The sequence below is a fragment of the Stenotrophomonas acidaminiphila genome, from assembly GCF_001431595.1.
GTDB lineage: Bacteria > Pseudomonadota > Gammaproteobacteria > Xanthomonadales > Xanthomonadaceae > Stenotrophomonas > Stenotrophomonas acidaminiphila.
This window is the reverse complement of the sequence record NZ_LDJO01000007.1, coordinates 1-56,273: the sequence shown is the minus strand read 5'-3', so window position 1 is coordinate 56,273 and position 56,273 is coordinate 1. Positions and strand designations below refer to the sequence as shown.

Genomic DNA, 56,273 nt, shown 5'->3' with positions numbered 1-56,273 from the left:
GCCGATGGGGCGCAATACCGCGCCGGCCATCGCGGTAGCCGCACTGGAAGCCAGCCGCCAGGGCGAGGACCCGCTGCTGCTGGTGTTGCCGTCGGACCACGTGATCACCGACGAGGCTGGTTTCCATGCCGCCGTGCGCCAGGCGGCGACCGCGGCCGATGCCGGCAAGCTGGTGACGTTCGGCATCGTCCCGACCGGCCCGGAGACCGGCTACGGCTACATCAAGGCCGCACCCGGCAGCGGCGCCCGCCCGGTCGAGCGCTTCGTCGAGAAGCCCGACCTGGATACCGCCACCGCGTATGTCGCCAGCGGCCAGTACCTGTGGAACAGCGGCATGTTCCTGTTCCGCGCATCGCGCTACCTGGAGGAACTGGCCCGGTTCAACCCGGCCATGCTCGAACGCAGCCGTAGCGCCTGGGAAAGCGCCCGCCGTGATGCCGACTTCACCCGGCTCGACGCCGAGACGTTCGCCGCGGTGCCGTCGGATTCGATCGACTATGCAGTGATGGAGAAGACCGCCGATGCGGTGGTGGTGGCGCTGGACGCCGGCTGGAGCGATGTCGGCTCCTGGACCGCGCTGCGCGACGTCTCCCCGCGCGATGGCGATGGCAACGCCCACCACGGCGATGTGATCGCCATCGACTGCCGCAACACATACGCCTACGGCGAACGGCTGGTCGCGCTGGTGGGACTGGATGACGTGATCGTGGTCGAGACCGATGACGCGGTGCTGGTCGGCAGGGCCGACCGCATGCAGGAGGTCAAGGACGTCGTCGCGCGACTGAAGGCCGAGGGCCGCAGCGAGGCCGCCTGGCACCGCAAGGTCTACCGCCCGTGGGGCGCCTACGACTCCATCGACAACGGCGAGCGCTTCCAGGTCAAGCGCATCACGGTCAAGCCCGGCGGCACCCTGAGCCTGCAGATGCACCACCACCGCGCCGAGCACTGGGTGGTTGTCAGCGGCACCGCCGAGGTCACCCGCGGCGACGAGGTGTTGCTGCTCAGCGAGAACCAGAGTACCTACATCCCGCTGGGGGTGACGCACCGGCTGCGCAACCCCGGCAAGCTGCCGCTGGAGCTGATCGAGGTCCAGTCCGGCAGCTACCTGGGCGAGGACGACATCGTGCGCTTCGAGGATACCTACGGGCGCAGCTGAGGTGCCCTGGCGCAGACAGGAGGCCCGGCCACTGGCCGGGCTTCATGTCTGTACTCGACGCGACCCAGGTCAGGTCACAGCGATTTCCGCCATCACCCGCTTCAGGCCATCCTGCCAGGCCGGCAGTACGATGCCGAAGTCCTGCTGCAGCCGGCGGTTGTCCAGCACCGACCACGCCGGACGCCTGGCCGGCGTCGGATAGTCCGAACTGGCGATGGCATCCACCACCGGCGTCTTCGCCAGCACCCCGGTAGCCTGCGCCTCGGCGAAGATCGCCTCGGCGAAACCGTGCCAGCTGGTCTGCCCCGATGCGGTCAGGTGCCAGGTGCCGGACAGGCCGCCCGGGTGCCGCAGCGCCTGCGCGGTGACGTCGGCGATCAGCCCCGCCGGGGTCGGCGTGCCGATCTGGTCGGCGACCACGCGCAGCTGGTCGCGCTCGGCGCCCAGGCGCAGCATGGTGCGCAGGAAATTGCCGCCATGCGCGGCATACACCCACGCGGTGCGGAAGATCAGGTGGCGTCCGCCGGCGGCGCGCACCGCATCCTCGCCGTCGCGCTTGCTGGTGCCGTAGACGCCCAGCGGCGCGGTCGACGCGTCCTCGCGGTAAGGCGTGCCGCCCTGCCCGTCGAACACGTAGTCGGTGGAATAGTGCACCAGCGGCACGTCATGGGCGGCGCACCAGCGCGCGAGCACACCCGGGGCCTGCGCATTGGCGCGGAACGCGGCCTCCGGCTCCTGCTCGGCACGGTCCACCGCGGTATGGGCCGCGGCATTGATCACGACCGCCGGCTGCAGGCGGTCCAGCAGCGCCGGCAAGCTGTCGGGGCGGTCGAAATCGGCCACCTCACAGACACTGCCGTCGGCCAGCGTGCCGCTGCGGGTGGTGGCGACCACCGTACCCAGCGGCGCCAGCGCGCGCAGCAGCTCCCGGCCGATCTGGCCGTTGCCGCCGAACACCAGCACCGTCATGGCATGTACACCGGCAGCCGCTCCTCGGCGATCTCCGCCAGGAACGGCGCGCTCTCGTCCTTGGCCGACAGCGTCGGCGCGCCGATCGGCCAGTCGACAGCGATGTCGGCATCGTTCCAGCGCACGCCGGCATCGGCTTCCTTGACGTAGACATCGGTGCACAGATAGCTGAACACCGCCCGCTCGGAGAGCACCGCGAAACCGTGCGCAAAGCCTTCGGGGATCCAGAACTGCCGGTGGTTCCCGGCGCTGAGCAGCACCGCTTCCCAGCGCCCGAAGGTCGGCGAGCCGCGGCGGATGTCCACCGCCACGTCATAGACCTCGCCCTCGAGCACGCTGACCAGCTTGCCCTGCGGCCGCGGCCACTGGTAATGCAGGCCCCGCAGCACGCCCTTGACCGAGGTGGAGACGTTGCTCTGCACGAACTTCGTCGTCAGCCCGTGCGCGGCGAAGCGCTCGGCGTTCCAGGTCTCGAAGAACATGCCGCGGGCGTCGCCGAACACCGCCGGCTCGATCACCACGCAGCCGGGCAGCGAGGTTTCGATGACCTTCATGGCACGACCCCGCGCTGCAGCAGTTTCTGCAGGTACTGGCCATAGCCGTTCTTGAGCAGCGGCGCAGCCAGCGCCTCCAGCTCGGCCGCGCCGATCCAGCCCTGCCCGTAGGCGATTTCCTCGGGACAGCAGACCTGCAGGCCCTGGCGGGTCTGGATGGTCTCGATGAAGTTGGATGCCTCGAGCAGCGACTGGTGGGTGCCGGTGTCGAGCCAGGCGTAACCACGCCCCAGCTGCTCCAGGTACAGCGCACCGGCGTCCAGGTAGCACTTGTTCAGGTCGGTGATCTCCAGCTCGCCGCGCGGCGAGGGCCTGAGCCCGGCGGCATGGTCGCTGGCATTGCCGTCATAGAAATACAGCCCGGTGACCGCGTAGTTGGAGCGCGGGTTCTCCGGCTTCTCGACCAGCCCGACGACCTTGCCGTCCTTGTCGAACTCGGCCACGCCGTAGCGCTCCGGGTCATTGACCCAGTAGCCGAACACGGTGGCACCGGTATCGCGCGCGTCGGCGCTGCGCAGCAGCTGGCGCAGGCCATGGCCGTGGAAGATGTTGTCGCCCAGCACCAGGCAGCTCGGCTTGCCGGCGACGAAATCGCGGCCGATCAGGTAGGCCTGCGCCAGCCCGTCGGGGCTCGGCTGCACCGCGTAGCGGATGTCCATGCCCCACTGCGAGCCATCGCCCAGCAACGCCTGGAACAGCGCCTGCTCATGCGGCGTGTTGATGATCAGCACCTCGCGGATGCCAGCCATCATCAATACGCTGAGCGGGTAGTAGATCATCGGCTTGTCGTACACCGGCAGCAGCTGCTTGCTGACGCCCTTGGTGATCGGATACAGCCGCGTGCCGGAACCGCCGGCGAGGATGATGCCTTTGCGTTGGGTCATGTCGTCTCCGGTGTCAGGCAGCGGTGCCGATGCGCTGCAGGCGATAGCTGCCGTCGAGCACGCCGTTGACCCACGCCTGGTTGTCCAGGTACCAGTCCACGGTGAAGGCGATGCCCTGCTCGAAGGTGTAGGCCGGCTCCCAGCCCAACTCGTCCTTCAGCTTGGACGCATCGATCGCATAGCGGCGGTCGTGGCCCGGGCGGTCGGCCACGTAGGTGATCTGGCTGCTGCGCGGCTTGCCGTCCTCGCGCGGGCGGCGGGCATCGAGCAGTGCGCAGATCGCCTGCACCACCTCGATGTTCTGCTTCTCCGAGTTGCCGCCGACGTTGTAGGTCTCGCCCACCCGGCCCTTGGCCAGCACCGTGCGGATCGCTTCGCAGTGGTCGGTGACGAACAGCCAGTCGCGCACCTGCCTGCCATCGCCGTACACCGGCAGCGGCTCGCCGGCCAGCGCCTTGGCGATCACCAGCGGGATGAGCTTTTCGGGGAAGTGGTACGGACCGTAGTTGTTGGAGCAGTTGGTGGTCAGCACCGGCAGCCCGTAGGTGTGGTGGAACGCACGCACCAGGTGGTCCGAGGCGGCCTTGGACGCCGAATACGGCGAGTTCGGCGCATACGGCGTGGTCTCGGTGAACTTGCCGGTCTCGCCCAGCGTGCCGTATACCTCGTCGGTGGACACGTGCAGGAACCTGAACGCCTCGCCCTGTGCGGCCGGCAGCGCCTTCCAGTAGTCGCGCACCGCTTCGAGCAGGCCCAGGGTACCGACCACGTTGGTCTGGATGAAGGCGCCGGGGCCATCGATCGAGCGGTCGACATGGCTCTCGGCGGCGAAGTTCAGCACCGCGTCGGGCCGGTGCTCGGCCAGCAGGCGCTCGACCAGGACACGGTCACCGATGTCGCCCTGGACGAAAACATGGGCCGGGTTGCCTTCCAGGCTCGCCAGTGTGCGCAGGTTGCCTGCATAGGTCAGGGCATCGAGGTTGACGACCTTGATGCCGCGGGCGACCGCCTCCAGCACGAAGTTGCCGCCGATGAAGCCGGCACCGCCGGTCACTAGCCAGGTGGGCACTATTCTTGTCTCCTGTGACGTCCATTTGCCCGGATCTCCGCGATCCGAGGCTTGCTCCAGGCGGCACAGGATACAGGCAGCCCCGCCTCGCCACCTTTGCCGCCACTGAACACCGGGCGACGCATGTACATCCGGACGCAGGCTGGCGATGGTCCGCCAGCGGGGGGACAGGCGCAGTTGCGTGGACGCAGGGCGACCACATCCATACGCATTCGCACGGGACTTCCCCACCCGCTAGAATCGGGCCTTCATCTGTCCGGCACTGGCGCCGGCCCCCTGCAACCGAAGGATCCCGCAGCACATGAAAATCCTCGTCGCGTACAAGCGCGTGGTGGACTACAACGTCCGCATTCAGGTCAAGCCGGATGGTTCCGGCGTGGTCACCGACGGCGTCAAGCTCTCGCCCAACCCGTTCGACGAAATCGCACTGGAAGAAGCCCTGCGCCTGCGCGACAAGGGCATCGCCAGCGAAGTGGTGGTCGCCACCATCGCCCCGGCCGACGCCCAGGCGCACCTGCGCAACGGCCTGGCCATGGGCGCCAACCGCGCCATCCACGTGGTCACCGACCAGGCCATCCAGCCGCTGACCGCCGCCCGCACCCTGCTCAAGCTGGTGGAAAAGGAACAGCCGGACCTGGTCATCCTCGGCAAACAGGCCATCGACGACGATGCCAACCAGACCGGGCAGATGCTGGCCACGCTGTGGGCACGCCCGCAGGCCACGTTCGCCTCCAGGGTCGAGATCGCCGACGGCAAGGCCACGGTCACCCGCGAAGTGGACGCCGGCCTGGAGACGCTGGAAGTGGAACTGCCGGCGGTGATCACCACCGACCTGCGCCTGAACGAACCGCGCTTCATCAAGCTGCCGGACATCATGAAGGCCAAGGCCAAGCCGCTGGAAACCCTGCAGCTGGCCGACCTGGGGGTCGAAGCCGCCGACACCTTCAAGACCACCCACTACGCCGCGCCGGCCAAGCGCAGCAAGGGCGTGATGGTGAAAGACGCCGCCGAACTGGTGGCCGCACTCAGGCAGAAGGGGCTCTTGTGATCACCCCTGATCAGGAGCCCGGCCATACATGGCCGGACTTTCCAATGCCGAAGCCTTGCGCCCCATTTGAAGGAAGTTCCGATGTCTAAAATTCTCGTAATCGCCGAACACCTGGACGGCAAGCTCAACAGCGCCGTGGCCAAGACGGTCTCGGCCGCGGCCGCCATCGGTGGCGACATCGACGTGCTGGTGCTGGCCGCCGATCCGGCCGTCATCGCCGCCGAAGCCGCGCAGATCGCCGGTGTCGGCAAGGTGCTGACCATCGCCAACCCGGCCAACCAGCACGCCGTGGCCCAGGTCCAGGCCCCGCAGATCGCCAAGGCCGCCGCCGGCTACAGCCACGTGTTCGGCCCGTCCACCACCACCGGCAAGGACCTGATGCCGGCGGTTGCCGCGCTGCTGGGCGTGAACCAGGTCTCCGACCTGATGGCCGTCGACGGCGCGCACACCTTCAAGCGCCCGATCTACGCCGGCAACGCCATCATCACCGTCGAGGTGCCGGCCGACCAGGTGGTGGTGGCCACCGTGCGTGCCGCCTCCTGGCCGGAGGCGGCCAGGGGCAACAGCGCCCCGGTCGAAGCCATCAGCGTCGATGTCGCGCTGCCCGCGCACACCCGTTTCGTCGGCCTGGCCGCCGGCAAGAGCGACCGCCCGGACCTGCAGAGCGCCAAGCGCGTGGTGTCCGGCGGCCGCGGCGTCGGTTCGGAAGATAACTTCAAGGTGATCTACCAGCTGGCCGACAAGCTCGGTGCCGCGGTCGGCGCCTCGCGCGCCGCGGTCGACGCCGGCTACGTGCCCAGCGACATGCAGGTCGGCCAGACCGGCAAGATCATCGCACCCGAGCTGTACATCGCCGTGGGCATTTCCGGTGCCATCCAGCACCTGACCGGCATCAAGGACGCCGGCACCATCGTGGCCATCAACAAGGACGGCGACGCGCCGATCTTCGAAGTGGCCGACATCGGCCTGGTCGGCGACCTGTTCGCCATCCTGCCCGAGCTGGAAGCGGCGCTCTGACGCCGCGCGTGGCGGCAGCCGCAACCGGTTGCCGCCACCATCATGCCGCCCGCCTGCGCGGGCGCCTATACTTTCGCGTCGCTGGGTCCGTCTGCGCACGGACGAGGGCATCGCGCCCCCAGGTCCGACCTTATTGATCGATGGCGCCGAGGCCTTACATTCCATGACCGCTGCTCCAGTCCCCCTCACGCTGCCAATCGAACTGTCGGTGGTCGTTCCCGTCTATGGCTGCGTGGGCTGCCTGGAGGAACTGGCCGACCAGGTGGAGGCCGCGGTGGCGGGCATGGATATCGCATTCGAGATGATCCTGGTCGACGACGCCAGCCCAGACGGGGCCTGGGGCCGCATCCAGGAACTGGCGGCCACCCGGGCATGGCTCACCGGCCTGCGGCTGTCACGCAACTTCGGCCAGCATTCGGCCATCTCCGCCGGCATCGAGCACGCATCCGGGCGCTGGACCGTGGTGATGGACTGCGACCTGCAGGATGTGCCGGCGGAAATCCCGCGGCTGTACCGCAAGGCGCTGGAAGAGAACTACGAGGTCGTCTTCGCCCAGCGCGTGGAACGCCAGGACACGCCGCTCAAGCGGCTGTCGTCGTGGGGCTTCTTCGCCACCCTGGGCTGGCTTACCGGCGTGCCGCAGGATCCGTCCACCGCCAATTTCGGCATTTTCCACCGCAAGGTCATCGACGCGGTCTGCGCGATGCCCGAACGCGACCGTTCGTTCCCGTTGATGGTGAAGTGGGCCGGCTTCCGCACCGCCAAGCTGCCCGTGCGCCACCAGCAGCGCGCGCAGGGCGAGTCGTCCTACACCCTGCGCCGGCTGCTGCGACTGGCCATGAACATAGCGCTGGGCTACTCCGAGAAGCCGCTGCGCATGGTGGCCGGCACCGGCATATTCTGCGCGCTGGTCGCCTTCGTGATGGTCGCCATCAGCGTGCTGCGCTGGTGGGACGGCGACATCCAGGTGGCGGGATATACCTCCATCATCGCCGCCATCTGGCTGATTGGCGGCCTGATGATGTTCTCCATGGGCGTGGTCGGGCTGTACGTCGGCCAGGTGTTCCGCAACGTGCAGCGGCGCCCCTACTACATCGTCGCCGACACCACCGCGGAGGCCCCGCATGGCTGAGCTTTCGCTCCAGCGCGAGGGCGCGACGCTGCAGGCGCGGCTCACCCCATGGGACGAGCGCGCGCTGGGCTTCGCCACCGCCGAGATCACCGGTTTCGAGGCACACAGCGCCGACAGCGCGTCGCACCTGCTGGTGGAGGCCGAACGATGGGCCCATGGGCTGGGCGTGCGCTACCTGTTCGGCCGCGTCGACGGCAATGCGCACCTGCTGCGTGGCGCGCTGCTGGCAGATGGCTTCCAGTTCGTTGAGACCTCGCTGACCGTTTCGCGCAGCGGCATGGGCAACCTGCCGCCGGTTCCGCGCGGCATGCTGCCGACGTTGCGCCCCGCCGTCGCCAGCGACATCGCGCTGCTGCGCGGCATCGCCCACGATGACTTCGGCCACGGCCGCTTCCTCGAGGATCCGGCGATCGATCCGGCGCACGCGCGGAAGCGCACCGCCAACTGGATCGAGGACCTGGTCAACGGCGGCCTTGCCTACACCGCCGAGTCGCGTGGTCGCGTCATCGGCTTCCATGCCGAGCGCGTGTACGCCGATGCGCACCGAGCCGAGCTCCTGCTCACGGGCGCGGCAGCGCCGTATGCGATGCTGGCGATGCCGCTGTGGGTAACCGCGCTCGAATCGCTGGCCGCACGCGACATCCAGCGCTGCACCACGCTGGTATCGGCTGCCAACACCGGCATCATCAACCTGTATGCGCGGCTTGGCTTCCAGTTCAACACTTCCCTCACTGGTTTCCGGAAATTCCTATGAACAACCCCTCCCACGAAGACCAGGTCGTCGCCGTTTTCGCCCGCGTGCTGGGCATCGACGCCGCCCAGGTCACCGACGAGCTGCGCTACAACACCATCCCGCAGTGGGATTCGATTGCCCACATGTCGGTGGTTGCGGCGCTGGAAGAAGCCTTCGGCGTGATGATCGACATGGATGACGTGATCGACATGAGCTCGGTAGGAAAGGCGCGCGAGATCCTGCGCAAGCACGGCGCCGCGCTCTGACGATGGGAACCGCCGACGCTCCCGTCATCCTGGTCACCGGTGCCTCGCGCGGCATAGGCAAGGCCATCTGCGAACTGCTCGCCACCCAGGGCGCGCAGCTGGTGATGGCGGCGCGCGACGGCGAAGCGCTGCAGGTGCTGGCGACGGAACTGTCCGCACACGGCGCGCCTGAGCCGATGGTCGCGGTGATCGACCTGGCCGACGCGGATGCGGTGGCGGGGCTGTTCAAACAGGTGTTCAATCGCTTCGGCCGCCTCGACGGCCTGGTCAACAATGCCGGCGTCCTGCACGAAGGCCTGCTCGGGATGATCCGCGCCGAGGACATCGACCGCGTGCTCGCGATCAACGTGAAGGCGCCACTGATGGCGATGCAGTACGCGGCGCGTCTGATGTCGCGCACGCAGCGCGGCAGCATTGTCAACCTGGTGTCGATCATGGGCGTCAACGGCGCCGCGGGCCTGAGCCTCTATGCCGCCAGCAAGGCCGCCCTGGTCGGGGCGACGCGTTCGGCCGCCAAGGAACTGGCCGCCAAGGGGATCCGCGTCAACGCGGTCTCGCCCGGGTTCATCGACACCGACATGACCCGCGCCATGCCCGAAGCCGCCCATGCCAGGCGCGTGGCGTCGATCGGCATGGGCCGCGCCGGCACGCCGCGGGAAGTTGCCGAACTGGTCGCGTTCCTGCTCGGCGGGCAATCGACCTACGTCACCGGCCAGGTCATCGGCATCGACGGGCAGATGGTGGTCTGAGTGCGGTTCTGGCAGTTGCCCCATGGAGAGCACACGGCCCTGATCGAGGGGACGCGCACGCTCAGCTACCGCGAACTGGCCGGACTGGCCGATGACCTGGCCGGCCTGCTCCCGGGCGGCCGTGGCATGGGCATCCTGGCGATGCCCAGCACGATCGAGGCCGTGGCGCTGTACCTGGGTGCGCTGCGCAGCGCACGCCAGGTACCGCTGCTGGTGCAGGCCGATACCGACCCGGAGCTGCTCGCGGCCCTGGTCGACTGCTACACCCCCGAGTGGCTCGCATTGCCCGGCCCGGCACCACGGGGATACACCACCGTGCATGCCGGCGGGTGCCTGAGCATCCACGTCCGCGACGCCGCCACCGGCGCCGCGCCGCACCCGGAACTGGCCTTACTGCTCAGCACGTCCGGCAGCACCGGCTCGTCGAAGCTGGTGCGGCTGTCCGCGCAGGGGCTGGCCAGCAACGCCGCGTCAATCGTCGCCTACCTGGGCCTGACCGCCGACGACCGTGCCATCACCACCCTGCCGCTGGCCTACTCTTTCGGCATGTCGATCCTCAACAGCCACCTCGCATGCGGTGGCTGCGTGGTGCTCAGCGAGGACAGCCTGATGACGCGCGAGTTCTGGGAAGCCGCGCGCGGCAACGCCGTCACTTCGCTTTCGGGCGTCCCGGCCACCTACGAGATCCTGCGGCGCATGGGACTGGCGCGACTGCAACTGCCGGGCCTGCGCATGCTGACCCAGGCCGGCGGGCGCCTACGCGACGAACTGGTACGGCATTTCGCCGAATCGGCACGCGACCACGGCCTTCAGTTCTTCGTGATGTACGGCCAGACCGAGGCATCCCCGCGGATCAGCTACGTGCCACCGGAACGCCTGCTGGACAAGATCGGCAGCATCGGCATTCCGGTCCCCGGCGGCCGCATGCACGTCGATGGCGACAGCGGCGAGCTGGTGTACGAAGGCCCCAACGTGATGATGGGCTACGCCACCTCGCGCGGCGAACTGGCTGCTGCCGACCAACAGCACGGCGTGCTGCGCACCGGCGACCTGGCCCGTGTCGATGCCGACGGCTTCCACTACATCACCGGCCGCGCCAAGCGCTTCCTGAAGATGTCCGGCAACCGCGTCAACCTGGACGAGGTTGAAGCGATGCTGTCGGCGGCGCTGGGCCGGCAGATCGCCTGCTCGGGCAGCGACGACGACCTGGTGGTGTTCAGCCATGGCGGCGAGGCTGCGCCGCCGGATGAGGTGCGACGCCTGGTACAGGCGCGCTACAAGCTGTTCGGCGGGCTGGTGCGCTGCATCCACCTGGAGGCCTTGCCGCTGCTGTCCAACGGCAAGATCGATTATCCGTCGCTCCGGCAGCTGGCCGGGGAAGGAGCCGGAAAGTGAACATGGCACCCGCGACGCCGCTGGCCGCGGCCGCACTGGACGTCGATGTCTTCGGCCTGGACCGCCAGGCCAAGCGCGAGTGGCTGCTGCATGGGCTGCAGTCGCTCACCCGCCACCATCATGCGCATTGCGCACCCTACGCGGCGATGCTCGACGCGCTCTGGCAGGGTGGCGCGGCCGACAGCCTGGAGGCGCTGCCGTGGCTGCCCGTGCGCCTGTTCAAGCAGCTGGAGCTCAAGAGCGTCGCCGATGACCAGGTGCTGCGCACGCTGGTTTCCAGCGGCACGACCGGCGCGGCGGTATCGCGCATCTTCCTCGATGCTGACACCGCGCGCGCGCAGACCCGTGCCTTGGCACGGATCTTCTCGCACTTCGCCGGCAACCGCCGAATGCGCATGCTGGTGGTCGACGACGACAGTTTCCTGCGCGACCGCAGCCGCTTCAACGCGCGCGCGGCCGGCATCCTGGGCTTCTCCAACTTCGGCCGCGATCATCTCTATCTGCTTGACGAGCAGTTGCAGCCCGACTGGGTTGCCCTGGCGCAATGGCTGTCCAGGGCGCCGGAGGAACCGGTGCTGCTGTTCGGGTTCACCTTCATCGTCTGGCAATCCTTCGTGCAGGCGGCGCGGCGCGACGGGGTCGAACTGCGTTTCCCGGCCGGCAGCATGCTGGTGCACGGCGGTGGCTGGAAGAAGATGGACGAGCAGAAGGTCGACAACGCCGCCTACAAGGCCGCGCTGTCCACCACATTCGGCATTGATCGGGTGCACAACTACTACGGCATGGTCGAGCAGGTCGGGTCGATCTTCTTCGAATGCGAGCACGGGCACCTGCACGCACCGGCCTATGCGGACGTCATCATCCGCGACCTGAAGGATCTTGCCCCGGTCGCCGACGGTACCGTCGGCGCGATACAGGTACTGAGCCTGCTGCCCGGCAGCTATCCGGGGCACAGCCTGCTCACCGAGGACCTGGGCGTGATCCATGGCGAGGACGACTGCCGGTGCGGGCGCCCGGGCAAGCATTTCGGCGTGCTCGGCCGCATCAGGAACGTCGAAGTACGTGGCTGCAGCGACACAAGGACGGTACCGAACGCATGACCCGCATCCTGTTTTCCGTCGACGGCACCGCACCGCTCGATGCGCAGCTGGCGCGCATCGCCGCGCTGGCGCCACTGCCGCCGTTCAGTGCGCAGGCACGGGCCTTCGTGACCGACTTCGCGCGCCGGGTGTTCGCCCTGCCGGTACTGCGCGACCATCCAGAGCTTGCCACCCTGGCCCACTGGTTCCGGCCGGCCGCGCAGGAACACCTTTCGCGCCGCCTGCAATCGCCGGCCAACGAACACCTGCTCGCGCGCGGGCTGGTGTTCCACCTTGCGCCGGCCAACGTCGATGTCCTGTTCGCCTACGCCTGGCTGATGTCGGTGCTTGCCGGCAACCGCAACGTCGCGCGCCTGTCGCAGAAGCCCAGCACCCAGCGCGAGGCGCTCGTCTCGATCCTGCACGCGATGCGGGCCGAAGGCCTGCACGACGACGTCCTGCAGCGCAGCGTGCTGCTGACCTATCCGCACGACGACGCGACAACCACGTTGCTGTCGCGCCAGTGCCACGCGCGCATCATCTGGGGCGGCGACGCGACCGTGGCCAAGATCCGCTCGCTGCCGCTGGCACCGCTGGCGCTGGAACTGGCCTTCCCCGACCGGTTCGGGGTGGCGGCCATCGATGCGGCCACGCTCGCGGCCAGCGACGACGCCGAGCTGGGCCAGCTCGCGCACCGCTTCATCAACGACGTGCTCTGGTTCGGCCAGCAGGCCTGCTCCTCGCCGCGTACGTTGTACTGGGTCGGCACGGCGGACACGGTGGAAGCCGCGCGCGCGCGCTTCTGGGCGGCCGTGCGTGCGCAGTCCGGGCAGGTCGCCGATGAGCCCGCCGCACTGATGGCCCGGGTCACCGACGCGCACCTGATGGCGGCGCTGGCGCCGGGCCTGCATGCCGGCAGCGCCCTGGGCAACTACCCCCTGACCCTGGATGCCGGGCGTGCCGACGGGCGGCTGCGCGAACTGCAGAGCGGGCATGGGCTGGTGGTGGATGTCCGGCTCGGTTCGCTCGTCGAGCTCGCACCGCAGCTGGACGACCGCGACCAGACCCTGGTCCAGCACGGCTTCTCCCGCGAGGCGCTGGTCGCCCTGCTGGACCAGCTTGGCAACCGCGCGCTGGACCGCATCGTGCCGTTCGGCCGCGCATTGGATTTCCATCCGGTCTGGGATGGCACCGACCTGCTGGACGTGCTCACCCGCAAGATCACCCTGCCTGGAAACTGACCCGATGAGCTATGTATTCATCGCCCTGACCATCATGTTGACCGTCTACGGCCAACTGATCCTGAAATGGCAGGTCGGCGTGCATGGGCACCTGCTGGCGGCCCCGCTGCAGCCATTGAACCTGGTGCAGCTGCTGCTCAAGCCATGGGTGATTTCCGCCTTCGCCGCGGCGTTCGGCGCTTCGTTGTGCTGGATGGCGGCGATCAGCAAGATGCCGATCAGCCGCGCCTATCCGTACATGGCGATCAACTTCTTCCTGGTCGCGCTGCTGGCCGTGGCGCTCTTCCATGAGCAGCTGGACGGCTACAAGATCGCCGGCACGCTGATCATCATGCTCGGCGTGGTCGTGCTTTCGCGATCGGTCGCCTGAACCACCTCAACGCATCCCGCGAGGCCACCCTTGATTCCCTTCAACAAGCCTTTCATGACCGGCCGCGAGCTGTGGCACATCGCCCAGGCGCATGCCAATGGCCACCTGTCCGGCGACGGCCAGTTCACCAAGCGCAGCCATGCATGGCTGGAGCAGCGCACCGGAGCGCAGCGTGCGCTGCTCACCCACAGCTGCACCGCGGCGCTGGAAATGGCGGCCCTGCTGCTCGACCTGCAGCCCGGCGATGAAGTGATCATGCCGTCCTACACCTTCGTGTCCACCGCCAACGCCTTCGTGCTGCGCGGTGCGGTGCCGGTGTTCGTGGACGTGCGCGAGGACACCCTGAACCTGGACGAGCGCCTGGTCGAGGCCGCGATCACCCCGCGCACCCGCGCCATCTGCGTGGTCCACTACGCCGGCGTGGCCTGCGAGATGGATACGCTGATGGACATCGCCGCCCGCCACGGGCTGGCGGTCGTGGAGGATGCGGCACAGGCCATCATGTCCACCTACAAGGGACGTCCGCTGGGCACCATCGGCGAACTGGGTGCGCTGAGTTTCCACGAGACCAAGAACATCATCTCCGGCGAAGGCGGCGCTCTGCTGTGCCGTGACGCGCGCTTCGGCGAGCGCGCCGAGATCCTGCGCGAGAAGGGCACCAACCGCAGCCGCTTCTTCCGCGGCCAGGTCGACAAGTACACCTGGGTGGATGTCGGTTCGTCGTTCCTGCCTGGCGAGATCACCGCCGCATTCCTGTGCGCCCAGATCGAGGAGGCCGACCAGATCACCGCCCGGCGCCTGGCCATCTGGGAGCGCTACCACCAGTGGGCCGCGCCGCACGAGAAGGCCGGCCGCCTGCGCCGCCCGGTCGTCCCCGGCGACTGCGAGCACAACGCGCACATGTACTACATGCTGTTGCCCGATCTCGAGACGCGGACCCGCTTCATCGCGGAAATGAAGGCCCGGGGGGTGCAGACGGTGTTCCACTACATTCCCCTGCACTCGGCGCCGGCCGGCCTGCAGACCGCGCGTACCCATGGCCAGCTGCACAATACCGACGCGCTCAGCGAGCGCCTGGTGCGGATGCCGCTGTGGATCGGGGTGGAAGAGCACTTGCCCGATATTCTCGCCGCAGCCGACCAAGCGCTCGGTGCGTCAGAATGAATCGACTATTTCAACGCCTTGGAAGCGCACAGTGGATCAACAGAGCGACCGTGCTCTTAGTTGTGCTTGCATGCGGCAATGCCCTGCTGTTCAGCCTCGCGGCCGCTACGCCGCTGATCCAGGCTGATGGGTGGGACTTTTTAGAGTATTTTCTGCCCCGCTACTTCGATGGATCGATGGGCATCCTCGATCTGTTCATGAAGCGAAATGGTATTGATCATGCACAGCCACTACAGAAGCTCGTACTTCTTTTTCATACGCACTTCTTCGACATGGATTTCCGTATCGAGGGACTGATCGGCGTCCTTTTCGGCATTGTTTGGTGCACGATCATCGCTGCAGAACTGCTCCGCCTGTCGATTGAAACTCCCGGACAAAGAGTCATCGTAGCCATTGGCGTTTCACTAGTGTTCGCACTGGGCCTGTCACTCAACAGTACGAACGTGTTCACCTGGCCATTGGTAACACTCGGCTATATCGCACTACTTCTGGCCACTGCGTACTTCGTGTTCGCAATGAATAGATGCAACCGTCCGCAACCTTTGCAGATATTTGTGGCGACGGCCGCACTTGGAATGTGCATTGATTCTCAGGCGATCGTAGCGCTTCTGGCAACAATGATGGCTTTGGCTCCAATGCAGAGCGCCAGCAGGCGCGAAGCGTGGCGGCAGGCCCTCGCAGCGGTAGCAGGGCTATTGGCGGCACGCCTCTGCCTGTGGCTAATAGCTCGACATACAGGGTTGGAAGGAGGTGCGGGTCTTGACTGGCGCGCCCTGGCCTCCACTTTCACCAAACCCGATGCCATCACTGGGTTGCTTATTCCCTTTTCTGACAGCCTTATCCACGCCGAACACCTTGCCAAGCACTTTCCCGAAAACCAATCGCTCGCGATGGCTGCCTGCGCAGCGATCATAATTTCACTACACGTTTGGTTCTGGGCCCGGACTTATTTCTCTTGGCGCAATAATCGTTATACACGGATTACCGCCCTTTCCGTTTTCCTGATGCTGCTGTCATACGGCATGACCGCTTCCATCATCATCGGTCGCGTTACATTATTCGATTGGAGTTACCTCCACCAGCCTCGCTATGTGCAATCCTATCAGGTATCCCTCGTTGCTCTCGCGATCATGCTACAGGCGGTTATCCGTGAGGCCCGCCCCAGTTGGAACATACGCCTTGTCGAGCCAGCGTCCGGAATCGTCGTGATCGCCTGTCTGTTTTCCGTACAACTTTTGGTTTCACGTGAGTCTTGGATACTGCCGCAGTATCTGACACCTTATTGGCAGAACGCGGCGCTGGCCATGCAACGAGTAGCCAATGCACCGCAGGCGGCTACCGGACAATGCCCTGATATCATGTACGTATGCGGATATCCACCGGAGCGCCGCAAGCAGCTCATGGATATGCTTGTCCAACGCAAGCTCAATGTATTCTCTACCAGTTTCCAGATGCGCAACCGGCTCTATCCAGAGTTAAAGACCATTCCTGGATTCAGTGGCGCCGAAGCTGCACAGCCCTCCTCTGAAGTCTATCTTGAAGCGGAGCAGCCGGCGGAAATTACCGTCAGCAGTAAAGAGCGCTGCGCCACACCTGGCTCATTGATGCAAGTAACCATCGACATCCGCACCAACAATTTGGCCAACCAAGATGCCCAACTTTGGCTTGAAGCCGTAGGAGGCTCCAGGCAGTTATTGGACACTACGCCGGCGAACTCGGGTGCGCCTGTGCGCTTGATCAAGCAGCTGCCCAATAAATCACATCTTATGCTCGTGGGTAACGGCGATGGCATTGTTCTGGCCCAAGCCGACCTGAACGTGACAGAGTGCGCCGCGGCAGCCCCCTGAACATCCTCCGCCAACCGGCTGGGGGTTGGCCATACGCAAGCATGAACGTCACGTCGCCTCGCTTGAATCAAAGAATCTCAGGAACTCGTCTTTAGCTGTGTCTCAAGGACCCGCCACAATGCCTGCACCGAGTAATTGTCGGCAATGAACTGCGTTGAGGCCCGCGACACCTGGCGCCAGTGCTCGTCATCGACCAGCAGCCGGCAGATCTCATTGGCCAGCTCCACGGCATCCTCCGAGTGGGGCAGGAACGTCGCCGCAGACAGCCCCTGCACGCCCACCGGCGTGGTCACCATCGGCAGGCCATGGCACATGCTCTCCAGCACCTTACCCTTCATGCCACCACCAAAGCGCAACGGCGCCACTGCAACCCTGGAGCGCGCATAGTAGTCTTTCAGTACTTCGTCGCTGACGTAGCCGGTGACATGCACATCGGCGCTGGCCAAGTCCCAGACCTCGACCGTCGGGTTGGACCCCACCAGATACAGCTGTATGCCGGGATGCCGCTCACGTACACGCGGCAGGATGTCGTGCACCAGCCAACGTGCCGCGTCCACGTTCGGCGAGTGGGCGAAGCCGGCGACAAACAGGATGTCATGGCGTCCGAGTGGACCTCCCTGGTAAGCCCGCTTCACATCGGGATATCCATACAGGGGGACGGTCAGCGCCTGGGCATGCCCCCCGCTAGATCGCAGCCATTGCTTCACATGTGCGGTTTCGTCCTCGGAGGGATACAACACCGCGTCGGAGTCCCGCCACAAGCTCCACTCTTGTGCGCGCACTTTTTCCATTTCGCGTTGAACGTCCGCATCGGCAGCAAGCCTCAGTTGCTGCTCCAGGCGAAGATGGTGGATGTCATGGCCGTAGTACAACACGCGGGCCTCGCTATGTTCGCGCAGCGCACGCAGGTATTTCACCGCGATATGGGGACGATTGAGGATGGCGACATCGAGATACTTTCCATTTTCGTTCGCCCAGTCCTCGAAGCGCCCCACGTATTCCGGCCCATGCATCACCTCCACACCCAGCGTCTGGAGAGCGGGTGCATAGGCCGGGTCGTAATTGAGGTTGTCGGGCCAGAACTTGACGTTGCAACCCTTGGCGACAAGCAGCTCCATCACCTGCCAAGTCGCGCGTGAGCCCGCGTCACGGTCTGGCTGCGGTACATAGTGGTCTACCACTAGCACCGTCGAACGGCGGAACTGGCCGCGATCACGCGCGAGAAACACGTGTTGCCCGTTATCGAAGTGTCCCTGCTCAAGCACCCCGCGCCAGCGCTCCAGGAACTTCCTGCCGTTACTGACCTGGTGAGCCTTTATGCCACTTCCCTCGTCGGTACCGTTAGAGATTCCCTCGAAATGCACCACCACGGAAGAAGGCTGTAGATAGACCTGCAATCCCGCCTCCCGGACCCTGAATGCGATATCCGTGTCTTCATAATAGGCAGGCACATACCGTTCGTCGAAGCCGCCCAATTGGTCCCACACGACCCTCGGCAGCATGATCGAGGCACCGGAAACATAGTCGACAGTTTTCAGGTAGCCATACTGCGCGCGAGTTGGGTCATCAAGCCGTCCATGATTCCAGGCGCTGCCATCTCTCCAGACGATGCCGCCTGCCTCCTGCAGGCGGCCGTCTGGATAGACGAGCTTGGATCCAACCAAGCCGGCATCGGGCTTGCGCACGAACACTTCCAACAGCGCATCCAGCCAACCCGCCGTCACCTGCGTATCGTTGTTGAGGAGATAGATGTATCGCCCCTTCGCAAACCCAGCAGCCGCATTGCAGGAGCGCACGAAACCCAGATTGGACGGGTAACGTCTGTACATGAGCCCCGGCACCTGCGCAAGACGGTCGATCTGGGCATCACCGGACGCATCCTCGGCGACGATCACCTCCACTGTCGCCATCGGCAGGTTATCGGCGATGGAACGCAGGCAGGCCGCCGTATAGGGCAGATTGCCATAGGCCGGAATGATGATCGACACGTCGGGATCGGCGATGGACGGGAATGAAAGCCCCGTGAGGTCCACTTCCACCGTAGGTGGCGGTATTTTCACCCCCGCTCCATTTGCAGGCGTGCGCTCCCGTATCAGCAGCCGCCTGCCCAGCGGACGTAACAGTGACATTCCTGGCAACCGCGCCAGACCGCTCTGATGGAACACCCGCGCAAGCGTTTGCCAATCACCGCGCAGCAGGCGCGCTAAGCCGCGCAGTGGTCGGGTCAATCGCCACGAGCGCGAGCCCAACACCTGTGCAAGCGTATGCTCTTGATGCTCGATATGCCGTTGTTGCACCTGGATCGTCCGCACAAATTGCGCTTCGACTTCCGCACTACGCAACTCCAGCGCTGCATGCATAGCTCGCAGCGATTGCAGGCCGGCATCCAGCTCTCTTGCCCAGTCCGTGCGCGCGTCCAATTCATGATTTACCCGGTCAAGCTCCGTACCTGCCTTTGCCAGCGCCAACTCCAGCTCTTCCACACGGTGACCAAACTGCTCGCATTGCATCTGCAGCCGTTGTGTCTGATCGCTCGCCTCCGCCAATGAGCGCCGCTGCGCCGCATGCAAGCCGGCGTACTCAGCCAGCGCGCCGGCTAGAGGCCGGCTATCCATCGCAATGGCCGATGCGGCCGACTGGAGTTCGTCCCAAGGTGCCGGCTGCCGCAGCATCAAGCGGTAGAGCGATACTGCTGCCTGCCAATCCGGAACGGGATCGGCTTCGGTCTGGTGATGACGTTCGTCACCACTGATGAATTCCCGGATACGTTCGAACCGGCCTTCCGCCGGCACCGGCGCAGGCAGTTGCAACGTATTGACCAGCGCCTCGATCTCCCCGACCGGATCGACCAGAAGCCGTGGATAGACCAGCACGCACCTCGCCAACGTTGCGCTGTCGGCGATCGCATCGGAGACATGTCGCACCCACAGTTCGCGCGAAAGCGCACCGGGCCAGCGATTGCGCGCCCACAGCGAGGAGGCGACTTCGCGCGGATCGCGCGCCACTATCACCGCACTGGCAGCGATTCCCATTTCAGCCAGCAACGGCAACCACAACGGCAGCAGCCGGCACAGGCGAGGGTCCTTCATCGCCCACAAAGGCTGCTCACCGAACTCGGCCAGCAGCAGTTCACGCAGTTGTTCGCGCGCAGCTTCAGCAGCCGGAGTTTCCAGCCAACCATCCGGCAGCGTGCGCGGATCGTCCCAGCTGCGACCGAGCGCATCGAGCAGGCGCTCGTGGATGTCCACCACGCCGACATGCTCCCAGAAACCCTTTGGGTTGTCCGGGCCGGGGGCCATCAGATCCCGCCCCAGGAACACGCCCCGCAGTGCCAGTGCTCCCGTCACCGCGGAAGTGCCACTGCGATGCATACCCAGCACCAGCAGCGCGTGCGAACTCCGTTGATTCATTTCCTGTCCTTCATGCATGTCCAGCCGTCTGCCGCCGAGCGGAACAGCCTCCTCAATCCGCTGCCTTCTGTAACGCGATGCTCGGTGATATGCCGAAATCCACCATGCCCGTTACCAGTGAATCTCGCTTCGCCAGAACTCGGAACATCACCGCATCAACGATGCGGGCGAGATATTTTTCCTCATCACCGAGAATGGTGACCACACCGGCATTCAGGAAATAGACGCCGGCCTCCATGGCTGCATGGAAGCGGAAACGAACTTCCACCACGCTGCCACGGACGAAGAAATCGTGTGATGAACCTGCTGGCGTCGAGACGCCGCCACCGAGGTCGAGGCCACGCATGGTCCGGATCATCATGCCAAAACGGACAGCCGCAGCCGCAGCCTCGAAATGGACCTCGTAGGCATAGACGTAATCGCCGCCACCGGCCAGGACGTTGACTTTGCGTCCATCCCTAGCAAGCAGACGTGGTGAAAGGATCCGGCAGTCCAGCGATGGGTAGTCCACCGCCGTCGTCGATACCAGACCCGGATCCCAGAAGGCTTCGTCATCGTTGCTGGCAAGCGGGGCGACGACATCACCTTCCTTGCCACGCTCGATCGTCTCAACCGGTGCTGCATCGACCTCCGCTTCTAAGTCCTGCCTGGCCGCAGCGTGGATCATCCGGTGATAGGTGGAAACGATCCTCTTCGGCTCGCCTTCGCAGACCAGTTGCCCCTTGTCTATCAGCAACGCGCGGTTGCATACCTCGATCACATGACTTGCCGAATGCGACACGAACAGCACCGTGGCCCCTGCCTCCCGCAATGACTGGATCTTTAGGTTGCACTTCCGCTGGAAAGCTTCGTCACCCACCGACAAGGCTTCGTCCACTACCAGGATCTCGGGATCGACATGCGCAGCGACCGCAAACGCCAGCCGCATGTACATGCCGCTGGAATAGTTCTTCACCGGCTGGCCGATGAACTCGCCGATGTCGGCAAAAGACAGTATCCGCTCGTAGCGCTGCTCCATATGCTGCCGGTCAAGACCCAGTACGGCACCATTGAGAAAGACGTTCTCAGCGCCGGTCAGCTCGGGATTGAAGCCTGCGCCAAGTTCAAGCAGCGCCGCTACCCGACCATTCACCTGTACGCTGCCTTCTGTGGCAGCCAGCGTTCCGCAGATGATCTGCAGCAAGGTCGATTTGCCCGCGCCATTGCGCCCGACAATCCCTACCTGGTCACCCTTGCGCACCTGAAAGCCGATGTTGCGCAACGCCCAGAACTCGCGGTAGTAACGGCGCAGCGGCATTCCCGCTAACGAAGCTAGCCGCGGCAGCACGAACTGCTTGAGCCGATCAGAGGGATGGCTGTAGAGGTGATAACACTTGCCAACCCCCTCCACGGAAATAGCGTAATCGTCACAGGACATCCGCGAACCCCTTACGGGTCTTCTGGAACCACCAGAAGCCCACCCATGCCAGCAGCACGCTCGAGAAAAAGGCTATCAGATAGCCAGCCAGACTCGGGAGAGTGCCGAATACCAGTACGCCCCGGGCGATGTCGACCATATAGCCGACGGGATTGAGCCGTATCAGGTCCCGCACGGACTCGGGAACGGCCTCGATCGGATAGAAAATCGGCGAAAGGAAAAGCAGACCTGTCACCACAACACCTACCACCTGACCTACATCGCGCAGATACACACCCAACGCGGATAGCAGCCAGCCCAGCCCAAGCGTGCCGATCAGCAGCGGCAGCACCATTAAAGGCAGCAGCAACACTGTTGGTGGGGGCGGCCCGATAAGTATCCACGATGCGATCATCCATACCAGCATGCTGGCCGCAAAATGGAACAGCGCCCCACACAATGTAATGACCGGAAGCAGCTCAAGCGGGAACACCACCCGCTTGACATAGTTGGAGTTGGCAACGATCAGGCCAGGCGCACGATTTACGCACTCGGCGAACAGATTGAACACAGCCAAACCTGCGAACAACACTACTGCAAACTTCGCCTTGTCCGTATCGCCAACGCCTCCCCATCGCGACTGGAATACGACCGCGAACACAAAGGTATAGACCGCCAGCATCAGCAAGGGAGTGATCACCATCCATGCCACTCCCAGCACAGACGCCCGGTAGCGTCCGGCGATCTCTTGCCAAGCCAACTGGCGTATCAGCCCGCGGTTGCGCAGCAGCGTCGCAAGTAGGGCAGAAGGCGTACCGGAATGAGGTTCAACCATGCGTACCTTCACCGACAAGGGCACTTTGGAGGTCCATGCGCAGGTCCTCGACATCCTCCACGCCGACGCTCAGGCGAACCAGCGCGTCAGTGATGCCCAGCTGCTGGCGGCGGGCCGGCGGAATCGAGGCATGAGTCATCACCGCGGGGTGGTTGACCAGGCTTTCCACGCCGCCCAGGGACTCGGCCAGGGTAAACAGTTCGGCGCGCTCGCAGAAGCGCTTCGCGGCTTCGAAGCCGCCTTTGAGCACGATGGAGATGATGCCACCGTAGCCACTCATCTGCCGGGACGCGAGCGCATGCTGCGGGTGCGAAGCCAGTCCCGGATAGATCACTTTTTCTACGGCGGGATGGGCTTCCAGCCACTGCGCCAGCTCCAGCGCGTTGGCGCAGTGCGCCTTCATGCGCAACGGCAACGTCTTCAGCCCACGCAGGGCCAGGAAGCTGTCGAACGGCCCCTGAACGCCACCCACCGAGTTCTGCAGGAAAGCCATCTGTTCGACGAGTTCGGTGTTGTCACCGACGACGACCATGCCGCCGATCATATCCGAGTGCCCATTTAGGTACTTTGTGGCCGAGTGCACGACAATGTCCGCCCCCAATTGCAACGGACGCTGCTGCATCGGCGAGGCGAAAGTGTTGTCCACTACCACGATCAGGCCGTGGCGGCGGGCGATGGTCGCGACCGCGGCGATGTCCACGATCTTCAGCATCGGGTTGGTAGGCGTTTCGATCCAAACCATCTTCGTCAGCGGCGTGATCGCCGCCTCGACCGCGCCCGGATCAGCCAAGTCGACGAAGCTGAAATCCAGCGCGGCAGTGCGGCGGCGCACGCGCTCGAACAGGCGGAAGCTGCCGCCGTAGATGTCGTCCATTGCCACCACGTGGCTGCCGGCATCGAGCAGTTCGATTACCGTCGAGGTAGCGGCCATGCCCGATGCGAACGCATAGCCACGGCTGCCGCCTTCCAGCGCGGCCACGCAGCGTTCGTAGGCGAAACGGGTCGGATTATGGGTTCGCGAATACTCGAAGCCCTGGTGCACGCCCGGGCTGGATTGCGCATAGGTCGAGGTCGCGTAGATCGGCGGCATCACCGCGCCGGTGCTGGGATCCGGCGACTGGCCGCCGTGGATGGCCAGCGTTGCAAGGCGGTGTGTCATGGTCCCGCTCCGTTCCTGTTGGAAACGGCCAATGATACCCGAGCGCCTGCATCCTCCGCCCCGAGTCGAGTATGGCCCGGCAGCTGGTATTCACCGCCGATGTGGCAGGGGCTGAGCTTTGCTTATGGACGCACGCGCTCCATAGCGGATCCATCGCCAAGGGCGCTCAAACAGCAGAAAGGACGCCATGGCCACCAGCAATATGCAAACCAAGATGAGAAGAAGACCAAGCCATCCCCATGCGCGCGCACCAAGGGCATCAGCGACCTGCAGCACTGGCATGTGCCATAGATATGCGCTGAAACTAACCACACCCAACAGCCGCATGGGAACGCAGGCGAAGAATCGCCTAAGCGCCCCATCACCCCACAAGACTGCCAGCAGCAATAGCGCCCAGCCAACGCCAAATGTCGTGAACCAGCGACTGTTGAAGCCTTGGTCGAACTCGCCCCCGGTGAGCAGAGCCCACAGCGATGGGGTGATGAGCACGAGGCAAGCCAGCAGTACCCAACCAAGCATGCGCCAACCAAGCCGCCAGCGGGCCAGCTGCGGCCATTCCTGCTGGATCCAGGCCGCGGCAACACCACACAGAAATATCACCAGATAAGGGCCAAGCTGTACGCCATTGACAGGTGCCAACGTAGCAGGCCAATACCATGTAGCCAGCAGCATCAGTACGATGAGCAACGCCAGACCTGACCAACGGGCCCCTGCGCGGCCGTGCATCGCCCGCAGCGCCAGCACGATCAGAGGCAACCATAGGTAGAAGGTGAACTCCACCGGTATCGACCAGAGCACGCTCTGCCCTGCGCGCAGGGTCAGATGATCAACGAGCGCGGCAGTGTCGATCTTGTAGTGCCAAGGAACGCCCGCGCGGCTCAGTATCCAGCTGAGTAGCAGAACAACCAGATAAAGCGGCCATATCCGCAGCACCCGGCGAAGAGCATAGTCGATCCAGTAGCTCGCACTGGACAGCCCTCCAGGTGGACGGGCCAGCATCATGCTGGACAGCAAGTAGGCACTAAGAACGAAGAACAGGTAAACACCACTCTTGCCGGTACCCGACAGATTGGGCAATGGGAGCCAGCCGTCATTGGAAAGGTGCGAGCCGATGACGATCAGCACCGCCAATCCACGCAGCCCGTCCAACGCCAGCACATGCGCCGGACCTGCCGCCGCCTGCAGAAAGAAAGCCCCACCCATCTTGCCCATGCGTCACTGGCCCTTGATCAGATCGCGCTGCAGAATAACGTGATCAACACCTTCCCCGCCGCATTCAAGAGGGCAAACCAAAAAAAAAGAAAGGCCCGCCGAAGCGGGCCTTTCTGTATTGCTTCAACCAATCCGGAGATTAGTTGGTGCCCGGGCGAACCAGGACGTGGTTGCTGATCGAACCCTTATCCGGGTTGACGATCTGGTACAGACCCTGGATCTGGCCAGTCGGGCCAGCCACGTTCACGTTCAGAGTGCCACGCGGGGCAGCATCAGTGGAGAACACGGTCTTCAGGTCATCAATCACCTTGGTGCCATGAGCCGGAATGGTGCCGGTCACAGTGCCAGCGGTGGCATTAACACCCGTCTCGGTCATGATCGAGATGGTGTAGGGGCGCGCAACAGAACCGGTGTTGGTCAGCACCAGGCGGCTGATCCAACCACCCGGGGTCTGCACCAGCGGAGCCTGCAGCTCAGTACCGTTACGCACGATGCTGCCGAACTTGACACCGCTGATGTCATTGACCTTGTAAACGGTCGGAGCGGCCGCAACAGCCTTCAGGGTGGCGACGTAGTCGGAAACCTGAATCTGGTTCGAACCGTTGACGGTCAGGTCGAACTCAGCCCCCGAGAAGCCGGTGCTGCCGACGGTGAACGAGGCCGAGGTCGAGGACAGAGTAGCGGCGTTGGCGCCGTTCAGCTGAGCGCGAGCCAGTGCGCCACCCGTGTAAGCAGCACCGGTGGCATTGGCGGCCAGGGTGTAGTCACCGGCAACAGCCACCGAGGTGGTCGGGGCCAGCAGGGTGGCGAGGGCGATTTCGGTACCGTCGATCTGGAACGGAGCGTTCTGGGCGCCAGCGCCATCCGGATCACGCAGGCGGTACGCGATCGAAGTGAGCGAACTACCCTTACCCATCGACGCAGTGGTGGCGGTGGTGTAGGTATCCGGCAGGAAGCGGCTGAACGACGGATTGGCCTCAACGTCGGCGGTGTGCGTGGTGGCACTGGCAACCAGCTCATAGCTGGGAGCGAACACCAGGTACGGACCCGAGAAGCTGGTGTTGGCGATCAGACCCGGGGTACCGCCGGCCTGGGCCTGCGACGGCTGATCGTACATGCCGACCGAGCAGTTCACGTTCTGGTCGGTGCCCGTGATGTCATGGTCACCGGCGAGCAGCACGGTATCGGCCTCGACGACGTTGTTGGCCGGACCACCGACGGAGGTGATCGAGAAGGTCAGCACGTTGGTGCCGAGGCCGTTGATGGCACCGATATTGCCGGCAGCGGGGTCGCTCAGGGTAACGGCGGTAGCCGGATCGAAAGCGATGTTGTTCGAGCACTCAACGCGGACGTAGCGGACTTCGGTCTGCGAGAAGTTGTAGCCGATGTTCCAGGTCAGCTGCGTAGCGGGCGAAGCCGAGGTGGTCAGGGTGACCGGAGCAGCCGGAGTCGCGATGATTTCCTTGGCGAAGTACGCCGGGACGACCGGGCTGGCCGACAGGTTGGCAGCTGCGGCATTGCCTGCGAACAGGCCGCCGATGACAGCAGCGACGAGAACCTTCTTGTTCAACATGTTTGAAAAACTCCTAAGCTTAGGTTTGTTGTTTGTATACAACAGCTTCACTGGACACCACACGCCGCTCGCATGCACGTGCCGGCGCCGGCACTTGGTACCTGGAAGCATGCTCAGGAATCCCCCTGACTCATTGCCCCCCGGCACCCTTTCTGCGCATGCCTTTACCCGTGCGCAGTCCCCAGTGCAGCAGAACTATAGGATGGGGTTAAGCCACCGTCAATAGTCCTAAATGCGACGGGATAGCGCCTTTTCTCGTTCATATTTATTGTTCCGGCTGCACGTCAGGCCGCGCCAGTGACTCCGGAGCACTGGACTCTCCGGAGCGCAGAGAGGCAGGCTGGCGGCGCATGCCCTCGCCCCAGCTCTCACCGGCACCAAAGCGGCTGCGGATGGCATCGGTGATGGCACGGGTCTGCGCGGCGTCTTCCACCACATAGGGCGTGATGAGCATCAACAGCTCGGTGCGCGTTCCCGTCTGTTTGCGACTCTGGAATGCCCGCCCCAGGATCGGGATGTCACCCAGCAGGGGCACCTTGGTCTTGCCGTCGCTGCGATTGCTGGAGATCAATCCACCGAGCAACGTGCTCTCACCGTCAGCCAGACTCAGACTGGTCTTGAGCTTGCGACTGAATACACTAGGCGATGAAATTTCGCTAGTGTCGGTAGGCGTGGCCTCGCTCACCTCCTGACTGATCTTCAAGTCCACGCGCTGACCAGAGTGGACCACTGCTTCGATGTCCAGCAGCACGCCAGTCTTGCGGTACTGCACCGATTGCAGGATGGAACTGTTGCCACCGGTACTGGGCAGGTCGGGCGCGGTCGCCTGACTGGTGATGATTGGAACTTCCGTACCTACATCGATGCTGGCCGACTCGCCACTCTTTACCAGAATGCGCGGAGTGGAAAGGATCGAGACGCGACTATCCTTGGCAAACAAATTGAGGATCGCCTTGACCTGGCCTGAGGACGACAACCCCTGCCATACCAGACCGCCACCACCCGTACCTGCCAACCCCTGCAGCGCCGTGACTGGACCAGACATGCCATTGATGCTGATGTTGCGTAGCGCCCACTCAACGCCGTGACTGAACTCGTCGGTCATGGTGACCTCGGCCACGGTCACTTCGATCACCACCTGTCGCGCCGGCTGATCCAGCCTCGCGAGAACCCCCTGAATGGCACGCCAGCGCTGCGCCTCGCCTTGGAAGACGATCACATTACGAATGGGATCCACTGCCACCTGGCCATTCTGGCCAGAAATGGAGGTGCTTGCATTACCTGTACTGTTGCCCGCCCCTCGAGACGCAGCCATTTCACCGCCTCCCGCAGCAGCCTGACCAGGCCCGGCACCGGTAGTGGTACGTGGCGTGCCGCCCCCGGCACCCGCTCCGAGCAGCGACTGAAGCACCGGCAGCAGCGTCTCCACTGTCGTATGCCGCGCAGCGTACAAGTACATGCCACCGCCAGCGCTGTCCTCGCTGGGCTGATCCAGCCGGTCGGCCCACTCTTGCGTCGCCTTCAGCGCCGCTTCGGATTCGCTGAATACAAGAAGCGCGTTGGCCGAGGAAACGGGCACGAAGGTCACCACGCCGTTCGTGCCAGGCCCACTCTTGACCGCAATGCCTTGACCAGCGAGCACATCGCGCAGCTCCTTGGCCAGCAAATCTGCGGGCAGGTAAAGTGGATTAATGCGCAATGATCGCTTGCCGATCAGCCCTCCCCCGTCGAGAGTCAAGACAGCACTCATGGCCGCGCGCACCGCATCTCCAGGACCACTGATGAGCAATGCGTTGGCATCGGCCAGCTCTGTAAAACTAACCTGATGAGCACCAAACAGGCCACGTACCTGAGCTGCCACGGCGCCGGGCTGTGAAATTTCCAAGGGCATGGCGACAAACACCGTGCGCTGGCCAGCCGGCACGTCCGGCAGCGATCGGGTGGCAATCAGGGCAGGAAGATCACCACCGCCACGCCCCCCCTGATTCGCCGGCTGGAACTGCAGCACACCTCCCAGCTCGTTGATCTTGACGCCATATGCCGAAAGGACCTCTTGGGCAATGGTGTAAGCCTTCGCCGGTGGCTGAGGTTCGGTCAGACTCAGGCTCAGCAGTTCCGGTCGGGAACGCAGCGATTGGTCAATCTGCACGCCAAACCCCAGTTCCATACCGAACACGACGTTGATGAAGGACTCTATAGAGACTCCCTCGAGCACGATCGCGACCGGACGCTTGCGCGGAATTACATCTGGCACCGGACTTGGGGCCTGCTTCACCTCAGCCGCCGATGCCGCAGCCCTCGGGGGAGCAAGGACAGGCCCTTCCTCTACCAGCGGTCGTTTACGAACAGCGGTGCTCTCCCCCTCCAGCACTTCATTGCTGCCCGCCATTTCCTTGGGCGGACGCAGGGGTTCGGGAAACTTCACCGCGGTACTGGCGCAACCGGCCAGCAGGCTGAGCAGGAAGACCCCAAGAAAAGCGTGCCAAGCAGCATGCCGGCTGCTCGAAAGGCCCCCATGCGACCGATTCATCATGCTGGTACTCACCATATTCGAAGCTCGCGCAAAGGTGCGCCGGATGCGGCCAACCCGTCCCGGACGACGCTCGGGAAAGATCATTGCCCACCCTGGAATTCATTGAAAATCTCACGCTGCTGCCGCTTGCCTTCGGCATCCAGCCAGACGATACGGCGACCACTTACCTGCAGCACATGACCGCCATCCGGCAAGCGGCCTCCGGCACGAAGGCGAACTACACCGGTGCCGTTGACCTGGAAGATGGCCGTATAGTTCCGACCGTCCTTGGACACTCCTACCGGCATCGGCGGCGGCGGGGCGGGGGGAGATGCTTCCACGGGCGGTGCAGGAGGCGCTCCCCAAGGAGCGCGCTCCTGCCATATTGCACTGGCGGCGAGCAGGTCATCATCGCCACTCCAGCCGTCGCGCCACGCCTGCGCCTGCAGCTCCAATGGCCGCACGGCAGTCGGAGAGGCACCGAACCAATAGCTGGAGCCAGCACCCAGAAGCAAGGCCAACAGAATCACAGCAAGTGTGCGCAGGTGGGATCTCATCGGGCCAGGTCCGCTGCATCGGGATTATTGGTGGTGGATTCCTGCTGATTAGACACTTGCTGCAGCAGGTGGCCGTCGACGGCGGGCACGCCCTTGCGGTAGTAGCTGCGAAGCGTCACCACCACGCGCGGCGCCTCACCCTCGCCAATCTCAATCCGCTCCACCTGTACCCAAGGCAATGCCTCAGCCAGCGAGTGCATGAATGCCTGATGGCCGAGATTCGGAAGATTGCCCTCCAGCCGCGAGATCACCTGCCACATGTCCGGATAACCATCCACGTCAACGGTGTCCTCTACCTTCACACGAGGCTCGCCAATTTTCTGCTCAGCCACCAAGTGAGCGAGCCACGCCTGAGACTCGGCTTGGGCCATACCCTTGCCGGCGACCTCAGGGATTGTCCCGGTAACGGTCTGCAGCAATTCGGCGACCTTGCCCGCACGCTCCGGCCACCATACTTCCTTGCGCACCCCCTCAAGGCGAGCCAGCATTTCCATGTCGCTGGCATAAGCTTTCATGCGCTTTTCCACTTGGTCCGATAGCAGGAACCACCCCTGCATGCCGAGAATGGCCAAGATAACCATTGCGCCGTAGCGCAGACGAGGATTGCTGCGCCATTCATCGCGGAGCAGCTGCCACCGACGACGGTTACTCATGGTCGCCCCCCTTCGCTTCCTCGGCATGAGTCACAGGCAATTCGAACACCAGTTGCATCGCGCCGTTGGCCAGAGGCGTCACCGTGACGTCGGACAGGCGATCACTCCCCTCGAATGCAAGGACGAAGGCCCGCGGATCGGCTTCGGCACTGCGCAAGATGACTTGCAGCTTGCCCGCCTCCCGTTTCCAGGAAGCAAACTTGCTGTTCTCAGGCAAGCGGGTGGCCACATCAGCCATCAGCACGTAATCGTCGTTCGGCGTACGCAGAGCACTGAGGTGCTCCAACTCTGCCAGAGCCTGCTCGGCCTGTTCCCTTGCTGTCAGCAGCGGCCCCACTTCCTCGCGCAAGCGCTCCACGCGGACGGACAACTGATCTCCGGCCGCTTGCCAGCGCAGCAGGGAAAACACCTGCCATGCAACCCCAGCAGCCAGAATGGCGAAGAGCAGCAGCCATACGGTCTTCTCATCAAGCAAGTCCATCAGTTGCTGTGCCCAACTGGCTTCACCCCAGGACTTGTTCGACCACGGCAGGCTAGTCGGCGCGGGAACGTCCTGGACTGTAATCGGATCCAGCCCAGTGGAACGTACAAAGCGCAACCACGCCTCATGCGCAGGCAACTGCTCCCACCACTGGCTGCTGGCAAGGGTTCCGTTCTGCCAGAATTGTGCCTCGTACCCCTGCGAGAGCCTGAGCAGACGTACACCGTCAGAGGCCGGGGGGGCCAGCAGCAGGGTTTCCGGTATCCAGCGTCGCTGACCTGCCGCGTTATGCTCGTCGGCCTCCGCAGCCGTCCAGAACCAGAAGTGAGCTACGCCCCCTGTCCAGGCCACATATGAGCGCGCGGAGGACGAGGGCATGTGCCGGGCCAATGCCAGCTTACCCGCCTGCATGCGCTTGCGTGCCGGCAGCGCCCGCAGATCCTCACGCCGGTACTGGCACTCGCCCCGGCTTACCACCCATTGCTGGCCTCCGAATGGACCACCACGCGAAACGCTGCCCTGGTCATCATTCACCAGGCGTCTTGTCGGCAAAAAGAGGGCTGCCAGTTTGTTCCACAGGTTCATTGGGTGAGGGGCGGGCGATGGGATAGGCGGCCAGGATCGACCATGGGCCCTGCTGGTCCGCAAGGGGCGTCAATCTTACATGCATCCGCCAGCCCGCGCCCGTGCGCCTCCACAGGGTGATCCGCACGGTATCGTCGGCCACATAGCGATAGTCCAAGGCATCGTCACCCGGCACTCGGACGGCCAGCCGGCTCTGCAGGTCGAAAGTGGACGTGAAGGGGCGCAGGCGCCGCTGCTCAACGAGTCGCCGACAAGTCTCCGGGCAACCCGGAATACGTAGCGGCAGCAAATTTTCGGGCATGGTGTTGGGGTTTATGCCTCCGGCGTAGTAGGGCGTGAGGTGCTCGATCATGGCAGAGAGCTTTTCCGGCGGCAGGCTACCCCATCCCAATACCATGGCTAGCTCACCTGGAACCAGAAGACGGCGATTTGGAGGCGGCCTATGCCCCTCTCCCTCGTATTCACGGACCTCAGCTCCATTGACTCGCGCCAGGTCATCGGAATCGATGTAATCCAGCAGGGTATCGCGCAGCCGCGCCCATTGCTCCGGCCTGACGCCATACAGATTGAGGAATCGATCCAAGTCTGACGGATTCGGCCAGACTACAGCGAACAAGCCTGCCTCATCCTGCAGCGAGAACGCGGTACTTGCCAGCCCCTTGTAGGGATGTCCATCCAGCCGCAACTCCCCCCCAATTGGCTCACGGGAAAGGCCACCGAACTCGCTGAGCCGGCGATAGGCCACCTCAGCGTCACTTAACGCTCGGGTGGGCTGGCCAGCCAACGTTTTTTCCCTCGTCGCCATTAGGTACAACAAGGTGTCCCGCGTCTCATATAGAGAGGCCTCATCCTCGAACTGCCCACGCGCCACCTGTGCGTCCTGGACCTGAGAGACTGCCCACAATGTCATCAACGCCACGGCGATGGTGATACCGGCGAGGATCCACAATGTGACGGCGAGGATGAAGCCACGGGCCCGCACCCTGCCCGGGGAGCGATCACATGCCACTGGCGCCGTTCTCTTCCAAAAGTTTCATATCCTCCGGATCCATGCCATCGGCTATGACAGGCACCAGCCAGTCGAGGGACCCACGTGCAGTGCTGGCGGTGAACCGGACCATTCTAGGCGGCGACTTGTGGTCCTTCCATTTCCATTCGTCCACCCAGGCTCCGCCCTCGTCCAGATACGAGAAGGCCGCGTCCTTCAGGGGGCCTTTAATGATCACAACATCCGGCACTGTCACGTCGGCATAGTGCAGGCTGCCGTCCTCTAGCCACCAGCGCACACCTGAGAACCCCTGCGCCGCCAACGGCGATGGCGTCGAATACTCCAGCGACTCGCGATTCCCCAACGCCCCTTCACCCAGCTCTTCAAGGTCCCGCTGCAGGCCAGCCACCGTCTCCCGGAACCACGCTTCCTGCAGACCGGCAATGCGATTTTCACCGTCGAAACGCAGCAGGCGGGTACGCAGGCTCATGGCCTGCCCCAGGGCCTGCATCAGGATGGTAACCAGCAGGGACACGATCACCAGGGTGACGATCGCCTCGAGCAGGGTGAAGCCGCCCTGGCGTGCACCGGATGTGCAGAGGCTTGCGGCACTCATAGCTGAGCAGGCTCCCTGACCTGCTTGTACCCCACCTTGCGCAGTTGGAAGGAAGCGGAGACGCCGTCCTCGCCACGGACATCAACGGTCACGTCATATAACCCCACCTGGTAGAGACCTGCCTGCAAATAGCCAGTCATCGCATCGCGGGGCGGCTCGACGGGCTTCGACTTCCATTCAAGCACCATTCCACCAAGTCGCTTCTCGCCACTGGGAGTCTGCCCGGGGTTCACGACCTCCATCCAAGCCAGGGCATTGCGCATGGCGGTGTCGCTCTTGCGCGCGTCTTCTGCCCTAAGCGCCATCTGGATGGACTGGTTCATCGCCGCGAACAGGGCCAGCCCTGCGGTGGCGACGATCGCCAGCGCGACAATGGCCTCCAGCAGGGAAAAGCCTCTTGGCGGCTCAAAGCGGCGCATCGGAAATCCTGCAATCAGGCGTACCCAGCATCCAGCGCTCCTTTCCCTCCAGCGTGGTGACTTCAAGCTGTGCCGGTGCACAGTAGCCGTTGGCGGCGACCCGCAGCCGATCAATCACCTGGACACTCCAGCCCTCGGGGAGTTCAAGGCCGGGGATGGACAACGCATGCCCCTTGTCAACCGCCAGCGGCGTGCCGTCGCGCCTCGCTAGCAGGGGCAACCGCTCCAGCTGCCTCACGGCATCCGCACGTTCGCCGCTGCGGCTGATGGCGTCCACAGTGTTCTTCAGGCGCGGGGCGACCAATGCCGTCATAAACGAAATCAGCGCCAGAACGACCAGTAACTCCAGCAAAGAGAAGCCACCGTCCCAGGCCCTTGTTGCCGAACTGTCACTGTCCCTGCGGCAGGAAGCCCACATCTGTGTCGTTGCCTTCGCCACCGGACTTGCCGTCGGCTCCAAAGGAATAGATGGCGAACGGCATTCCGTCGCGCCCGGGAATAGCGTACTGGTAGGGATTGCCCCAAGGATCAGCCGGAACCCTCTCATCCAGATAGGGGCCACGCCAACGCGCCTTAGAACGATCGTCCGCCGGTGCGGTGTAGAGCACGGCCAGACCCTCCTCGGTGGTCGGCAGGCGCCCTACCTCGAGGCGAAACGTCTCGATCGCGCCACGCAGCAGGCGGGTCTGGGTTTCGGCCACCTGCACCTTGGAGCTGTCGACCCGGCTGAACAGACGCGGGCCAACAAGGCTGGCGATGAGGCCGATGATCACCAGGACCACCAGCATCTCCAGCAGGGTGAAACCCCGCATGCGTCGATATCCGCGCAACTTCATCTTTTTCTCCGGATCTTCATAGTGGAACATCGTTTACGCTCGTGATCGCAAGAATGATCGCCGTCATGATCACGCCGACCACGACGCCGATAAGGATGATCGCCAATGGCTCGATCAACTGCAGGGCGCGCTTCATGCGATCGCGCCCCGTTGCTTCATACAACCCGGCCAGCGCCGACAGCAGCTTGGGCAGTTCGCCGCTGGCCTCGCCCACCGCTACAAGATCATAGCCAGTGGGGTTGAGCGCCCGGTGTTCGCGGAGGGCGGCCGACAGGGTCATGCCGCCCTTGACGCCCTTGACCACCGCCGAAAGCCGGTTGCGCAGGAAACCGAAGCGCACCGCCGCCGCCGACAGCCCCAGCGCACGCACCAGCTCGACCTTACCCTCCAGCAGGGCGGCCAATGTGCTGGCCCAGCGGCCAACCTCCGCCTCCAGCACCCATTCTCCAACGACGGGCAGCTTGATGAGCGTCTCGGCCAGTTTTTCCCTGAAACCGGGAAGGCCGAACAGCGCACGGGCCACCGCCGCGACGGTGATCAACGCGCCGGCTACCCACCAGGCATGCGAGCTGAGCCACACCCCGGTACTGATGACCCAGCGCGAAAGAGCGGGCATGCTCTCCCCGTGCTGGGTCAACAGGCCACCGAAGCGCGGAACGACCCACATGAAGATGATGCCCACGGCCGCCACACCCGAAAGCACCAGCACCGCCGGATAGATCATCGCTCCGGTCATTTCCTGGCGGACGCGTTGGTCGTATTCGAACTGGCGGACACCGCCACGCATCGACTCAGCCATGCGTCCCGTCGCCTCGCCGGCCTGCATCAACTGGTGCAGGTACTCGGGTACGGGGAGCTTGGATTCGCGCAACGCCGTGCTGAAGCTCTCACCCCGGCGCACCGCCTTCTCCATCGAGGCGAAGGCATTGGTCAGGGACGGATGGTGACTGGATTTGGCCAAGGAAGAGAGACAGGTCACCAGACCGACTCCCGCCTCCAGCAGCGCGGTGAACTCCTGCAGCACGAGCTGCAATTCGCGCGTCGAAGCGGTCTTGCGCCGGCTGGACAGCGAACGTCCCCCCTTGATTTGCTTCATCGAGTAGGGGGTCAATCCCATGGCCGCCAGACGCCGAGCAGCATCCACCTCGGAGGAAGCGTCAACGGCACCGGTCAACTTGCTACCGCTGCGGTCGAGGGCTTCGTAGCGGTACTGCGACATGTCACTCATCGGACGCCAGACCGCCGGTGACGCGCACGACTTCTTCCACGGTGGTCAGGCCGGCACGCGCCTTCAGCAGACCATCGTCGCGCAAGGTCCTGCCCCCCTGGGCATTGACCAAGCTGCGCATCTTCTCGGCAGTCGCGCCCGCGATGACCAGTTCCTGCAGCTCCGGGGTCACGTCCACCAATTCGTAGATACCCAGCCGTCCTCTGTATCCCGTACCTTGGCAACGTGGGCAGCCTACCGCCTCCTTCCAGCAGGCCTCGGCGTCTTCGCCGGCAAGTGGGCCCGCCATCTGCTCGAATACCGGCAGTACCGCGGCGGGACGGCTACAATGCGGACACAACCGGCGCACGAGGCGCTGGGCCTGTACGGCGCGCACGCTGGTCGCTACGAGGAACGGCTCAAGGCCCATGTCGACCAGGCGCGTGAACGCGCTCACCGCGTCGTTGGTATGCAGGGTCGAGAGCACGAGGTGACCTGTCAGGGACGACTGGACGGCAATCTCCGCCGTTTCCAGGTCGCGGATTTCGCCGATCATGATGACGTCAGGGTCCTGGCGCAGGATGGCGCGCAGCGCGCGCGCGAAGGTATAGCCTATGTCCGAGTTGGCCTGGATCTGGGTGACACCCTCCACCTCGTATTCCACCGGATCCTCAACGGTGATGATCTTGCGGTCCCGCTGGTTCATTTCCTCCAGCGTCGCGTAGAGTGTGGTCGATTTGCCCGAGCCCGTCGGGCCCGTCACCAGGACCACGCCATGGGGCTCGGCAGCCCAGGTGCGGAACAAGGCAAGGTCGCGCGCGGAAAACCCCAGCCGCTCCAGGCTCAGATCGTCCCGTTCCTTCGGCAGCAGACGCAGCACAATCGATTCGCCATGGACGGCAGGCACAGCGGAAGCACGTACGTCCACCTCTTGGCCGCTAACGCGTACGCTAAGCCGCCCGTCCTGAGGCAGGCGGCGCTCGGCAATGTCCATCCCAGAGATCAGCTTTACCCGAGAAGCAACCGCAGGGTATCGGCTGGCCGGGAGGACCATACGCGTATGCAGGATCCCATCCGTACGCAGGCGCACGTTGAACACCGACTCTTCCGGTTCGATATGAATGTCCGAGGCGCGCTGGTCCATTGCCTGGGCAAGGATATTGTTGACCAATTCTATGACAGGCGCCTCCTCCGCGAGTTCACGCAGATGGCTGACGTCATCGTCCAAGTCCATGTCGCCACGGGAACGGGAATTGCCGACCATGTCGATCAGCCTTTCCGTCTCCTGCGAGCGTGCCAGGCGCCATGCCCACGTCTGCCCAAATGCCTTGTCCAAGGCCTCGTTCACCAAGGGATCGAGCGGGTCCCGCGCCACGGCAAGCACCTTGCCTTCGGCGAGCTCCCAGGCGACCACGCCGTTGTCCAGCCACCATTCCAGGCTGTAACCGGCGCCACTGAGCACCGAGCGCACGTCATCGCCGCTGGCCGGCCATTCATCGCCGCCAAGCACCGGAATGCCCAACTGGTCGGACAGTACCGGCAACAGGGAATCCTCCGACAGCGCTCCCAGCCGCACCAGCACACTGCCGATCCGGCCACCGAATTGCGCCTGGAAGGCCAGCGCCTTCTGCACGTCGCCCGCGCTGATCAGTTGCCGGTCGATCAGCAACTCGCCCAGCAGGAGATACTGCGACGCTGTTGTATGGCCCGCCTGCACACTGTTCTGCATTGTCGTCCCAGTCACTCGAAGGTCCAGACCTGTCGTTCCACACGCGCGGCGGTCACTGCACCCGCCGCCGCAGGTAGTTCAGCAGGTCGATGCGGGTGATCAGGCCGAGGAAATCGGCGCCGTCCATGATGATGGCGACCTGGCCGCGGTCGAATACCGGCAGCAGCGCCTCGATCGGCGACTTCACGTCCAGGCGGTCGAGTTTGCTGACCATGGCGATGGCCACCGGGTCGCGGAACCGCGCCTCGTCGCCGTAGACATGCAACAGCACGTCGCTCTCGTCGATGATGCCGACCAGGCGGTCGCCATCCATCACCGGCAGCTGCGAGACGTCGTACAGCTTCATGCGCTGGTAGGCGGTGGTCAGCAGGTCGTTGGGGCCGACCACCACGGTGTCGCGCTGGCTGTACGGGCGCAGGATCAGGTCGCGCAGGTCACCGTAGCGCGGACGCTCGAGGAAGCCGTTGTCCAGCATCCAGTAGTCGTTGTACATCTTCGACAGGTACTTGTTGCCGGTATCGCACACCAGCACCAGCACCTTCTTCGGGGTGGTCTGCTCGCGGCAGTACTTCAACGCCGCCGCCAGCAGGGTGCCGGTGGAGGAACCGCCGAGGATGCCTTCCTTGCCCAGCAGCTCGCGCGCGGTGTGGAAGCTCTCCGCATCGGTGATGGCATAGGCCTTGCCGACCCGGCTGAAATCGGAGATCGACGGCAGGAAATCCTCGCCGATGCCCTCCACCAGCCACGAACCCGACTTCTCGTTGAGCGTGCCTTCGTTGATGTACTCGGCCAGGATCGAACCGACCGGGTCGGCCAGCACCAGCTCGGTCTTCGGCGACAGCCGGGCAAAGGCGCGCGACAACCCGGTCATGGTGCCGGAGCTGCCGCAGCCGAACACGATGGCGTCCAGGTCGCCGTCCATCTGCTCGAGGATCTCCGGGCCGGTGCCGAACTCGTGCGCGGCCGGGTTGTCCGGGTTGCCGAACTGGTTGACGAAATAGGCGCCCGGGGTGCGCTCGGCGATGGTCTTGGCCAGGTCCTGGTAGTACTCGGGGTGGCCCTTGGCCACGTCCGAGCGGGTCAGCACCACCTCGGCGCCCATCGCCTTGAGGTTGAAGATCTTCTCCCGGCTCATCTTGTCCGGAACCACCAGGATCAGCTTGTAGCCCTTCTGCTGGGCGACCAGCGCCAGGCCCAGCCCGGTGTTGCCGGCGGTACCTTCCACCAGCGTCGCGCCGGGCTTGAGGTCGCCACGCTTCTCCGCCGCCTCGATCATCGACAGGCCGATGCGGTCCTTGATCGAACCGCCCGGGTTGGCGCTTTCGAGCTTGAGATAGAGCTCGCAGACGCCAGTATCCAGGCGCTGGGCCTTGACGATCGGCGTGCGCCCGATGAGTTCAAGTACGGAGGAGTGGATTGCCATCGATATGCTTGGGATCGCGCCGCGCGGCGGCCGGAGCCCGATTATCCGATGGATATGCGCGAAAGTCAGGCGACGATCGGTTCTTGGATCATTGCCAGCGCGCCTTTGCGCAAGCGGCGCGGGCAATGGCGACCGACGAGGAGGCCGCCATTGCCCGCGACGGAAAGACTTCAGCGTGGGGAAGGTTCAGTTGAGCCGGTCTTCATAGATCCGCAGCAGTTTCTGCTTGGCCAGCAGCTTTTCGCGTTTCATCTGCCCCAGGGTCACATCGTCGATGGGAAGTACTCCCAGTTCCGCATCCATGCATTTCTTGTTCAGCTTCTGGTGCTGCTGATAGAGCTGCTTGAACTCGGGGTTGACCTTGATCAACGCGTCGATCTCACTCTGCGGCTGCCCTTCGAACATGACTACCTCCTACATGCGGAAACACGAACGCCCCGGCCTTGCGGCACGGGGCGCTCTGGGATGGAGGTCCGGACGGAGCACGGCCGAACCCCCGGCTGCGTTCCGGCCTACTGCCCGGAAGCTGTCTGGTACTGGTTCGCGCCACGGTTGCACTGGCCCGGTCCTCCGCTGTACGGACGACGAAAATGTCGCCCGGACGATTGACCCTACGCCTGAAAAATAGTTCCGGCAAGCGCACCGCAGGGAGTCTGAAAAGGTTCAGCAACGGCCGCACATTCAGTGTTCACGACACCGCCGCACGGCACGCCAGCGCATGCGCTCAGGCAACACAAGCAGTAGTGCCGGAACCGGCCGGCACCCCACCCGGTGGGTGCCGGCAGCGCCGGCACGGCATCACGGTGCGACGACCACCTCGGCCGAACGGGCCCGGGTGGCGGCGGCCTTTTTGCCGCTGACCTGGATGCGGTTGGCGCCGACGCCGGCCGCCACCAGGGCATCCTTCAACGCCTGCGCGCGGCGCTGGCCGACACCGCTGGCGCTGTCGTACCCCTCGATGGTCACCCGCCCCTTCTTGCCGATGTTCAGGTACTCGGCCAATGCCTTGAGCTGGTCGCGCGCGGCAGCCGACGGGGTCGCCTGGCCCGCCGCGAAGGCGTCGCCGGCCAGGGTGAACACCTCGCCGCGGTTGTCGAACCTGGACGCAGGCAGCTTCTTGCCGGAAACCAGTTCGGCCTCCTCGCGGGCCAGCTTGGCGGCGTTCTGCTGGGCCGAGCTCACCCGCGCGGCCTGCTTGCCGGCGACGCTGGTCAGCGCCGCCTCGGCGTCCTGCCGGGCCAGCGTCTCGGCCTCGGCGGCCTGGCGCAGGCGTTCGGCTTCCTCGGCCTGGATCTGCGCCTGCACGCGCAGCCGCTCGGCCTCCTGGCGGGCGCGCGCGGCCTCGCGGCGGCTGGCCTCGACCAGCAGTTCGCTGCGGGTGCGTTCGAGCTGGTCGACTTCGCGGCGGGCGGCTTCGGCGCGGGCACTGGCCTCGGCGATCGCCACCCGGCGCTCGGCCAGGTAACGCGCCTGGTCCAGTTCCTTGCGCCTGGCCTTGGCCAGCACGGCGATCGCCTGCTGTGCCTGCAATCGTTCCAGTGCCGCCAGGTCGGTGGTACGCGCGTCGGCCTGCAGGGTGACCAGGCGCTGGTTCAACATCGCCACCGCCGGGTCTTCGGCAGCGGTGGCGAGCAGCGGCACGGCCAGCAGGCCGGCCACGAGCAGGATGCGGATGCCCATCAGTGTCCCTCCCCGGTCGCCAGCTGGCGTTGCAGGCGCTCCACTTCGGCCCTGCGCTGGGCCAGCATGGCCAGCGCCACGGCCTCCTCGCTCTGGGCCCGTGCAAGGTCGGCGTCGACCGCGGCACGCTGTGCCAGCAGTGGCGCCTGCTTGCGCTCGCGGCGGTCGCCGGCCGCGCGCTGGGCCTGCTCCAGCTGCTGCCGGGCCAGGGCGATGGTGTCCGGCGCGTACTGGTCGGCATCGGCGCGGTCGGCGCGTTCGACCGCCTGCTGGGCGGCAAGCAGGTCGGCCGCGGCCGGGTCCTGCGCCATCGCGCTGGCACAGAGCGCAGATGCGCACGCGGTCACATACAGGAAACGTCGTAAGTGTGCGAAGCTAGGTTTCATTGGGGAGCCGTCGCGGAAAGTTGAGCACGGCCATTGTCGTCAAGGCTGCCACGTGCTTGCAACGCCGGGTGGCTCCTGCTTGGGGAACCTTCCATGGATATCGGCTATTTCCTGAAGCTGATGACCGAAAAAAACGCGTCGGACATGTTCCTGACGACGGGTGCGCCGGTCCACATCAAGATCGAAGGAAAGCTGTACCCCCTGGGCAATACCGGCCTGCCGCCGGGCATGGTCAAGAAGATCGCCTACTCGCTGATGGACGAAGGCCAGGTGCCGCAGTTCGAGCGCGACCTGGAGCTGAACATGGCCATCGCGCTGGCCGACGTGGGCCGGTTCCGCGTGAACGTGTTCAAGCAGCGCGGCGAAGTGGGCATGGTCATCCGCGCGATCAAGAACCGGATTCCCTCGATCGAGGAACTGAAGCTGCCGGACGTGCTCAAGGACGTGATCATGACCCCGCGTGGGCTGGTGCTGGTGGTCGGCTCCACCGGCTCGGGCAAGTCCACGTCGCTGGCGTCGATGATCGACCACCGCAACGCCACCACCACCGGGCACATCCTCACCATCGAGGACCCGATCGAATTCCTGCACCGGCACAAGCAGTCCATCGTCAACCAGCGCGAAGTCGGGCTTGATACCCATGCCTTCCACAACGCGCTGAAGAACGCGATGCGCGAGGCGCCGGACGTGATCCTGATCGGCGAAATCCTCGACGCCGAGACCATGGAAGCGGCCATCGCCTTCGCCGAGACCGGCCACCTGTGCCTGGCCACGCTGCACTCCAACAACGCCGACCAGACCATCGAGCGCATCCTCAACTTCTTCCCCGAGAGCGCGCACCGCAACGTGCTGATGAACCTGTCGCTGAACCTGCGCGCGGTGATCAGTCAGCGCCTGGTCAAGGGCACCGACGGCCGCCGCCGGCCCGCGACCGAGGTGCTGATCAACACGCCGATGATCCGCGACCTGCTGCGCCGCGGGCAGGTGCACGAGATCAAGCAGGCCATGGAACAGTCGCTGGAGGAGGGCATGCACAGCTTCGACCAGTGCCTGTTCCGGCTGGCCAAGGAGGGCGTGATCGAGCAGGAGGAGGCGCTGCGCGCGGCCGATTCGCGCGACGGCCTGGCGCTCAAGTTCCGGCTGTCCGAAGGCGCCAGCGGCGAGCACGACCCCTACGCGGATTTCTCCGCGGCGGCGGCACCGGCGTCGATCACCCACGGGTTCTGAGGCGCACCACCGCCGTGATGGCGCACCACGAAGCCCCGCTGCGGCGGGGCTTTTGCGTGGCTCCCGGCTGCAGCGCGGGGAGGTCAGGCCGCGTCCGGCTGGTTCTCCGGCCGCGCGCGGTCGAATGCCGGCAGCGCCAGACAGGCGGCTTCGATCCGCCGCAGGGTCGGAAAGGCGTCCAGATCCAGGTTGAAGCGACGCGCGTTGTACAGCTGCGGCACCAGGCAGCAATCGGCCAGCCCGGGCGCGTCGCCATGGCAGAAGCGGCCGGTCTGCGCCGAGCCCGCCAGCGCCGTCTCCAGCGCCGAAAAGCCCATGCGCATCCAGTGCAGGATCCAATCGTCGCGCTCGGACTGCGGCACGTGCCATTCCTGGTCGAAGAACTGCAGCACGCGCAGGTTGTTGAGCGGATGGATGTCGCAGGCCACCAGTTGCGCCAGCGCGCGCACCCGCGCGCGGTCGCCGGCAGCGGCCGGCAGCAGCGCCGGTTGCGGGCGGGTTTCCTCCAGGTACTCGAGGATCGCCAGCGACTGCGTCAGCACGCGTTCGCCATCGCACAGCGTCGGCACCAGTTCCTGCGGGTTGAGCGCGGCATACGCCGGGGCGTGCTGCTGGCCGCCGTCGCGCACCAGGTGCACCGGCACGATGGCGTAGTCCAGCCCTTTCAGGTTCAGGCCGATGCGTACGCGGTAGGCGGCGCTGGAGCGCCAGTAGCTGTAGAGCGTCAATGCCTGTTGCATGTCCATGTCCTTTTGCCTGCAGGCCACCATACCCGCCGGTGACGGAAGCGTCCGTGCCGCCGGTCGGTCCATCGCGCCGTCGGCCGGGAATGCCCCCGGCCGGTCGGCGGGTACCCGCGCGCACCGGTGAAGGTGCGCGCCGCCCTCAGGGCCGCGCGGCCTGCTCGATGCGCTGTTCGATGGCGCCGAAAATGCTGTTGCCGGCGCGGTCGAACATTTCGATCCGCACCACGTCGCCGAAGCTCATGAACGGCGTGGACGGTTTGCCGTCGCGCAGGGTTTCCACGGTACGGCGCTCGGCGAAGCAGGACGCACCCAGCGCGGTGTCCTCGTTGGCGATGGTGCCCGAACCGACGATGGCGCCGGCCGACAGCGGACGGGTCTTGGCCGCATGCGCGACCAGCTGGGCGAAATCGAACTGCATGTCCACGCCCGCTTCCGGCGCGCCGAACCATTCGCCATTGATGTGGGTCACCAGCGGCAGGTGCACCTTGCTGCCCTGCCAGGCCTCGCCCAGTTCGTCCGGGGTGACGAATACCGGGCTCAGCGCCGAACGCGGCTTGGACTGCAGGAAGCCGAAGCCCTTGGCCAGTTCGGCCGGGATCAGGTTGCGCAGGCTGACGTCGTTGACCAGGCCGACCAGCTGGATGTGGCCGGCGGCCTGCTCCGGCGTCACCGCCATCGGCACGTCGTCGGTGATCACCACGATCTCGGCTTCCAGGTCGATGCCGTAGTCCTCGCTGACCACCTTGACCGCGTCGCGCGGGCCATAGAAGCCGGCGCTGGTGGCCTGGTACATCAGCGGATCGGTGTAGAAGCTCTCCGGGACCTCGGCGCCGCGTGCCTTGCGTACCCGTGCCACGTGCGGCAGGTAGGCGCTGCCATCGACGAACTCGTACGCGCGCGGCAGCGGTGCGGCCAGCGCCTGCATGTCCAGGTCGAACACGCCATCGGCATCGCCGTGGTTGAGCGACTCGGACAGCGCGTTCAGCCGCGGCGCGACGTTGGACCAGTCCTCCAGCGCCTGCTGCAGGGTGGCGGCGATGCCGGTGGCGCGCACGGCACGGGCCAGGTCACGCGAGACCACGATCAGGGTGCCGTCGCGGCCACCTTCCTTCAGGGAACCAAGCTTCATCGGAGCGTCCAGTCCAGGGGCGGGAAACAAGTTTCGATTGTAACGAATAGTCCGGCGGCGACCAGCGCCACGCGGGCACTGCCGGGAATCCACCCGGCTGCCGCGCCACCGGGTGCCGCGCGGCAACCAGCGACGGCACCGCGCCCTGCCGGGCCGATCGGGAACCCGCGCCCCCGACCGTACCTGAACAGGGATTTTTGTGCCGTTCCCGAACATCCCTTAGACTATCGCGGTCTGCCAGCGGCCGTCCGTTTCCCTTCCGGGATCGCCGGCGGCGCAGGACCGCAGGCCTCGTCGCCCGGTCCGCCCGCCCGCCCCCATTCCGACGCCATTCGTCTCGCATTCCGGCCAGCGCGCCTTGCGCTGGTCGCACCCATGATCTCGCAGCGCGGTTTTACGGGAACGCTCCGAGCCGACCGGTCGCCATGACCGGCAGCGCAGACCCATCCGGGCCGGCGCGTCCCCATATTGCGGAGTTTCCATGTCGTTCGAAGATCTGGGCCTTGCGCCCTTCCTGCTGCGCGCGCTCGCCGAGCAGGGTTACGAAAACCCCACCCCGATCCAGCAGCAGGCCATCCCGCTGGTGCTGGAAGGCCACGACCTGCTGGCCGGCGCACAGACCGGCACCGGCAAGACCGCCGCGTTCGGCCTGCCGCTGCTGCAACACCTGGCCACCTCGGCGCAGGAAGTGCGCAACGGCCCGCGCCGGCCGCGTGCGCTGATCCTGACCCCCACCCGCGAACTGGCCACCCAGGTGCATGACAGCCTGCGCGGCTACAGCAAGTACCTGCGCATCCCCAGCACCTGCATCTACGGCGGCGTCGGCATGGGCAACCAGCTCGACATCCTGCGCCGTGGCGTGGACCTGCTGGTGGCCTGCCCGGGCCGCCTGATCGACCACCTGGAGCGCCGCAGCATCGACCTGTCCGGCATCGAGGTGCTGGTGCTGGACGAAGCCGACCGCATGCTCGACATGGGCTTCCTGCCATCGATCAAGCGCATCCTGGCCAAGCTGCCCAAGCAGAACCGGCAGACCCTGCTGTTCTCGGCCACCTTCGCCGACCCGATCAAGCAGCTGGCGCTGGAGTTCATGCGCAACCCGCGCGAGGTGATGGTGACCCCGCGCAACACCGTGGCCGAGACCATCGCCCACCGCGTGCACCCGGTCGACGCCGGGCGCAAGCGCGAACTGCTGCTGCACCTGCTGGCGCAGGACTCGCGCGAGCAGACCCTGGTGTTCGCCAAGACCAAGCACGGCAGCGACAAGCTGGCCACGTTCCTGGACAAGTCCGGCATCAAGACCGCGGCGATCCACGGCAACAAGAGCCAGAGCCAGCGCCTGCGCGCACTGGGCGACTTCAAGGCCGGCCGCGTCACCGTGCTGGTGGCCACCGACATCGCCGCGCGTGGCATCGACATCAACGAGCTGCCCAAGGTCATCAACTACGACCTGCCGATGGTGGCCGAGGATTACGTGCACCGCATCGGCCGTACCGGCCGCAACGGCGCCAGCGGCCAGGCGGTTTCGCTGGTGGCGCAGGAAGATGCCAAGTACCTGCGCCAGATCGTGCGCCTGCTGGACCGCGACATGGACATCCGCGACGTGCCGGGCTTCGAGCCGCACACGCCGATCCGCTGGGGCAACAGTGCCCCGGGCAAGGCCGAGCAGCCCGGCGGCGAACGTCCGCCGCGCCGCGGCAATGGCGGCCGCCCCGGTGGCCACCGCGACGCCGCGCCGGGCCAGCGCCGTGGCGGGGCGGGTGCGCCGTCCGGCGCCCCGCGTGGCGAGAACAACGGCCAGCGCCGCGAAGGCCAGCCGGCCGGCGCCGCACGCCGCCGCCGTGGCGGCCGTGGCCGCGGCAAGGCGCCGCAGCCCAACAGCGCGGTCTGACCGACCCGACTGGACCCGTAGCGAACGGCCGCATTGCGGCCGTTCGCCGTTGACCCCGCCTGCGCCCGCCGGACACCCGGCACACGCCCACCGGCTACTACAATCGCGTCATGGACATCTTCAAAGACTTCACCCTCGAGGCCGCCCACCGGCTGCCCAACGTTCCCGCCGGCCACAAGTGCGCGCGCCTGCACGGGCACTCGTTCCGCGTGCGCCTGGAAGTCAGCGGCGAACCCGGCGCCGAGTCCGGCTGGGTGATGGACTTCGGCGACATCAAGGCCGCCTTCCAGCCGCTCTACGAGCAGCTCGACCACCATTACCTCAACGACATCCCCGGGCTGGAAAACCCCACCAGCGAGCGCCTGGCGATCTGGATCTGGGACCGGCTCCAGCCGGTTCTGCCGCAGCTCAGCGCGGTGACCGTGCACGAGACCTGCACCTCCGGCTGCCGCTACCGCGGCATCTGAGCTGAACGATTCCCCGGCGGCCGCAGGCACCGGACTTCCGCGCCGCCATGGCGAACGTTATGCTGCGTCGCAACAAACGACGGAGCAACGGCATGTCCGCCCGGTTCGACGACGGTTTCAGCGACTACACCCGGCAGTTCGCGGCACTGGCCCATCGCGCCAACCGGCTGGCACTGGAAAACGCGGAGAGCGCGTTCGGCGTGCAGCTGCGTACCTTCGAGCGCAATGCCAACGCCACCGCCGGCTTCCTCGGCGAGCTGGTCCATCCCGACCCGGCGGCCGACCTGCCATCGCTGCTGCCCAAGGGCCTGCGGATAGCCCGGGAAAACCTGCAGCGGCTGGCCTCGGCCGGGCAGGAGATCGCCGGGCTCGGGCTGCAGACCGGACAGGCGCTGGCCGAACTGGCACGGCAGCCCTTCCAGGCCGGCAACGGCAAGCACCAAGGCACCAAGACCCGCTGACTCCCCCTCAACAGCGCGCGGATCCCCCTCCCCCGCGCCCTGTCCGGACCCGGCAACGAGCTCTCTCCCGTTGCCGGGTCTTTCTTTTCCCGACGTTTCACCGCACGCCATCAAGCGCGATGGCGTGCCCCGGGCGGTCATCGCGCAACGGGCGCTGCCGCCCCCAGCGGACACCATCGCGGGGGCGCAACGGTTAGACTTCGCCCCATGTTCAGTTCCACAACGCTCACCGGCAGCAAGCCGGAACAGTACGCCCAGTTGCTGGCACAGGCACGCGCCCTGGTCCACGGCGAGAGCGACCGCATCGCCAATGCCGCCAACCTGTCGGCACTGGTGTACCACGCGCTGCCGCAACTCAACTGGGTGGGTTTCTATTTCTTCGATGGCACCGAGCTGGTGGTCGGCCCGTTCCAGGGCTTGCCGGCCTGCGTGCGCATCCCGCTGCACAAGGGCGTGTGCGGGGCAGCCGCCAGCACCCGCCAGACCCAGCGCGTGGACGACGTGGATGCCTTCCCCGGCCATATTGCCTGCGACTCGGCCTCGCGCTCGGAACTGGTGGTGCCGCTGGTCCATGGCGGCGCGCTGGTCGGCGTGTTCGACCTCGACAGCCCGGTCACCTCGCGCTTCGACGCCGACGACCAGGCGGGGCTGGAGGCCATCGCCCGGGTGTTCGTCGAGGCGCTGGCATGAGTGCGCTCAAGCTGCGCAACATCGGCCCCAAGAGCGCGGCGTGGCTGCGCCAGGTCGGGTTGCGCAGCGCCGAGGACCTGGCCGCGGTGGGCGCCGTCGGTGCCTTCGTCAAGGTACGCCGCGCCGGCTTCAAGCCCAGCCTCAACCTGCTCTACTCGCTGGAAGGTGCGCTGGTCGGCTGCCACTGGCAGGAAGTACCCGACGCGCGCCGCCAGCAACTGGTCTCCGAATACGAAGCAGCGGCCGGCGGGCTGCCTGCCGCGCGCGCCGGGCAGATGGCCGGGCCGGTCCGCGAGACCCGCATGCAGCCGCATGCGGACCTCGACGACGGCGGCGACGAGACCGGCGAGATCCGTTTCGGCGAGGACTGAAGCCGGCGGCCGGGCCGCTACGGCAGTACCCGTTCGACCCCGCCCAGCAGCACCAGTGCCAGCAGCAGCAGGCTTTCGGTGACCTCGACGCTGGCGCCCAGGCAGTCGCCGGAAATACCGCCCAGCCGGCGCCGCCACCAGGCCGCGATCAGCGCCACCAGCGGCAGCGCAAGCAGCAGCGGCCAGGCCACGAAGGCGGTGACCACTGCCAGCAGCAGCGCCCACACCCACATCGAGCGCAGGCTCAGCTGCCATGAAAAGCGTTCGGCCATGCCCGCACCGTGCAGCGACGGCAACAACCGGCTCCACCACAGCGTGCCCCAGCGCGCCCACGCCGGCACCAGCACGATGCCGTACCACAGCGGGCTGGCCGACAGCTCGGCCAGCAGCACGAACTTGAGCAGCAGCTGCATCACCAGGGTGACCACGCCGAACACGCCCATGTGCGGGTCCTTGAGCACTTCAAGGAAACGCTGCGGGTCGCGGTGCGCGGCGCCGAAGGCATCGGCGACATCACCCAGCCCGTCCAGGTGCAGCGCGCCGGTCACCCACACCCACGCCAGCAGCGTGAGCACGCCGGCCAGCCAGGGCCGGTCGCCGAGCAGGTACAACGGCGCGGCCAGCAGCGCGCCGATGATCACACCGACCAGCGGGTAGTACACCGCCGCACGGCTGAGGTCGTCGTCGCGGAAGTCCTTGACCTGGGGCGTCGGCAGCCGGGTCAGGAACTGGATGGCCAGGACCAGGCGGCGCACGCTCACGGCTGGCACAACTCCAGCAGCTCGCCCCACACCTGTCCGTCCTGCGCGCGCTCCACGCGCAGGCGCACGCGGGTGCCGTAATCGATGCGCATCGCCCACAGGGCCGCCAGCGGGATGCCACACACGCGCGACACCACCAGCCGCAGTACGCCGGCATGACTGACCACCAGCACCGGTCCGTCATGCTCGTCCTCGTCCAGCAGCCGCTGCAGCTGGGCATCGACGCGCTGCTGGAACTGCTGCCAGCTCTCGCCGTTGGGCGGCACCACGGCATGCGGCGCGTCGTAGAGCCCGGCCAGCAGTTCGGCGGGGATCTCGTCGTAATGGCGCCCGTCCCAGTCGCCGAAATCCAGTTCGGCCCAGTCCGGGTGGATTTCGCAGAACAGTTCGCGACCGGCAAGCAGCGCGGTGGCGGTATCCAGCGCACGGCGCCGCGGCGAGGCGATCACCCGGCTCCACTGGCCATCACCGTGGCGCTGCAGCAGCGCGTCCACCGCGCCGTCGAGCAAGGGCGGATCGCTGCGGCCGTCCAGATGGCCCTGGCGGCCGGTGGAGGCATGGCGCATCAGGTCCAGGATCATGGCGCGGCGCTCCGGTCGGCAACCGCGGCTTCGGCGAACGTCGCCATGCCGTTGTGCAGCGCGCTGGCCAGGCGCAGCAGCGGCAGCGCCAGCGCCGCGCCGGAACCTTCGCCCAGGCGCAGGTCCAGCTGCAGCAGCGGGTCGGCCTGCAGCTGCTCCAGTACGCGTGCGTGGCCACGCTCGGCGGAGCGGTGCGAGAACAGCAGCCACGGCCGCAGCGAAGGATTGATGCGCACCGCCGCCAACGCCGCGGCGGAGACGATGAAGCCGTCGACCAGCACCGGCACGCCACGCTGGGCGGCGGCGATCATGGCCGCGGCCAGTGCCGCGATCTCGAGCCCACCGACGCGGCACAGGGCCTCGCGGCCCGGGTCCCCGGCCGCGGTAATCGCGGCACCGTGCAGCGCCAGCGCCCGTGCGATCACGGCCTGCTTGTGGGCGATGCGCGCCGCATCCAGGCCGGTGCCGGCCCCCACCAGTTCCGCCAGCGGCAACGGCCCCAGCACCGCTGCCAGCGCGCTGGCCGAGGTGGTGTTGCCGATGCCCATCTCGCCAAGCAGCAGCAGGTCGGCGCCATCGCCGCAGGCCGCGGACACCGCGCGCCGGCCGGCGGCAAACACCGCATCCAGGTCGGCCGCGGCCATGGCCGGACCGGCGGTGAAATCGTCGGTGCCGCGACGCGGCTTGTCACAGGTCACGCCGCTGACCGGCGCATCGGCCAGGCTGCCCACGTCCCAGACATGCAGCGGCACGCCCAGTTCGCGCGCCAGCACGGCAATGGCGGCGCCACCGGTGGCGAAGTTGCGCAGCATCTGCACCGTCACTTCCGCCGGATACGCCGACACGCCCTGTGCGGCGATGCCATGGTCGCCGGCGAACACCAGCACCGGTACCCGCGTGGCCTGCGGCTGCTCGCGCCCCTGCAGAGCGGCCAGTTCGATGGCGAGGGTTTCCAGGCGCCCCAGCGCCCCCTCGGGTTTGGTCAGTTGCCGCTGGCGGGCGATGGCACGCTGCCGGTGCGCCTGCGAAGGCGCGGGGCAGGCCCGGGTGAACCATGCGTCTGTCACGTGTGTTCCGATACCGCGTTGCAATCGCGCATTGTAGGGCGCATGGCGCCTGCACGATGTGCCGTGGCGGGCGCCGCCGCCTGCCCCACACCGGTCTCCCCCGGCAGCGCGGCGGGTGATGGCATAGAATGCCCGCACTTTCGGGTGACCGGCCGGACTCGCTCTGGCCGGTTGAAACGGGAAGCCGGTGCCGCGCCTGCCAGGAACATCCTGGCCCGCGCCAGTCCGGCGCTGCCCCCGCAACGGTAAGCAGGACAAGGACAGGCATACCGCCACTGTGCATCCATCGCACGGGAAGGCGCCTGGCCGGAAGCGTCGATGCGCGCTTCGCCTGCGAGCCCGGAGACCGGCCCGGAAGCCGACTGGTTGCGATGCGGAGGGCATGGCGGCGGCAGTGGCGCCGTGCGCGCACTCCGTCGTTTCCCTTCTCCTGGCAGCCTCCACCGTCCATCCGCGCGGGAGCGCGCGGATCCAGGAGTTCAGATGAAACTGCCATACCACACCCTTTCCCTCGCCCTTGCGCTGGCGCTGCCGGGCATCGCCAGCGCCGAGCAGGCGCCCACCGAACTCGACGACGTGGTGGTCACCGCCACCCGTACACCGGTTTCCATCGCCGACAGCGTGGTGCCGGTGCAGGTGATCGACCGCGAGCAGATCGACCGCAGCCAGGCCGCCTCGCTGATGGACCTGCTGCGCGGCCGCGCCGGCCTGGACTTCGTCAACCAGGGCGGCCCCGGCAAGATCACCTCGCTGTTCATGCGCGGCAGCGCCTCAAGCCAGGTACTGGTGCTGGTCGACGGCGTGCGCATCGGCGCCGCCTCCAGCGGCATGCCGGCGCTGCAGGACCTGCCGATCGACCAGATCGAGCGCGTGGAGATCGTGCGCGGGCCGCGTTCGAGCCTGTACGGCTCCGAGGCGATCGGCGGCGTCATCCAGATCTTCACCCGCGCCGCCGGCCAGGGCCTGCAACAGAACCTGGCACTGACCGCCGGCAGCCACAACCTGCGCCAGGCCAGCGCCGGGTTCAGCAACCGCGGCGAACGCGGCTGGGTGTCGGCGCAGGGCGCCTGGCAGAAGACCGACGGCATCAACGCGTGCAACGGGTCGGCCACGCTGTTCCAGGGCTGCTATGTCGACGAGCCCGACCGCGACGGCTACCGCAACACCTCGCTCAACGTGCGCGGCGGCTACGCGCTGGGCGAAACCCTGAGCGTGGAAGGCCACATGCTCGACGCCGCCAGCCGCAACCAGTACGACGGCAGCATCTATGGCGGCAACGAGGCCGACAACCAGCAGCGGGTATACGGCGGCAAGCTGCGCTGGACCCCGGGTGACGCGTTCGGCCTGTCCGTCCAGGTGGGCCGCAACGACGACCAGGCCGACAGCTACTACGTCCAGGCCGGCAAGCGCAGCTTCGTTTCCACCTTCGACACGCGCCGCGACACCGCCAGCGTGCAGGGCGACTTCCTGTTCGCCGAGGGCCAGCAGCTGAGCGTCGGCGGCGACTGGCAGAAGGACCAGGTGACCAGCACCACCGCCTATTCGATCGACAGCCGCGACAACACCGGCGTGTTCGCCGAGTACCAGGGCCGCTTCGGCGCGCACTCGCTGCAGGCCAGCGTGCGCAACGACGACAACGAGCAGTTCGGCAACCACACCACCGGCAGCCTCGGCTACGGTCTGGCGCTCGGCCACGGCCTGCGCCTCACCGCCAGCGCCGGCACCGGCTTCAAGGCACCGACCTTCAACGACCTGTACTTCCCGTGGTCGAGCAACCCGGCATTGAAGCCGGAGGAATCCACCAGCGTGAACGTCGGCATCGCGCAGTACGGCGAGGGCTGGAACTGGACCTTCAACGCCTACGAAAGCCGCATCGACCAGTTGATCGCGCTGGACAGCACCTATACCCCGTACAACATCGCCAAGGCGCGCATCCGCGGTGCCGAGCTGACCGGCTTCGCATCGCTGGCCGGGTTCGACATCAACGCCCAGGCCAGCTTCACCGATCCGCGCGACCACACCCGCGGCGCGGCCAGCTACGACAACTGGCTGCCACGCCGTGCCCGCAGCAGCGGCCGCCTCGACGTGGATCGTGGCTTCGGGCCGCTGCGCGTGGGCGTGACCGCCACCGCCACCGGGCACCGTTTCGACAACGTCGCCAACAGCCTGCGCCTGGCCGGCTACGGCACGGTGGACCTGCGCGTGGAGTACGCCATCAACGAGGCATGGAGCCTGCAGGCCCGGGCGGCCAACGTGTTCGATCGCGAGTACGAAACCGTGGCCTGGTACAACCAGCCCGGTCGCGAGTACCAGTTGACGCTGCGCTACCGCTCGCGCTGAAGCGGCCACCACGGCGGCTCCGACGACGCTCCGGCCTCATGCCGGGGCGTCGTTCCATGACCACGAGGGCCATGCCGGCATCATCCACGCCGGACGTCCGGCAGTGGACCGGGCGGCGCCTGGCACCATGCCCGCGCGCCGCACAGGCCGGCGAATCGTCGCTCAGACGCCTGCGAGCAGTTCCCGCATATCGTCGATCACCGCGACCGCACCGGCCGCATCCAGGTCGAGATCGCGCGGGTAACCGTAGCGCACCAGGGCGATGGGCATGCCGGCGGCGTTGGCCGCCTCCAGGTCGGTGGCCGAGTCACCGACCATCAGGCACTGCGCCGGCGCGCGGCCGAGCAGCCGCGCCGCATGCAGTACCGGCTCGGGCGACGGCTTGCGCTGCGGCAGCGTGTCGCCACCGACGATGTGCGCGAAGTATCCGGCGATGCCCAGGTGCGCGAGCAGCGGCGGTACCAGTGCCGATGGCTTGTTGGTGCAGATCGCCATCGGCAGCCCACGCGCCTGCGCCTGCTGCAGGGCGTCGGCCACGCCGTCGTACAGGCGCGGGCTGCGCAGCAGGCAGTCATGGTAGTGGCGCATGAACAGCGGCATCACCTCGTCCGGCGTGCGCTCGCTGCCGGCGTGCGCCAGCGCGATGGCGACCAGGCGGCGCACGCCTTCGCCGATCCAGCTGCGGACCGTCGCCTCGGACACGCGCGACAGTGACAGCTCCTCCAGCGAGCGGTTGATCGCCTCGGCGATGTCCTCGGCGCTGTCCACCAGCGTACCGTCCAGATCGAATACCAGCGCTGCAATGCCCACGCACCCACTCCATGACAGTGAACCGTCGATTGTACCGGGGCGCGGAAACCCGTCAGTCCACGGCCGCATCGCGGAAAAGGTCGCCCTGCACCACCGTATCCTCGCGGTCGCGGAACCCGGACAGGCCCACGCCCACCAGCCGGTAGCGCGTGTCCGGCGGCAGCTGCACGCGCTGGCACAGCGCCAGCGCGATGTCGCGCAGTTCCTCCTCCGAGGCCGGCGGCGCATCCGGCGTGAGGCTGCGGGTGAGGATCCGGAACTGGGCGGTCTTGAGCTTGAGCACCACGGTATGGCCGATGCGTTCGGTGCGCCCGGTCGCGCGCCACGTCCGCGCCGCCAGCTGGGCGATCAGTTCGTCGAACTCGCCCAGCCGCAGGTCCTCGGCGAACGTGTCCTCCGAGGAGATCGACTGCACCGGCTGGTCGGGCTCCACCGGGCGCTCGTCGATGCCGCGCGCGCGCCGGTACAGGCGTTGCCCGAACGTGCCGAACAGCGCTTCGAGCTGCTCCAGCGGCAGCCCGCGCAGATCGCCGACGGTAGCGATGCCCAGCGCCGCCAGGCGTCCTTCCATGACCTTGCCCACGCCGGGCACGCGGCTGACCGGCAGCGGCGTCAGGAACTGCTCCACCCGCGCAGGCGGCACCACGAACTGGCCATCGGGCTTGCGCCAGTCGGAGGCGATCTTGGCCAGGAACTTGTTCGGCGCGATGCCGGCCGAGGCGGTGAGCGAGGTCACCTCGCGGATCTGCGCACGGATGGTGCGTGCGATCTCGGTGGCGATGCCGTCGCAGGTCGGCGATCCGCTCACGTCCAGGTAGGCCTCGTCCAGCGACAGCGGCTCGACCAGCGGGGTGTGCTGCAGGAAGATCTCGCGGATCTGCCGCGACACGGCCTTGTAGCGGGCGAAATCCGGCGGCACGAACACCGCGTCCGGACACAGCCGCTCGGCGCGCACCGCGGGCATCGCCGAGCGCACGCCGAACCTGCGCGCCTCGTAGGAGGCCGCGCATACCACCGACCGGGCACCGCGCCAGGCCACCACCACCGGCCGCCCCCGCAACGCCGGATCGTCCCGCTGCTCGACCGACGCGTAGAACGCGTCCATGTCGATGTGGATGATCTTGCGCATGGCGAGCAACATGACCGCGGAACGAAGGACCGCCATCATAGCGCCGCGCTCCATACGCACCGGTACGATCTACGACGAACGTGCCGCCTTTTCCCCGCAACACTACGGATGCGTACGGATAAAACTGTTGATTGAAAGCCCGCGCATCATGCATGCTCGGGCGTTAACCCACGTTTTCGTGCTCCGGATTACCGCTTCGATGAACCGTCTCAATGCGTTCTCGCGCGAACAGCTGCTGGCCAGTGCCCGCGGCGAGCTGTTCGGGCCCAACAAGGGCCGCCTGCCCAACGACCCGATGCTGATGTTCGACCGCATCACCGACATCCGCGACGACGGGGGGCCCCACGGCAAGGGCCTGGTGCGCGCCGAGCTCGATATCCGCCCCGACCTGTGGTTCTTCGGCTGCCACTTCATCGGCGACCCGGTGATGCCTGGCTGCCTCGGCCTGGATGCGATGTGGCAGCTGACCGGCTTCTTCCTGACCTGGCTGGGCGCCGAGGGGCGCGGCCGCGCCCTGGGCTGCGGTGAGGTCAAGTTCACCGGCCAGGTGCTGCCCAGCGCCAGGCTGGTGCAGTATGAAATCGACATTTCGCGCGTGATCAACCGCAAGCTGGTCATGGCCCAGGCCGACGCCCGCATGCTGGTCGACGGGCGCGAGATCTATACCGCCAAGGACCTGCGCGTGGGCCTGTTCACTTCCACCGAGAGCTTCTGATGCGTCGTGTCGTCATCACCGGCATGGGGATCAACTCCTGCCTTGGCAACGATCTGGATACCGTTTCCAGTGCCCTGCGCGAAAGCCGTCCCGGCATCGTCGCCCTGCCCGACCATGCCGAAGCCGGCCTGCGCAGCCAGATCGGCGGCCGCGTCGACATCGACCTGGACGCGCAGATCGACCGCAAGCTCAAGCGTTTCATGAGCGACGCGGCGGCCTACAGCTACATCGCCCTGCGCGATGCCATCGCCGACGCCGGCCTGGACCAGGCCCAGGTCAGCAATGTCCGTACCGGCCTGATCGCCGGCTCCGGCGGCGGCTCCAGCCAGTGGCAGGTGGAAGCCGCCGACCTGCTGCGCAACCGCGGCGTGCGCAAGGTCGGCCCGTACATGGTGCCGCGCACGATGTGCTCGACGGTCTCGGCCAACCTGGCCACCGCCTTCAGCATCAAGGGACTGAGCTACTCGCTGTCGGCTGCCTGCGCCACCTCGGCGCACTGCATCGGCGCGGCCGCCGACCTGATCCGCCACGGCGCGCAGGACATCGTGTTCGCCGGCGGCGGCGAGGACCTGCACTGGTCGATGAGCGTGATGTTCGATGCCATGGGCGCGCTGTCCACCGGCTTCAACGACACCCCGGCATCCGCGTCGCGCCCCTATGACGCCAACCGCGACGGCTTCGTCATCGCCGGCGGCGCCGGCATGCTGGTACTGGAAGACTACGACCACGCCATGGCGCGCGGCGCGCATATCCATGCCGAACTGATCGGCTACGGCGTGACGTCCGACGGTGCCGACATGGTCGCCCCGTCCGGCGAAGGCGCGGTGCGCTGCATGCACATGGCGCTGGCCGGCATCGACCGCCCGATCGATTACCTCAATACCCACGGCACCTCCACCCCGCTGGGCGACATCACCGAGCTGGGTGCGGTGCGCGAGGTCTTCGGCGAGCGGGTGCCGCCGATCTCCTCGACCAAGGCGCTGTCCGGCCACTCGCTCGGCGCGGCCAGCGTGCACGAGGCGATCTTCTGCCTGCTGATGATGCGTGACGGCTTCATGGCCGGCTCAGCGAACATCGAGACGCTGGATCCGCGCGCGGAAGGCTTCCCGATACTCCGTCAGACGCAGGAAGGGCGTCTTGAGACGGTGATGTCGAACAGCTTTGGTTTTGGGGGTACGAACGCGACGCTGGTGTTCGGCCGGGTGTAAGGGCGGGACATCGAGGAGGTTCAAGCAACGGCGCCTTTTGGCGCCGTTGTCGTATGCGCGGTGGTCGCGGATCTACGTGAGGCAGCCCGTGCTGCACGCGTTCGCTTGCGAGGCTCCGTTCCGGCGCAGCCGCCAGGCCCGTGGCCTTTCTCTGTGTCGCGCGCCTGCAGGGCGGCCGTCGCCGTGCAACACCCGCAGCCACGCTGATCTGAGGGCGTGGAAAACGCCAACGGCGCCTTTAGGCGCCGTTCTGGTTTATGCGACATCCGGGTTTTGGATGCGGCAAAAAAGCAAACCCCCGCTGCATAGGCAGCGGGGGTTTGGGGATAAAGCCCCTGGCGATGACCTAC

The 56,273-nt window shown here is 66.0% G+C and carries 54 protein-coding genes and 1 riboswitch (1 of these 55 running past the window's edge); of the genes, 22 read left to right on the top strand and 32 right to left on the bottom strand.

The window, feature by feature from the left end; all coding sequences use genetic code 11:
• Positions 1-1,156 carry the 3' portion of a mannose-1-phosphate guanylyltransferase/mannose-6-phosphate isomerase gene (locus ABB33_RS01515; protein WP_056930890.1) on the top strand. It extends 248 nt beyond the left edge of the window, so the window shows 1,156 of its 1,404 coding nt (coding positions 249-1,404); the start codon falls outside the window, past its left edge; its stop codon occupies positions 1,154-1,156.
• A gap of 69 nt (positions 1,157-1,225) precedes the next feature.
• Here the strand turns inward: ABB33_RS01515 and rfbD are convergent, their stop codons facing one another.
• Genes rfbD through rfbB form a run of 4 tightly spaced genes read right to left on the bottom strand, consistent with a single transcriptional unit; the run spans position 1,226 to position 4,632 of the window.
• Positions 1,226-2,125: a dTDP-4-dehydrorhamnose reductase gene (gene rfbD, locus ABB33_RS01510; protein ID WP_056930889.1), complete on the bottom strand. Its 900-nt coding sequence runs from the start codon at positions 2,123-2,125 to the stop codon at positions 1,226-1,228.
• Entirely contained in the window at positions 2,122-2,679 is a 558-nt protein-coding gene (rfbC, locus tag ABB33_RS01505; protein WP_056930888.1) for a dTDP-4-dehydrorhamnose 3,5-epimerase, read from the bottom strand. Before rfbC ends, rfbD begins: the two co-directional genes overlap by 4 nt.
• A complete protein-coding gene (rfbA, locus tag ABB33_RS01500; protein ID WP_054662763.1) occupies positions 2,676-3,563 on the bottom strand; it encodes a glucose-1-phosphate thymidylyltransferase RfbA in 888 nt (295 codons plus the stop codon). The genes rfbC and rfbA overlap by 4 nt, the downstream gene beginning before the upstream one ends.
• A 13-nt stretch (positions 3,564-3,576) precedes the next feature.
• Complete coding sequence (gene rfbB, locus ABB33_RS01495; protein WP_056930887.1) at positions 3,577-4,632, bottom strand: dTDP-glucose 4,6-dehydratase; 1,056 nt, start codon at positions 4,630-4,632, stop codon at positions 3,577-3,579.
• Positions 4,633-4,933: 301 nt separating this feature from the next.
• Here rfbB and ABB33_RS01490 point away from each other — a divergent pair, with 301 nt between their 5' ends.
• From ABB33_RS01490 to ABB33_RS18375, 12 genes are all read left to right on the top strand, one after another.
• Entirely contained in the window at positions 4,934-5,680 is a 747-nt protein-coding gene (locus ABB33_RS01490) for an electron transfer flavoprotein subunit beta/FixA family protein (protein WP_056930886.1), read from the top strand.
• A gap of 81 nt (positions 5,681-5,761) precedes the next feature.
• Positions 5,762-6,697 (top strand): electron transfer flavoprotein subunit alpha/FixB family protein, encoded by a 936-nt coding sequence (locus ABB33_RS01485; protein ID WP_056930885.1) that lies wholly within the window; start codon positions 5,762-5,764, stop codon positions 6,695-6,697.
• A gap of 163 nt (positions 6,698-6,860) precedes the next feature.
• Positions 6,861-7,829 (top strand): glycosyltransferase family 2 protein, encoded by a 969-nt coding sequence (locus ABB33_RS01480; protein ID WP_056930884.1) that lies wholly within the window; start codon positions 6,861-6,863, stop codon positions 7,827-7,829.
• The gene (locus tag ABB33_RS01475; RefSeq protein WP_056930883.1) at positions 7,822-8,583 is read left to right on the top strand and encodes a GNAT family N-acetyltransferase; all 762 of its coding nucleotides are present in this window, start codon (positions 7,822-7,824) and stop codon (positions 8,581-8,583) included. Before ABB33_RS01480 ends, ABB33_RS01475 begins: the two co-directional genes overlap by 8 nt.
• On the top strand, positions 8,580-8,828 hold the full coding sequence (locus tag ABB33_RS01470; RefSeq protein ID WP_054662745.1) for an acyl carrier protein: 249 nt from the start codon (positions 8,580-8,582) through the stop codon (positions 8,826-8,828). The genes ABB33_RS01475 and ABB33_RS01470 overlap by 4 nt, the downstream gene beginning before the upstream one ends.
• Positions 8,829-8,830: 2 nt before the next feature.
• Positions 8,831-9,577, top strand: a complete 747-nt coding sequence (locus ABB33_RS01465) for an SDR family NAD(P)-dependent oxidoreductase (RefSeq protein ID WP_054662742.1) — start codon at positions 8,831-8,833, stop codon at positions 9,575-9,577.
• Positions 9,578-10,972 (top strand): AMP-binding protein, encoded by a 1,395-nt coding sequence (locus tag ABB33_RS01460; protein ID WP_056930882.1) that lies wholly within the window; start codon positions 9,578-9,580, stop codon positions 10,970-10,972.
• Between the two features lie 2 nt (positions 10,973-10,974).
• Complete coding sequence (locus ABB33_RS01455) at positions 10,975-12,072, top strand: LuxE/PaaK family acyltransferase (RefSeq protein ID WP_056930914.1); 1,098 nt, start codon at positions 10,975-10,977, stop codon at positions 12,070-12,072.
• Complete coding sequence (locus tag ABB33_RS01450) at positions 12,069-13,292, top strand: acyl-CoA reductase (protein ID WP_056930881.1); 1,224 nt, start codon at positions 12,069-12,071, stop codon at positions 13,290-13,292. The genes ABB33_RS01455 and ABB33_RS01450 overlap by 4 nt, the downstream gene beginning before the upstream one ends.
• 4 nt (positions 13,293-13,296) lie before the next feature.
• Positions 13,297-13,662 carry an EamA family transporter gene (locus ABB33_RS01445; protein WP_054662733.1) on the top strand — a complete coding sequence of 122 codons (366 nt, stop codon included), beginning with the start codon at positions 13,297-13,299 and terminating at the stop codon, positions 13,660-13,662.
• Positions 13,663-13,692: 30 nt separating this feature from the next.
• Positions 13,693-14,826, top strand: coding sequence for a dTDP-4-amino-4,6-dideoxygalactose transaminase (rffA, locus tag ABB33_RS01440; RefSeq protein WP_082594932.1), 1,134 nt, complete (start codon positions 13,693-13,695; stop codon positions 14,824-14,826).
• On the top strand, positions 14,823-16,673 hold the full coding sequence (locus ABB33_RS18375) for a hypothetical protein (protein ID WP_152984913.1): 1,851 nt from the start codon (positions 14,823-14,825) through the stop codon (positions 16,671-16,673). Before rffA ends, ABB33_RS18375 begins: the two co-directional genes overlap by 4 nt.
• Positions 16,674-16,750: 77 nt before the next feature.
• Here the strand turns inward: ABB33_RS18375 and ABB33_RS19010 are convergent, their stop codons facing one another.
• The 21 genes from ABB33_RS19010 to ABB33_RS01340 form a co-directional block, all read right to left on the bottom strand.
• Positions 16,751-20,083 (bottom strand): glycosyltransferase, encoded by a 3,333-nt coding sequence (locus ABB33_RS19010; RefSeq protein WP_225546679.1) that lies wholly within the window; start codon positions 20,081-20,083, stop codon positions 16,751-16,753.
• Positions 20,084-20,135: 52 nt separating this feature from the next.
• The gene (locus ABB33_RS01430) at positions 20,136-21,500 is read right to left on the bottom strand and encodes an ABC transporter ATP-binding protein (RefSeq protein ID WP_056930880.1); all 1,365 of its coding nucleotides are present in this window, start codon (positions 21,498-21,500) and stop codon (positions 20,136-20,138) included.
• Positions 21,490-22,326, bottom strand: coding sequence for an ABC transporter permease (locus ABB33_RS01425; protein WP_248842440.1), 837 nt, complete (start codon positions 22,324-22,326; stop codon positions 21,490-21,492). The genes ABB33_RS01430 and ABB33_RS01425 overlap by 11 nt, the downstream gene beginning before the upstream one ends.
• Entirely contained in the window at positions 22,307-23,473 is a 1,167-nt protein-coding gene (locus ABB33_RS01420; RefSeq protein ID WP_056930878.1) for a cystathionine gamma-synthase, read from the bottom strand. Before ABB33_RS01420 ends, ABB33_RS01425 begins: the two co-directional genes overlap by 20 nt.
• Positions 23,474-23,563: 90 nt before the next feature.
• Positions 23,564-24,685 carry an acyltransferase family protein gene (locus tag ABB33_RS01415; RefSeq protein WP_056930877.1) on the bottom strand — a complete coding sequence of 374 codons (1,122 nt, stop codon included), beginning with the start codon at positions 24,683-24,685 and terminating at the stop codon, positions 23,564-23,566.
• Positions 24,686-24,824: 139 nt separating this feature from the next.
• Positions 24,825-26,258 (bottom strand): hypothetical protein, encoded by a 1,434-nt coding sequence (locus tag ABB33_RS01410; protein ID WP_056930876.1) that lies wholly within the window; start codon positions 26,256-26,258, stop codon positions 24,825-24,827.
• A gap of 265 nt (positions 26,259-26,523) precedes the next feature.
• On the bottom strand, positions 26,524-28,875 hold the full coding sequence (locus ABB33_RS01405) for a secretin N-terminal domain-containing protein (RefSeq protein WP_082594930.1): 2,352 nt from the start codon (positions 28,873-28,875) through the stop codon (positions 26,524-26,526).
• Complete coding sequence (locus tag ABB33_RS18370) at positions 28,872-29,327, bottom strand: hypothetical protein (RefSeq protein ID WP_152984912.1); 456 nt, start codon at positions 29,325-29,327, stop codon at positions 28,872-28,874. The genes ABB33_RS01405 and ABB33_RS18370 overlap by 4 nt, the downstream gene beginning before the upstream one ends.
• Positions 29,324-29,980: a hypothetical protein gene (locus ABB33_RS01400; protein WP_152984911.1), complete on the bottom strand. Its 657-nt coding sequence runs from the start codon at positions 29,978-29,980 to the stop codon at positions 29,324-29,326. Before ABB33_RS01400 ends, ABB33_RS18370 begins: the two co-directional genes overlap by 4 nt.
• Positions 29,973-31,046 carry a hypothetical protein gene (locus tag ABB33_RS01395; RefSeq protein ID WP_152984910.1) on the bottom strand — a complete coding sequence of 358 codons (1,074 nt, stop codon included), beginning with the start codon at positions 31,044-31,046 and terminating at the stop codon, positions 29,973-29,975. Before ABB33_RS01395 ends, ABB33_RS01400 begins: the two co-directional genes overlap by 8 nt.
• The gene (locus tag ABB33_RS01390) at positions 30,988-31,995 is read right to left on the bottom strand and encodes a type II secretion system protein GspK (RefSeq protein ID WP_152984909.1); all 1,008 of its coding nucleotides are present in this window, start codon (positions 31,993-31,995) and stop codon (positions 30,988-30,990) included. Before ABB33_RS01390 ends, ABB33_RS01395 begins: the two co-directional genes overlap by 59 nt.
• 49 nt (positions 31,996-32,044) lie before the next feature.
• A complete protein-coding gene (locus ABB33_RS01385) occupies positions 32,045-32,650 on the bottom strand; it encodes a PulJ/GspJ family protein (protein WP_056930871.1) in 606 nt (201 codons plus the stop codon).
• On the bottom strand, positions 32,647-33,069 hold the full coding sequence (locus ABB33_RS01380) for a PulJ/GspJ family protein (RefSeq protein WP_056930870.1): 423 nt from the start codon (positions 33,067-33,069) through the stop codon (positions 32,647-32,649). The genes ABB33_RS01385 and ABB33_RS01380 overlap by 4 nt, the downstream gene beginning before the upstream one ends.
• Complete coding sequence (locus tag ABB33_RS01375; protein WP_082594929.1) at positions 33,056-33,487, bottom strand: prepilin-type N-terminal cleavage/methylation domain-containing protein; 432 nt, start codon at positions 33,485-33,487, stop codon at positions 33,056-33,058. The genes ABB33_RS01380 and ABB33_RS01375 overlap by 14 nt, the downstream gene beginning before the upstream one ends.
• Positions 33,459-33,935: a type II secretion system major pseudopilin GspG gene (gene gspG, locus ABB33_RS01370; protein ID WP_211260854.1), complete on the bottom strand. Its 477-nt coding sequence runs from the start codon at positions 33,933-33,935 to the stop codon at positions 33,459-33,461. Before gspG ends, ABB33_RS01375 begins: the two co-directional genes overlap by 29 nt.
• Positions 33,922-35,124: a type II secretion system F family protein gene (locus tag ABB33_RS01365; RefSeq protein WP_056930868.1), complete on the bottom strand. Its 1,203-nt coding sequence runs from the start codon at positions 35,122-35,124 to the stop codon at positions 33,922-33,924. The genes gspG and ABB33_RS01365 overlap by 14 nt, the downstream gene beginning before the upstream one ends.
• Before the next feature lies 1 nt (position 35,125).
• A complete protein-coding gene (locus tag ABB33_RS01360; protein ID WP_056930867.1) occupies positions 35,126-36,841 on the bottom strand; it encodes a GspE/PulE family protein in 1,716 nt (571 codons plus the stop codon).
• A 52-nt stretch (positions 36,842-36,893) separates the two neighbouring features.
• Positions 36,894-38,264 (bottom strand): pyridoxal-phosphate dependent enzyme, encoded by a 1,371-nt coding sequence (locus tag ABB33_RS01355; protein WP_056930866.1) that lies wholly within the window; start codon positions 38,262-38,264, stop codon positions 36,894-36,896.
• Positions 38,265-38,450: 186 nt separating this feature from the next.
• On the bottom strand, positions 38,451-38,669 hold the full coding sequence (locus ABB33_RS01350; protein ID WP_056930865.1) for an HP1242/YdcH family protein: 219 nt from the start codon (positions 38,667-38,669) through the stop codon (positions 38,451-38,453).
• 393 nt (positions 38,670-39,062) lie between these two features.
• The gene (locus tag ABB33_RS01345) at positions 39,063-39,944 is read right to left on the bottom strand and encodes an OmpA family protein (RefSeq protein WP_056930864.1); all 882 of its coding nucleotides are present in this window, start codon (positions 39,942-39,944) and stop codon (positions 39,063-39,065) included.
• On the bottom strand, positions 39,944-40,330 hold the full coding sequence (locus ABB33_RS01340) for a DUF4398 domain-containing protein (protein WP_056930863.1): 387 nt from the start codon (positions 40,328-40,330) through the stop codon (positions 39,944-39,946). Before ABB33_RS01340 ends, ABB33_RS01345 begins: the two co-directional genes overlap by 1 nt.
• A gap of 93 nt (positions 40,331-40,423) precedes the next feature.
• Here ABB33_RS01340 and ABB33_RS01335 point away from each other — a divergent pair, with 93 nt between their 5' ends.
• A complete protein-coding gene (locus tag ABB33_RS01335; RefSeq protein ID WP_056930862.1) occupies positions 40,424-41,557 on the top strand; it encodes a PilT/PilU family type 4a pilus ATPase in 1,134 nt (377 codons plus the stop codon).
• 83 nt (positions 41,558-41,640) lie between these two features.
• On the opposite strand, the gene maiA is transcribed toward ABB33_RS01335, so the two are convergent.
• On the bottom strand, positions 41,641-42,297 hold the full coding sequence (gene maiA / locus ABB33_RS01330) for a maleylacetoacetate isomerase (RefSeq protein ID WP_056930910.1): 657 nt from the start codon (positions 42,295-42,297) through the stop codon (positions 41,641-41,643).
• Between the two features lie 145 nt (positions 42,298-42,442).
• Positions 42,443-43,432: a fumarylacetoacetate hydrolase family protein gene (locus tag ABB33_RS01325; RefSeq protein ID WP_054662656.1), complete on the bottom strand. Its 990-nt coding sequence runs from the start codon at positions 43,430-43,432 to the stop codon at positions 42,443-42,445.
• Between the two features lie 481 nt (positions 43,433-43,913).
• Here ABB33_RS01325 and ABB33_RS01320 point away from each other — a divergent pair, with 481 nt between their 5' ends.
• The 5 genes from ABB33_RS01320 (at position 43,914) to ABB33_RS01300 (ending at position 47,312) form a co-directional block, all read left to right on the top strand.
• Positions 43,914-45,323 (top strand): DEAD/DEAH box helicase, encoded by a 1,410-nt coding sequence (locus tag ABB33_RS01320; protein ID WP_054662653.1) that lies wholly within the window; start codon positions 43,914-43,916, stop codon positions 45,321-45,323.
• A 110-nt stretch (positions 45,324-45,433) separates the two neighbouring features.
• Positions 45,434-45,790 carry a 6-carboxytetrahydropterin synthase QueD gene (gene queD, locus ABB33_RS01315; protein ID WP_054662649.1) on the top strand — a complete coding sequence of 119 codons (357 nt, stop codon included), beginning with the start codon at positions 45,434-45,436 and terminating at the stop codon, positions 45,788-45,790.
• A gap of 92 nt (positions 45,791-45,882) precedes the next feature.
• The gene (locus ABB33_RS01310) at positions 45,883-46,251 is read left to right on the top strand and encodes a phasin family protein (RefSeq protein ID WP_056930861.1); all 369 of its coding nucleotides are present in this window, start codon (positions 45,883-45,885) and stop codon (positions 46,249-46,251) included.
• A 207-nt stretch (positions 46,252-46,458) separates the two neighbouring features.
• Positions 46,459-46,941, top strand: a complete 483-nt coding sequence (locus tag ABB33_RS01305; RefSeq protein ID WP_056930860.1) for a GAF domain-containing protein — start codon at positions 46,459-46,461, stop codon at positions 46,939-46,941.
• Complete coding sequence (locus ABB33_RS01300; protein ID WP_054662636.1) at positions 46,938-47,312, top strand: TfoX/Sxy family protein; 375 nt, start codon at positions 46,938-46,940, stop codon at positions 47,310-47,312. The genes ABB33_RS01305 and ABB33_RS01300 overlap by 4 nt, the downstream gene beginning before the upstream one ends.
• Positions 47,313-47,329: 17 nt before the next feature.
• Here ABB33_RS01300 and cobS read toward each other — a convergent pair whose 3' ends face one another.
• The 3 genes from cobS to cobT are packed head-to-tail and all read right to left on the bottom strand — an operon-like array spanning position 47,330 to position 49,721.
• Complete coding sequence (gene cobS, locus ABB33_RS01295) at positions 47,330-48,073, bottom strand: adenosylcobinamide-GDP ribazoletransferase (protein ID WP_056930859.1); 744 nt, start codon at positions 48,071-48,073, stop codon at positions 47,330-47,332.
• On the bottom strand, positions 48,070-48,654 hold the full coding sequence (locus ABB33_RS01290; RefSeq protein ID WP_056930858.1) for a histidine phosphatase family protein: 585 nt from the start codon (positions 48,652-48,654) through the stop codon (positions 48,070-48,072). Before ABB33_RS01290 ends, cobS begins: the two co-directional genes overlap by 4 nt.
• Positions 48,651-49,721, bottom strand: a complete 1,071-nt coding sequence (cobT, locus tag ABB33_RS01285; RefSeq protein WP_056930857.1) for a nicotinate-nucleotide--dimethylbenzimidazole phosphoribosyltransferase — start codon at positions 49,719-49,721, stop codon at positions 48,651-48,653. The genes ABB33_RS01290 and cobT overlap by 4 nt, the downstream gene beginning before the upstream one ends.
• A 125-nt stretch (positions 49,722-49,846) precedes the next feature.
• Positions 49,847-50,090, top strand: a riboswitch (cobalamin riboswitch).
• Between the two features lie 114 nt (positions 50,091-50,204).
• Here cobT and btuB point away from each other — a divergent pair.
• Complete coding sequence (gene btuB, locus ABB33_RS01280) at positions 50,205-52,061, top strand: TonB-dependent vitamin B12 receptor (RefSeq protein WP_056930856.1); 1,857 nt, start codon at positions 50,205-50,207, stop codon at positions 52,059-52,061.
• 162 nt (positions 52,062-52,223) lie between these two features.
• On the opposite strand, the gene gph is transcribed toward btuB, so the two are convergent.
• Entirely contained in the window at positions 52,224-52,871 is a 648-nt protein-coding gene (gene gph / locus ABB33_RS01275) for a phosphoglycolate phosphatase (protein WP_056930855.1), read from the bottom strand.
• Positions 52,872-52,923: 52 nt separating this feature from the next.
• Positions 52,924-54,009 carry a DNA polymerase IV gene (gene dinB, locus ABB33_RS01270; protein ID WP_152984915.1) on the bottom strand — a complete coding sequence of 362 codons (1,086 nt, stop codon included), beginning with the start codon at positions 54,007-54,009 and terminating at the stop codon, positions 52,924-52,926.
• A 190-nt stretch (positions 54,010-54,199) separates the two neighbouring features.
• Between dinB and fabA the strand changes: the two genes are divergently transcribed.
• Positions 54,200-54,715 carry a 3-hydroxyacyl-[acyl-carrier-protein] dehydratase FabA gene (gene fabA / locus ABB33_RS01265; RefSeq protein WP_054662614.1) on the top strand — a complete coding sequence of 172 codons (516 nt, stop codon included), beginning with the start codon at positions 54,200-54,202 and terminating at the stop codon, positions 54,713-54,715.
• A complete protein-coding gene (gene fabB / locus ABB33_RS01260) occupies positions 54,715-55,923 on the top strand; it encodes a beta-ketoacyl-ACP synthase I (protein ID WP_056930854.1) in 1,209 nt (402 codons plus the stop codon). Before fabA ends, fabB begins: the two co-directional genes overlap by 1 nt.
• Positions 55,924-56,273 lie beyond the last annotated feature (350 nt).

Excerpts from the sequence above, each read along its gene's own strand:
- ABB33_RS01465 (WP_054662742.1), top strand. The coding sequence starts at position 8,831 with ATGGGAACCGCCGACGCTCCCGTCATCCTGGTCACCGGTGCCTCGCGC.
- rfbA (WP_054662763.1), bottom strand. The coding sequence starts at position 3,563 with ATGACCCAACGCAAAGGCATCATCCTCGCCGGCGGTTCCGGCACGCGG.
- ABB33_RS01485 (WP_056930885.1), top strand. The coding sequence starts at position 5,762 with ATGTCTAAAATTCTCGTAATCGCCGAACACCTGGACGGCAAGCTCAAC.
- ABB33_RS01340 (WP_056930863.1), bottom strand. The coding sequence starts at position 40,330 with ATGAAACCTAGCTTCGCACACTTACGACGTTTCCTGTATGTGACCGCG.
- ABB33_RS01375 (WP_082594929.1), bottom strand. The coding sequence starts at position 33,487 with ATGTGGGCTTCCTGCCGCAGGGACAGTGACAGTTCGGCAACAAGGGCC.
- ABB33_RS01395 (WP_152984910.1), bottom strand. The coding sequence starts at position 31,046 with ATGAACCTGTGGAACAAACTGGCAGCCCTCTTTTTGCCGACAAGACGC.
- maiA (WP_056930910.1), bottom strand. The coding sequence starts at position 42,297 with ATGCAACAGGCATTGACGCTCTACAGCTACTGGCGCTCCAGCGCCGCC.
- ABB33_RS01470 (WP_054662745.1), top strand. The coding sequence starts at position 8,580 with ATGAACAACCCCTCCCACGAAGACCAGGTCGTCGCCGTTTTCGCCCGC.
- ABB33_RS01405 (WP_082594930.1), bottom strand. The coding sequence starts at position 28,875 with ATGATCTTTCCCGAGCGTCGTCCGGGACGGGTTGGCCGCATCCGGCGC.
- gspG (WP_211260854.1), bottom strand. The coding sequence starts at position 33,935 with ATGTTCCACTATGAAGATCCGGAGAAAAAGATGAAGTTGCGCGGATAT.
- ABB33_RS01490 (WP_056930886.1), top strand. The coding sequence starts at position 4,934 with ATGAAAATCCTCGTCGCGTACAAGCGCGTGGTGGACTACAACGTCCGC.
- ABB33_RS01380 (WP_056930870.1), bottom strand. The coding sequence starts at position 33,069 with ATGCGCCGCTTTGAGCCGCCAAGAGGCTTTTCCCTGCTGGAGGCCATT.
- ABB33_RS01310 (WP_056930861.1), top strand. The coding sequence starts at position 45,883 with ATGTCCGCCCGGTTCGACGACGGTTTCAGCGACTACACCCGGCAGTTC.
- ABB33_RS01350 (WP_056930865.1), bottom strand. The coding sequence starts at position 38,669 with ATGTTCGAAGGGCAGCCGCAGAGTGAGATCGACGCGTTGATCAAGGTC.
- fabB (WP_056930854.1), top strand. The coding sequence starts at position 54,715 with ATGCGTCGTGTCGTCATCACCGGCATGGGGATCAACTCCTGCCTTGGC.
- ABB33_RS01345 (WP_056930864.1), bottom strand. The coding sequence starts at position 39,944 with ATGGGCATCCGCATCCTGCTCGTGGCCGGCCTGCTGGCCGTGCCGCTG.
- ABB33_RS19010 (WP_225546679.1), bottom strand. The coding sequence starts at position 20,083 with ATGAATCAACGGAGTTCGCACGCGCTGCTGGTGCTGGGTATGCATCGC.
- ABB33_RS01400 (WP_152984911.1), bottom strand. The coding sequence starts at position 29,980 with ATGAGTAACCGTCGTCGGTGGCAGCTGCTCCGCGATGAATGGCGCAGC.
- ABB33_RS01365 (WP_056930868.1), bottom strand. The coding sequence starts at position 35,124 with ATGTCGCAGTACCGCTACGAAGCCCTCGACCGCAGCGGTAGCAAGTTG.
- ABB33_RS01360 (WP_056930867.1), bottom strand. The coding sequence starts at position 36,841 with ATGCAGAACAGTGTGCAGGCGGGCCATACAACAGCGTCGCAGTATCTC.
- ABB33_RS01335 (WP_056930862.1), top strand. The coding sequence starts at position 40,424 with ATGGATATCGGCTATTTCCTGAAGCTGATGACCGAAAAAAACGCGTCG.
- ABB33_RS01355 (WP_056930866.1), bottom strand. The coding sequence starts at position 38,264 with ATGGCAATCCACTCCTCCGTACTTGAACTCATCGGGCGCACGCCGATC.
- btuB (WP_056930856.1), top strand. The coding sequence starts at position 50,205 with ATGAAACTGCCATACCACACCCTTTCCCTCGCCCTTGCGCTGGCGCTG.
- ABB33_RS01420 (WP_056930878.1), bottom strand. The coding sequence starts at position 23,473 with ATGACACACCGCCTTGCAACGCTGGCCATCCACGGCGGCCAGTCGCCG.
- ABB33_RS18375 (WP_152984913.1), top strand. The coding sequence starts at position 14,823 with ATGAATCGACTATTTCAACGCCTTGGAAGCGCACAGTGGATCAACAGA.
- rfbC (WP_056930888.1), bottom strand. The coding sequence starts at position 2,679 with ATGAAGGTCATCGAAACCTCGCTGCCCGGCTGCGTGGTGATCGAGCCG.
- ABB33_RS01415 (WP_056930877.1), bottom strand. The coding sequence starts at position 24,685 with ATGGGCAAGATGGGTGGGGCTTTCTTTCTGCAGGCGGCGGCAGGTCCG.
- ABB33_RS01305 (WP_056930860.1), top strand. The coding sequence starts at position 46,459 with ATGTTCAGTTCCACAACGCTCACCGGCAGCAAGCCGGAACAGTACGCC.
- rfbD (WP_056930889.1), bottom strand. The coding sequence starts at position 2,125 with ATGACGGTGCTGGTGTTCGGCGGCAACGGCCAGATCGGCCGGGAGCTG.
- ABB33_RS01290 (WP_056930858.1), bottom strand. The coding sequence starts at position 48,654 with ATGATCCTGGACCTGATGCGCCATGCCTCCACCGGCCGCCAGGGCCAT.
- ABB33_RS01320 (WP_054662653.1), top strand. The coding sequence starts at position 43,914 with ATGTCGTTCGAAGATCTGGGCCTTGCGCCCTTCCTGCTGCGCGCGCTC.
- ABB33_RS01450 (WP_056930881.1), top strand. The coding sequence starts at position 12,069 with ATGACCCGCATCCTGTTTTCCGTCGACGGCACCGCACCGCTCGATGCG.
- fabA (WP_054662614.1), top strand. The coding sequence starts at position 54,200 with ATGAACCGTCTCAATGCGTTCTCGCGCGAACAGCTGCTGGCCAGTGCC.
- ABB33_RS01430 (WP_056930880.1), bottom strand. The coding sequence starts at position 21,500 with ATGTCCTGTGACGATTACGCTATTTCCGTGGAGGGGGTTGGCAAGTGT.
- ABB33_RS01455 (WP_056930914.1), top strand. The coding sequence starts at position 10,975 with ATGGCACCCGCGACGCCGCTGGCCGCGGCCGCACTGGACGTCGATGTC.
- ABB33_RS01410 (WP_056930876.1), bottom strand. The coding sequence starts at position 26,258 with ATGTTGAACAAGAAGGTTCTCGTCGCTGCTGTCATCGGCGGCCTGTTC.
- ABB33_RS18370 (WP_152984912.1), bottom strand. The coding sequence starts at position 29,327 with ATGAGATCCCACCTGCGCACACTTGCTGTGATTCTGTTGGCCTTGCTT.
- ABB33_RS01385 (WP_056930871.1), bottom strand. The coding sequence starts at position 32,650 with ATGAGTGCCGCAAGCCTCTGCACATCCGGTGCACGCCAGGGCGGCTTC.
- ABB33_RS01475 (WP_056930883.1), top strand. The coding sequence starts at position 7,822 with ATGGCTGAGCTTTCGCTCCAGCGCGAGGGCGCGACGCTGCAGGCGCGG.
- ABB33_RS01300 (WP_054662636.1), top strand. The coding sequence starts at position 46,938 with ATGAGTGCGCTCAAGCTGCGCAACATCGGCCCCAAGAGCGCGGCGTGG.
- ABB33_RS01445 (WP_054662733.1), top strand. The coding sequence starts at position 13,297 with ATGAGCTATGTATTCATCGCCCTGACCATCATGTTGACCGTCTACGGC.
- queD (WP_054662649.1), top strand. The coding sequence starts at position 45,434 with ATGGACATCTTCAAAGACTTCACCCTCGAGGCCGCCCACCGGCTGCCC.
- ABB33_RS01325 (WP_054662656.1), bottom strand. The coding sequence starts at position 43,432 with ATGAAGCTTGGTTCCCTGAAGGAAGGTGGCCGCGACGGCACCCTGATC.
- ABB33_RS01480 (WP_056930884.1), top strand. The coding sequence starts at position 6,861 with ATGACCGCTGCTCCAGTCCCCCTCACGCTGCCAATCGAACTGTCGGTG.